This window comes from Longimonas sp., from assembly GCF_040409695.1.
Taxonomy (GTDB): Bacteria; Bacteroidota; Rhodothermia; order Rhodothermales; family Salinibacteraceae; genus Longimonas.
The window spans coordinates 1-54,098 of record NZ_JARWGJ010000014.1; the positions used below are offsets into that span (position 1 = coordinate 1).

Sequence of the window (54,098 nt, forward strand, 5' to 3'; positions counted from 1 at the left end):
TCCATGTCGCCAAGGGCTGCTTGTGTGGGAAGGTGTTGGTCCATCTCCCTTCCAAGCCGCCTGCGGCGACATGGTTTTTTCTACCCCTGATTGGCATATAATGTCTACAAGTGCAATATCTGGAAGAATTGAGCGTGCAGTCTGGTAGGCTGCGGTTCCATTTTCAGCTTCTACCACACGATATGTAGGCTCTAAATGCCATCGCAGATACGACCGAAAATCAGGGTTGTCATCAGCAATGAGCACCGTGGTTTGATCTCGTTCATGTAGGTCACTTTTATCCTCCGCAGGTCCGCCGTCCTCAAGTGAGAGAAAACGTTTAGCAAGTCGTAGAGGGCGCCCGCCTACCTCTGAACTGCCGGGCGATGTGTCGGGCAAACCTCCATCATCAATCTCTTGCCTCAGAATAGAAATGGTGAAAGTCGTGCCCATGTCTTCATGACTCTGAAGTCGGACGTTGCCACCGTGTAGTGTCACGAGTTCATTAACCAGGGTTAGACCGGTTCCCATAAACCCGCCTTCATGATCCCATTCATCGGTATCACTGTCTTGAAAGGCTGCCTGTAGATATGCTCGTTGGCCCGCAGGTATGCCCGCGACGGTATCCTCTACAGTGATTGTAACGCGTTCACAAGATCCCTCTGAGAATTCGCTGTCCCGCGTCTGAAGCGTCACTCGAATATGATCTCCTGATTCAGTGGCCTGAAAGGCATTGATAAGCAGATTGGCAATAACCTTTTCAAGTTTCGTCGAATCGAAGACAAAGGGCTGTGCCTCCGAGTCGGAATCGAATGTTAATGTTATATCGCGCTGATCAGCGAGCCCCTGAAACGTCGATACGCTGCTTGCCACGAATGCTACAATATCACGCTGTTCAGGATGAATAGCCATCGCACCCGTTTCGAGCTTGGCAAGGTCATGCAATTGATTGACCAGACGAGCCAGGCGCATCGCATTGCGCTGGGCAATGCGCAACTGCTCCCGCTCGTTCGGAGGCAGCGCAAGGTCACTGCTTTTCAGCACATAGTCAACAGGGCCCAATGTAAGCGTCAGAGGCGTCCGAAACTCATGGCTGATGCGTGCAAAAAACCTGGACTTGGAATCATCAATCCGCTTTAAGCGCTCAGCCTGGTCTTGTGCAAGCGCGAGCGCCTCTTTCGTCTTCTGCTTTTCGCGATGCAGCTCCTCGGTTCGTTCTTGCACGACGCGTCTTAGTTCTGCTTTGCGTTTGCGATGCATGACAATCCATATCCAAAACGCGCCCGCCAGAACAGCAAGTGATAGGAACACCACGATCCCATAAAACCACCAAGAACTGTACAGGTAGGGTTGCCCCCAGCGCCCGGTGGCTGCCTCTTCCTCGCTTCTCACTTCGTGGGCTCCACCCATAGGATCAGGCACCGCACGGACATCCGAAGCGAGGCGGGTTGGCATAAGTCGGACCGGAGCCACCGTGGACCATGTTACCCGACCTTCACGATCGCCCTGGTGGCTTACATATGGGTCGGTACTGGTGTGTAGATCGTATCCAGCTGGTCCGGACAACTGCGATATAAGAGGGACTGGGCACAGGAGTGCGCAGCCAACAAGGGTTATCATCCCCCAATGCTTTAGATATAGTTGCAGATCAGGCATAGAAAAGGGATATGGGTGTGAGAGGTAAACATTTACTTTTTGTTATATGGATATAATACAAACTCCGCACATGCCGAATGCAACCTTCACGCAATCTGAGGACTGAACTATAACGCACAATATTTACAAAAGCTGCATCAGGCTGCATATATAGCACCTGCTGCTACACCGAGAGCCCGCGTGTCGGGGTCGCTACGTACGTGCTTAGCGCCTCGACGTAGCGCCCCACGTGCAGCCCGTCCATTAGGCCGTGGTGGGCCGTTACAGAAACGGGCATGGCAAGGCGGTTGCCATCAGGCCGGTACTGCCCAAATACGATCTTGGGGATGGCGTCTGAGGGGGCGCCGCTACGCGGGTTATGGATGCTCGTGAAGTGCAGCCAGGGCAATACCGAGTAGTGAATCAGATCGTCGCGGCCGCTCTGAGGGGCGAGTCCGGTCGAGGCGCGCGCATCCGCAATAACCGACCGTCCAGCGCGCTGGAAGTCGGCAAAGGTGGGGGCGTTGTCGAAGTAGGCGAAGGCAAAGGTATCGTCGTCGCGGAGTACGGTGGCGCCTGCCTGCACGGTGTCGTGCACCCACACGCGGTCGTCGCGCAGCCGGTACCGAAACGGCTCTACGGCATGCACCGCTCGCTGCGAGAGGTAGAGCGTAGCCAGAAAAAACGACGCCCCGTGCCGGTCGGTCCAGGCTTTGAGGGCGGCTACATCAACCTGCACATCGACCGTAAACATGGGCATGTCGAAGGCGCGGTAGAAGTCAAAGTGCGCCCGGCGCGGCCAGGCAGAGAGGTCAAGGTAGGCCATTGAGGTAGACGAGGGGGATGGGGGTGGGTAAGGGGAGAAATCGCGAGCATACGGCCAGACTGGAGGCGCAGGCTATTCGGACGTGGCGCGCATTCAGGTGGCGCCGTCGAACCATCTCCCCGGGGTTCAGCAGCTACGCCCCCCAGCAGCCCTGCCCATTTCGAGGGAGATCTTTATTCGCTACGCTCGCCTGTCCCGGACCTGATCCGGGATCTCGCTGCGCTCGTGTCCGACTCCGCTTCGCTCCGCTCAAGATGACAGTGCATGAACGGAGCAGGGCTTACCCAAAACGGACGTGTGAGCACACTTAACGCGGTGTGCACGTTTCCATTATCCTTATGGACGCACATCCCCCTTTGTCGCTACGCGCCAGTCTGCGTGCGCGACGAGCGGGTGCCCGAGGCATCGGAGGAGCGCGACACGTCCTCATCCATCCAGGCGTCGACGTCATCGTCGAGCAGATCCTTCGAGTCGCTGAACACGTCCTCGATCTCCCGCACGTGCTCCTGCGCCTGCTCCACCTCGTTGAAGAGCGCATCGAGCTGATGCGTAATCTCGCTCGGATTTTGGAGCGTCCACGACTGCTCGTGGATGTACTTCGTGACGTCTTCGACGGTCTGCAGCTGCGCCTCGATCACCTCCAGATTTTCTCGGGCCTGCTGGAAGCGCGCAAGGCGGCGCTTTAGCACCTTGAGGCGGCGTTCCTTCACAGAGCGAACCCGGTCGGGCAGGTCGTCGAGCTTGTCTTTGAGCGTATCGATAGACGTACGGATGCTATTTTCGGTGGCGCTGTCGAGGGTTTCGTGGTAGCGGTCGCGCTGGTAGAGCAGGTCGAGGTACGAATCCAGAATGGTGTCGAGCTTGCGCATGGTGCGCTGCACCAGCTTCTGCGAGGCGCTGTTGAGGCTTGCGTAGTTCGACTCGATCTCGGAGCAGAGCTTGCGCAGCCGGGCGTACCGGCGCTGCTGCCGGCGCGTCAGGTTTTTGTATTTCTCTTCTTTCGTGGGCGGCTTCATCTTCTCGGCCCGGTGGTTGGCCCGCACCACACGCTGAAAGCGCTCGTTACGCGGAAATGCACCCAGAATGATGAGCTCGGCGGCCAGCACGAACCCGACCAGCAGCCAGGCAGACAGGCCCGTAGCTATTCCTACCCCAACGGCAATGCTCAGCCCCACCGTGAGAAAGATCAGATTCCACGGGTGCAGGAAGGCGGCTTGCGTGTAGTTGGGTTCGTCCATAGGGTACGGGGCGGCAATCAAGAACGCGGGATGCGCCCGATGGTCTTGTCGGGAAGCGAATCGGTCGGCGGGTCGTCTTCAGTGTCCTTTTTGGACGCCGGGTTGCCGGCCTGCGTTTCGGGGGATGCGGCATCGTTTCGCGATGGAGGCGGGGCGTTCGCATCCAACTGCGCACGCATCTCATCGACCAGCTTCTCGGCCTGCAGGATGCGCCAGTCTACATCGGGGTCGGACGCAGGTGCGCCCGGTTCGGCAGCTCGGTCAGCGGCTTCATCCTGGCGCGTGTCGTTTTGCCGTGTAGTGCGATGCGCAGACACCGAGGCCCCCAGATCGGCATCGGACGGCTGCGTGAGGGTGTCGCGAATCAAGTCGAGGCGTGCGCGGATGCGGGCCGTATCCCACTGCAACGCGTTCAGGGCGTCGCGGTGCGCATCGAACAGCTGCTTGATGCGACCGGTCATGCGGTCTACCGTGCCCTGCGCTCCGGCGCGCTGCTCGGCGAGGGCCTGCTTCAGCGCCTTTAGCGTGCGCCGGGCACGCAGGCGCTGCTTTTCCGCTTCCTTGATGCGCTGAAACTCATCGTCGGTCATAGCACGAACGGGTAGCACGAACGGGTAAACAGTGTCGACCGTAATTTCGGGGATCGGGGCCTGTGTTGGAGCTTGTTTCGTTTCAGAGGCCCCGTTTGTCTCTGGAAAGATTTATCTTTCGTACGGCGTTCTACACCGAAACGCGTCGGCGCGGGCGCAGCTACTCCGACTGCGTACGCTGTTTCTTTCCGATGGTCTTTTGCGGGGCTTCTTCCTCGATCTCGTCGGGCAGGTCGATCGTTTCTTCGGATGCGCTTTCGCTGTCGCGTGCGGAAGAGCTTTCTCCGCCCATTTCCATCTTGAACTGATTGACCAGCTCGGCCGCCCGCATCTCCTCGGCGTCTTCTTCAATCTGGAGCGACTCAGAATCGACCGAGTCGAGCGCCAGCTCCATGCGGGCCTCGTTTTCTGCGGTCTCCCGGTTGAGCTTACGCACCATCTCATCGTGCGTCTGGTCGAGCCCCGACACCTCAAACTGTTCCAGCGTGTCGGCGATCTCGGACTGCCACTTGGCCTGCTCGTGGGCGCGCAGCGCGTCCTGCGCTTCCTGAATCTTTTTCTCTTTCTCGCGCATGAACGCCTTCTTAACTTTCAGCGCCTTCTCATAGGCCTTCTCGGCATGCTGAAGCTGCTGGTTCGTGCGCTCCAGGCTCTCTTTTTCCTTTTCGAGACGCATCGCATACTTGCGCGCGATGTCTTCCCGATCAGACTGAATGGCGCTTTTGATGCGTGCGGTAAGCTGGTCGATCTGGTCTTCCGACTTCTCCGCTTCCTTGCGGAGCATGATCATGTTCGCCTTGACTGTGGCAATGTTTTCGTTCATCTCGGGGACCTGGTCGTTCAGCTCCCGGATGTTCTGTTCCAGAATCATGCGCGGGTTTTCCATCGCGGAAACGGCCCCGCCGAAAAGGGATCGAAGCGCGCGCTTAAAACGCGCCCATATTGAGAGTATCATAGGTAACGCAGCCGGTTAGGATGTAACGTACGCGATCACGAGGCGGGGTAAAAGCGGCTGGGGCCGTGTGCAAACCGTGCACAGGTCGCATACAGGCCGTATACAGGCTGTGTACAAAAAGCCGTAAACGGGCTGTGCACGAAGGTCCTCACAGCTTTTACCACGTAGCTTTCGTTCGATTCATGCATGCAGTATACAGACGGATGACGCTACATGCATCCTTACTTACTATCGACCTGCATAAATTGTTACGCAATGGAGCCTACCAACCGGACATCCGGGCTACGCATGCTCCCAGCCAGAGGCCGTGTAGCGGTCCCACACCGCGGAGCGTCGTTCGGGAGGCGTGTCGCCGATGGTGTATGCCTGGCGTACCGACGCTGAAAAGGCTTCTACCTGATCGGTGTGCGCCGTATGCAGATGCGCGAGCACATCGCCCGGCTCCACCGCATCGCCCACGTGCTTATTGAGGGTCAGCCCCGCGGTCGGATCTACATCGTCTTCTTTAGTGCGTCGCCCGGCGCCCAGGTCCACCGCCAGATGTCCCAGCGCCAGCGCGTCGATCTCCGTCACGTACCCCTGCATGCCGTCGGGCGCTGTTACCGTTGCCACCGGAGCGGCCCCCAGACGTGTAGACGGGTCGTCGATGACGCCCGTATCGCCATCCTGGGCAGCCACGAGCGTACGCAGGCAGTCGAGCGCCTCGCCCGAACCGACCGCGTTGCGGGCCTGCTCGCGGCCTGCCTTGGGCGTGTCGGCCACACCGCCCAGCGCCAGCATCTCGCCAGCAAGCGCGTAGGTAACTTCCATCAGCGCCGTTTCGTCGTGCTCGCCACGCAAGCAGGCGATGCTCTCTGCCACCTCCGGCCAGTTGCCGATGGCGCGGCCCAGCGGAATGTTCATATCCGTAAGCAGTGCTACCGTGGGCGTATCATGATCCTCGCCAATCGCAACCAGCGTTTCGGCAAGGGTGCGAGCGTCTTCCTCCGTCTTCATGAACGCCCCGCGTCCGCACTTCACGTCGAGCACCAGCGCGTCGATGCCCTCGGCCAGCTTCTTGCTCATGATGGAGGCTGCAATGAGTGGGATCGACTCCACCGTGCCTGTTACGTCGCGCAGCGCGTAGAGCTTGCGATCGGCAGGGGCCATCTCCTCCGTCTGCCCGATCAGCACGATGCCGATGTCTTCGAGCTGCTGCTTGTACGCCTCCATCGACAGATCGGTGCGAAAGCCGGGAATGGACTCCAGCTTGTCGAGGGTGCCGCCGGTGTGGCCCAGTCCGCGTCCCGACACCATGGGCACGGGCACGCCCTGCGAGGCCACAATGGGCGCCAGAATGAGCGACACCTTATCGCCCACGCCGCCGGTCGAGTGTTTGTCCACTTTAACGCCGGGTGTATCGCTCAGGTCGAGTACCGTACCGGAATGCAGCATCGCATCGGTCAGTGCAGCCGCCTCTACGTCGTTGAGCCCCTGCAGAAACGACGCCATCAGAAAGGCACTCATCTGATAGTCCGGCACGTCCTCGCGCGTGTACGCGGCCACAAGGCGCGCGATGTCGTCGGGGTCTATGGCGTGGCCATCACGCTTCCGGGTAATGATCGATACGGGGTTCAGCGGAGTCGACATACGGTGTAGCGGGTGGGTAATCGGGAAACGGAAGCAAAATCACAGAGCACAAACGGAGCGCAAACGGAGCACAAATAGAAAAGGGGCGCCCTGCAGTACAGGTCGCCCCTTCCGATATCGGGTAGCCCCGAATACGTTACGCCTCTTCTTCGGCGTCGTCGCTGTCGGTATCTTTGTTAAGGCCGTAGCGACGGTTAAACTTCTCGACGCGTCCGGCAGTATCGACAAACTGACGACGCCCGGTGTAGAACGGGTGGTTGGTCGAGTCGACATCCGACTCGTACGTTTCCGCGTCGAGCGTAGAACGCGTCTCGATGGTTGTGCCGTCTGATAGTTTGACGGTCAGCGGCGTATACTCGGGGTGCAGATCTTTTTTCATGGGTTTGAAACGGGCCCTTAGCAATATCTGGGGTGCAGCTACAGTGTTCAGATCAATGCACACGGTCTGATCTCCACGAAAGTTTCGGCTCTCGAATCTCACTCCACGAAGAGTGCGCTAAGTCCTCTGAAGAAGCAGGAGTATGATTATATCATCATGGCAACACATACGGCACCTGTCTAACAGTATACACCGCATCCTCGGTCTCGCCTGTCACGAGTTGCACAATGTATTCCTCCGTGAGACTAACGATCTGATGTTCAAAGGTCTGCATACCTTGTTTTGCACCGCCATGGTCATATACCTGCACTCGCCATACGCCATCAGCACCTGTTCCACGCCGCGAAGCAACCACCACATGGTCATCCGTGACGTGCAGGTGCTCAACGAACTCGATGTCGCTCTCTACCAGCGGCAATAAGTCTTCGGGGGCAAGCGATTCGACCTCATCATCAGTTGGAAGCGCAAGGTCCATCTCAAACGAAGAAAAGCGCTCAGTTTCGCGGTCATATCGAACAATCTTCGAAGATAACGGAAGCGCAAAATATACCGATGTCCCATGCGTTTCCACGGGCGTTCGCACACTGAGCGGAACAGGAAGCAAAACCGGATCAAGATCAGCCAGTGTGAACGACGCCTCTACCACAACGGTCCCCTCTGCAGGTCCATCCTCTACCGTCTGTTCGCGCTCAACACGAAAGAAAAGCGGGGTATCGGACTCGGTCTGCGATGTGTACTGACCCCGCGTAAGAAACAGGTTCGACTCGGTGCTGGCAAGCCCCGTGGCACGCCGCAGGTCTGACGATTGTATCTGGCCGAGACAAGCGCCCGATTCAGAATCGTACGCCAAAAGCCGTTGTTGGCCACGGTCAAGCCCAAAAAGCAGCGACGCGTATCGACTCGTGGTCAAAATCGACTGGTGCTCGCAGGGGCCCTGGCCTTGCTCACCAAGATCGGTGACATACGCACCATCGACAAAAAGCGTAAGACGCCCTGCCCCATCAGCAATGACCAGCGAGTCTTGTCCCACTGGCTGCACGAAATGAACCGCGTCAAGCGGCGCGTCTGCATCTTGAATAGAGACTTGATGAGGATCTCCTACCTCGATGGATTGTGCGTGCACGCTGAATACCAAGAGCCCCGACAAGAAAAGAACGATCAGTATGAAGTTTGACACGCGCATAATCGCTATATAGCTTTCATAAAAATACTACGATAGTAGTATTTTAGGCATAGGCGCCATGTGGTACAACATTCGACTGTAAAAAAACGCGACGCCAGTGGGTCTATCCTGCTGAATTGTCCTTTTGCTCTTCCGCAGCGCACATGAGTATGCGATTTGCCTCCTTATGCCCTTGCGCCTGAGCGATAGAGCGCGCGGTTTCACCCTCTTCAGAGCGGACTAAAGGATCTGCGCCTGCATCCAGCAAGCGCTCAATCACATCGACATGTCCACCAAGGGCAGCTCCCATTAGTGCCGTACGCCCTTCCCTTTGCTCGATATTGGGATCAGCTCCAAACTGCAGAAGCAAAGCCACGATGCTGTCATGTCCCTCCGAGGCTGCAAATCTGAGCGCCGTCTCTCCGCGATTTCCCTGTACGTTGGGATTACTTCCTGCATCAAGAAGCATATCGACAATTTCTGTAGCGCCATAGTACGAAGCACCAATTAGAGGCGGGAAACCGTATCGTGCCTGTTTGTTCGGGTCCATACCAGCTTCAATAAACAGACGTACGGCCTCCGTATCCCCATGCCGTGCCGCGTCGTAAAAGTCTTGCGTTTCCAACGCATATCCCCGATCAACAAGCGCTTCCTCGGGAGGTGGGGCACACCCACAAACGGAGGCAGCAGTTAGACCAATCATTTAAACACAAACTATCAACCGCATATCAACCACGCGCAAAGTCTCAAAAACCCAAATACTACTCTAATAGTAAAAAGTTAAAGTGTCGCAGACTGACATGCAAGCAAACCCATCCACCTCCACCGCGCAACGCCGCCCCCATTGACTCGTACACGGGTTGACGGCATGTTGTGCAGCCCGTATATTGCACCGTCCTGTCCTTCTCGTTGCTGCTTTTGTTTGCCGCCCCGCCCACGCTATGGCCGACCGCTATCTTGTTACTGCCCGCAAGTACCGCCCGGCGGTGTTCTCCGACCTGGTAGCCCAGGACCATGTGGCTGACACGCTCAAAAACGCCATCCGGCTCGACCGGCTGGCCCACGCGTATCTCTTTAGCGGACCGCGTGGCGTGGGCAAAACCACCGCAGCGCGCATCCTGGCCAAAGCCATCAACTGCGAAACGCCGCTGGAGGAGCGCCCCGACAGCGCCGAGCCGTGCCGTACCTGCGATTCCTGCAAGTCGTTCGAGGAGGGGCGCAGCCTCAACATCTTCGAGATCGATGCCGCCTCGAACAACAAGGTCGACGACATCCGCGAGCTGCGCGAGTCGGTGCGCATCCCGCCGCAGGGCAGCCAGAAGAAGGTGTACATCATCGACGAGGTGCACATGCTGTCGAATGCAGCGTTTAACGCGCTGCTGAAAACGCTTGAGGAGCCGCCGCCGCATGTGCTGTTCATCTTCGCCACCACCGAGCCGCACAAGGTGCTGCCCACCATCCTGTCGCGCTGCCAGCGGTTCGACTTTCGGCGCATCCCGGTGCCTCGCATCGTAACCCGGCTGCAGCACATCTGCGAGAACGAAGGTATCACCGCCGACGAAGAGTCGCTCATGCTCATCGCCCGCAAAGGCGATGGCGCCCTGCGCGATGCGCTCTCTGCCTTCGACCAGGCCGTTTCGCTCTGCGGCGACACCCTCACCTACAGCGAACTCGCCCAGGCGCTCGGCGTGGTCGACCGCGACCTCTTCTTCCAGCTGGTCGACCACGTGGCGAACAGCGACAGCGGCGGGGTGCTGCAGCTGGTGCAGCGCGTAATGAGCACGGGCTACGACCTGCAAGAATTCCTGGCCGGACTCACCGAGCACCTCCGGCATCTGCTCGTGGCGCACACGCTGGGCCCCGACGCGCTCTCCGACATCGCCGCCTCCAGCCGTCCGCGCTACGTCGAAAGCAGCAACCGCTTCAGCGAAGCCGACCTGCTGCGCCTCCTCATGATCGTCGGCGAGGCCGAAACTGACGTCAAGCAGAGCAGCCAGCCCCGCCTCAAGCTCGAACTCGCCCTCCTCAACATGGCGCACCTCTCGCGCGCCGGCGACCTGCAAGAGGCCCTCAACCAGCTCAGCACGCTACAGGCCCACGCCGAAAACGGCACCCTGCCCACGGTCTCTGCCGATGCCGCTGCACCACAGCAATCGTCACAGGGCGAATCACAGAAGGGAGCACCGAAGAGGGCACAGGGGGATGCGCACGCCGTGCCCCCTTCATCGTCTGATGCCAGTCCGGCTTCTTCGTCTGACTCCGACGCCCCGGCCTCGCAGGCGAAAGAAAACGCCTCCACGCCGTCGAGCACAGGCCCGCGCGCATCGGACACGCCCTCCTCGGCTCCTCCAGCAGATGCGGACTCCAGCGACTCATCTGGGGCACCCGGTGCAGCTGGCACGGCTGGCGCGCCCGCTGCCGAATCGCTCACCGCACGCGCCGCCGACGCGCCCGCAGAGCCCGATCTATCTTCAGCATCCGAACCGCCCGCCCCTCCGGCTGCGCTCAACGCCGACGCCGATGACGACAGCAGCGATACCGACGGCGATACCGACAGCGATGCTGGTGACGAGCCCGGGTCGACTGCCGCCCCAGAGGACGCGCCAGAAGAGGACGCCCCAGAATACGCCTCTGAGGATGCCTCGGAGGATGCCCCAGACGACACACCGCCCTCAAGCGGCTCTGCGGGTGCTGCAGACGAAGCAGGGGATGACACAGGCTACCACGACCTGTTCAATCCGCCTGCCCTCTCCGACGACGATAGCAGCGCGCCGGCATCAGGCGATGGATCGCCCGGGAATGGGTCGCCACGCAATGCCGACCCGGCTTCCTCATCCTCCCACTTCTCGGGTGGGGCCCCTACCGGCGTCGCCACAGAGCCGCGTGCCCAGACCGCCCAGCTTGCCGAGCTGTCGCGCACCTGGGAAGACTACGTGGAGCGCGTTAAACAAGCGCGTCGGAGCGTGGGGAGCCTGCTGGGCGAGGCCACTCCTGCCGCCCTCAACGACGGAACCATGCGCCTGCATGTACCCAAGCGCCTGCATCGCGACAGCCTCATGGACCACCAGCGCACGCTGCTGTCGCACCTGCCCAACGCGCTGCAAGACGAGATCGACCGCATCGAGATCGACGTACGCAGGCCCGACCCCGAAACAGCCGCACAGCCCGATCCCGAAACCATGAATCCACGCGAACAGATGAAGGCGCTGCGGGCGAAATATGACGGACTCGATGACCTTTTCAAGATGTTTGGGGCTGAGCCGGTCTGGTAGCCGCCCTGCGCTTGTGGATCGACAGCCTGCCTTGTACGTTGCATGGTTGCTGTTGCTTAAGCAGCAGCTTCCTTATTTTTTCTCTACTCTCTTTGACGCAAAGCATCAGTATTATGGCTAATGGTGGACCCAACATGGGCGACATGTTCAAGAAGATGATGGACATGCAGCAGAAGATGTCACAGGCCCAGGAAGAACTCGGCAAAAAGACAGTGACCGCCGAAGCAGGCGGTGGCATGGTCAAGGTAACGGCTAACGGAAACCAGAAAATCACAGCCATCGAAATCGAACCCGATGCTGTTGACCCCGACGACATTGAGCTTCTCGAAGACCTCGTCATTGCAGGCGTCAACAAGGCTCTTGAAGAAGCGTCTGAGATGGCCCAGCAGGAAATGAAAAACTCGATGGGCGGCATGCTGCCTCCTGGCATGGACCTCGGCCAGCTCGGACTGTAAGCGCCGTTTGTCCTACAGCTCCTAACAGCGCACGCCCTGCGTCTCCTCTCTCTTGTGCCCCGGCTGCCTCATGCAGTTTACATCCGAATCGGTAGAAACGCTGGTAGAGCAGTTTGCTACGCTGCCTACCATTGGCCGCAAAACCGCGCAGCGCCTTACCAACCACGTGCTTAAGATGCCGCGTGACGAGGTAGAGGCGCTTGCACAGGCCCTCATTGACGTGAAAGAGCAGGTCATGCAGTGCAGCACCTGCTTCGTGGTTACCGATCAAGACCCGTGCCCGATCTGTGCCTCGCACCGGCGCGACCGCTCTACCATCTGTGTGGTTGAGGAGTCGAGCGACCTGCTCGCCATTGAGCGTACCGGCGACTATAACGGACTCTACCACGTTCTGGGCGGCGTTATCTCTCCGCTCGATGGAGTAGGCCCCGATGATCTCCGCATTCGAGAGCTCGCGCAGCGCATCGACCCGTCGTTTCCGGGGGCGTCTGATGCGTCAGATGCGTCTGATGAAGACGCTCCTGCCTCCTCTAACGGCACCGCAGCCAACCCGCCGTCCGATGCCGGTCCGTCCGGTGCCGATCCGTCCGGTTCGGAGTCCGCTGACACCGCGTCATCTACCGAGACATCCGACGCCTCAGAAGACGAGACGCCGGTGAAGGAGGTCATTCTGGCGGTGAACCCTAACGTGGAAGGCGACACGACGGCGTATTACATTGCGCAGCTCCTGGAGCCGTTCGACGTAACGCTCACGCGCATCGCACGCGGACTTCCTATCGGAGGCGACCTGGAGTATGCCGATGAAGCCACCCTTGCCCGGGCGCTTGAGGGGCGGGGCGCGGTGTAACGCTGCGTGGGGGAAGCAGCACGCCTGCATCCCCCTGCCTAACACGTTTCTTTACCACTCGACTTTTCGCATCATGACCATTACTGTCGTTGGGGCCGGTGCTATTGGAGCGGCCATCGTTCGCGAACTGTGCCGACACGACGATGTCGACCAGGTGCAGGTCTGTGATACGCGCTCCCGTGCGCTGCAAGATCTGCACAGCTCGATTGAGCACAATGGCATGCTCCGCTCGTTTCAGGTGGACGCCCGCGACCTTGGCGTGCTGTCTCAGATTCTTCGCGAAAGCGACTGTGTGGTGAGCAGCGCCCCTTCCGAGCTTAACCCCGACATGGCCGAGCTCTGCCTCGACCTGGGTGTTAACTTCTGCGACCTGGGCGGTAACGAGGACCTTGTACGGCAGGAGCTGGCCCTCGACGAGCGAGCCCAGGAGAAAGCCGTCTGGATTGTACCGAACTGCGGCCTCGCGCCCGGCCTGGTGAACGTGCTCGCAATGCGTGGCATCGAGGCGTTCGATGAAGCAACAACCGCTTCGATCCGGGTGGGCGACGTGCCGCTGCATCCCGAACCGCCCTTCAACTTCCGCATCTCGTGGTCGGCCGAGCGCATCATTGATGACTACACGCGTCCAGCCCAACACATTGTGGACGGCGAACTCGTTGAGGTGGACGCTCTCACAAACGACGAGACGATCCACTTTGACGGGCCGTTCGATAACATGGAGGCGTTCTGCACGCAAGGGGGCCTCTCTACGCTCACCGATACGCTCTCTGAGCATCTTACGTCGTTCGACCACAAGACCATTCGGTGGCCCGGCCATGTGCATCAGATGCGGTTTCTAATTGGGCTCGGGTTTGGGCAAGACCGTAAAATTGGCGTACGCACCCATCTCACATACCGCGACCTGCTCGTGCGCCGGATGCGCGACCGCCTCAGTGGCGACTACGAAGATGCAGTGCTCATGCGGGTTATGGTGCAGGGAATCAAAGATGGCGATCCCAAAACACTCATCTATGAGATGATAGAGCGCTACGACGAGGAGCATAACCTGACGGCAATGATGCGCTGTACCAGCTTGCCCATCGTGGTTGTTGCCAAGATGATTGCCGGACGAACCATCTCGGGGGGCGGCGCCGATGTGCCCGAAGCGATCGTACCGAAAGACAAGTACTGCGAGGCCCTGAAAACATACGGCATGGAGATCAAAGAGTCATGGCACGATGGCCATGTGCGCATCACCGACAAACAAGAGTCAAGCAAAGCCCCCGCCCGCTAATCGCTCCGGTCGTAGCTCGGCTCTCTCAGACTTTTCCGGGAACCCACACCGCCACGAAAAGCGTCCAGAGAGTATCTTGATCTGGGCAAGTGTCTCTCAGACAGGTGCCTGGATCGTATCCCGGTATTGGGTTCCTGCATTGCATCCTACATCCCGTTTCTGCGTTGCGCTCAGGCGTTGCGTTCCGGATATGACTAAGTAAGGTCACGTGTCAATATTGGAGTGCAAGGCGAGTGAGAGCCTGTACGATGATAATCACAAACCACCTGTCATGGCGAGCGAAGGCCGACGGAGGAGGCCCATGTAGCCGCCGAATGGTGTTTCCCATTTCGGGGGAGATCTTTACTCACTGCGTTCGTCAGTCGCTTCGCTCGTATCCGACTCCGCTTCGCTCCGCTCAAGATGACAATCCATGAACGGAGCGGTGCTTACCAAAACGGACGTCTGACAACACTTACGCATCGTACCCTCCCTGAAAACCATAGGCTTTCCAGGAGGGTGCGGTCGCGCCATCCTGGGCACTAATGGCGGTATTCACTTGCGATAAAGCACCGATTCGATTACGTTGCATATAACATGCACGTAGGACTTTGCCGGCGCAACCATAGTGCGCTCACAGTAAGTGCACGTATCCACTGTGCGTCATGCGCTGGCCTGTTCTTGCTGTGTTACCTGTGCTAACCTGCTTTGTGCTTCGCACTATTTGTGTGCTTCGCGCTATCAGCAGCCGGAATCCCCTGCAAACCTACAGGAAAGCCCACTCTTTATCGCTTCAAACTAAACCGCGCTCTGTATCGGCACGAACTGCTACTGTGTTTCTGAAACTGCTCGGCAAGCAGCAGTTTACCCATCCCGTTTAGTCCGCCCTCCCTGCTACCTGGTAACGCATCTGCCCTCCCCTGCCTGTCTGCTGTGCCGGTATCCGGCATCTATGCAGGCGCGCAGATGAGCAGTAGCAGGCGTGCATCGCTAAACAGGACTTCAACATTGCTTTTGCTGGATCTGGATCTGTGCCGTTGCGCCTCTCTGCAAACCCACGTACATACGCTCTCACTTGGAAGGCGACCTACCGTCTCGCTGGCCTTGTTGCTGCGTCGGTAGCGCTGTTCTGGGGCGACCTTGTGCCCACATCTTCCACGGCCCCCGCCCCTCCCCTTGCGGTCTCTGCTCCGACGGTCAACGCAGCGTCTGGCACGTCGGCCTCTCCTGCCGTTCCCGCCTCATCCAGCGCAACGATTTCGCAGCTGTATCCACGCGACCAGGTGCCCGGTCGAGATCATCCGGATGCATACGCAGCACGTCCCCATGCAGCGTCCCGCTCCGCCTCCGCCGTTATGCGCGATACCACCGATGAGAATACCACCGGGCGTGAAGCGCCCTTGCTCGATGCAGGTATTGCTACGGAGGCGACCGCTGCAGACACCACCCATGCCGATACGACCTACACGCGGGCTGAGCGCTTCCTGGCGCCCCCCTCGCAACGCGGACTCTTCGCACGCCCCCCCGCAGCATCGGGGCGTACCGCGCCGAATATCCGGCCACGTATGCCCGCTCCCGAGGCAACGGTCGACACGCTCACCTTCGGCACGCCCAACGAATCCTACCGCCTGACATCTCCCGACGGACGCAGCTGGCGCGTAGATGCCGACCGCTACCGGGCGCAGCGCTATCGATCTGATCGCAATGATACCTGGAGCGACCTCTTCACCGCCCGTCAGCAGCAGGCCGCACGCGAAGACCCGCTGTTGGGACTCAGCGTTGTGGTGCCGGGTGGACGTCAAAGCGCGTTCTCGACGATCTTTGGGTCGCCGGAGGTCGACCTGCGTGTCGTGGGCAATGCCGACATCGATGCGGGCTTTAACTATCGCACCAGCGCCGAGCGTGCCGCGACCACTGGCCAGGCGGGCCAGATTGACCCGGACTTCCAGCAAGATCTTCAACTCGGCATTACCGGCACCATCGGCGACAAGCTCCAGATCGATGTCGACTGGGATACGAACAACCCGTTTGAGTACCAGAATCAGATTAGCATCCTTTACACCGGGTACGAAGATGAGATCTTGCAGCGCGTTGAGGCAGGAAACGTCTTTCTGGATACGCCCTCATCACTCATTCGCGGCGGCCAGAGCCTGTTTGGGCTTAAGAGCGAACTGCAGTTTGGCAACTTGAACATTACCGCGGTAGCCAGCCAGCAAGACGGGCAGAGCAACACGCTTTCGATTGAGGGCGGCGCCGAGCGCACCGAGTTCGACCTGCGCCCCACCGACTACGACGACAGCAAGCACTTCTTTCTGAGCTACTATTTTCGTAACCGCTGGAACGACGCCCTCGACGACCCCACAGCGATTACAACGTTCGACGGATTCGACCGCATCACCGATGTCGAGGTGTGGCGCCTCGAAACCTCGCCCGACCCCGACGCGCAAGACGTGCGGCGCGGCGTGGCCATGGTCGACGTAGGGGAGCCGGTTGACATCCTTACCGAGGCGGACGGCTTTACCACCCCCGTACTGCCCCGTAGCGCCAACCACCAGTACACCGAAGGCGACCTGGATGCACTCCGCGATGGCGCCACGACCACCCCGTCGGCCATTTTGACGAGTGGACTGCAGCAGCCCCTTAGCGATCAGGACTTCCAAGTGGGCTCGTACCGTCGCCTTCAGGAAGGGCGCGACTACCGGCTGAACGACCGGCTCGGCTACATCTCGCTACAGCAGCGCCTGCGCTCCAACGAAGCGATTGCGGTGTCTTTCCGATACCGGCAAGGTGCCCAGTCGATACAGGTCGGCGATTTTGCAGCCGACGGAGGAGGGGCCAGTGGCGGAGTCGACGACGACCGGCTCGTCTTAAAAATGCTTCGTCCCTCAAATCCGGTGCAGCCCGGCACACAGACCAACCCGGCTGCGTGGTACCTCGAGATGCGCCATCTCTACCCGCTGCGCGGACGCAACTTCACCGCCGACAACTTCGAGCTGGATATTGACTACGAGCCGTCGGGGCGGTCTGCCTCCAGCACGATTAACGAGGTGGCCGGGCAAACGCCTTTGCTGCAGGTACTTGGCTTAGACCGGCTCGACCGCGACGGGGCCCCACGCCCCAATAACGAGTTCGACTTCGTACCCGGCGTCACCATTATCCCCGACGAAGGCTTGCTCGTCTTCCCCTACCTTGAGCCCTTCGGGCAGCGCATCGTAGACGTAGCGGAAGCCAGCGGAAGCGGTCCGGCGGTGGGTGAGGAGTTTGCGTTTCGCGACCTCTACCGCGAGAAGAAAGAGACCGCTCGCGACAACAGTGGAAAAAATGTTTTTCGGATTCGAGGCTCGTTCCAGAGCAGCGTGCAGGAGTTCTTTGATCTGGACGCCTTCGCGGGCATCGTTGAGGGCTCGGTCGACGTGCGCTCGGGCGGCACCTCGCTGCAAGAGGGCGTCGACTACGTGGTCGACTACCAGGGTGGCACGGTGAGCATCACCAACCCCACGTATCTTACATCGGGGCGCGATATCGAAATTAACTACGAGCAGAACACGCTCGCCCAGATCCAGCAGAAAACGCTGCTGGGCGCCCGCGCCGACTACGCGCTGCGCGACCGGTTTTCGCTGGGCGCAACCGTTATGCGGCTCAGCGAGCGTGCCCCGATCGACAAGTTTCGCATCGGCGAAGAGCCGATCCGCAACACCATCTGGGGTGTAGATGGCGCGGTCGACCTGGAGCCCGGATGGCTTACGCGCGGTGTGGATGCGCTTCCCTTCATCCAGACGCGCGCCGACAGCCGCATCTCCCTCTCGGGCGAGTTTGCCCAGCTACGTCCGGGCCACGCGCAGACCAACGCGTTTGAACGAGCCCGTGACGACCTGCGCGACTCCGGCTTCGACTTCGACGACGACGAGCTCGGCGGGATCTCGTTTATCGACGACTTTGAGGGCTTCCGAAATACGTTCTCGCTCCGCTCTCAGCCCGAGGCCTGGATCATATCGTCGCCGCCGCACTTTCCGGGCGAAACGCCTGACTCCCCGACCATGACCGACGACTCGCTGCGCACCAACTGGCGCGGACTGCTCGGGTGGTATCAGCTCAACACCAGCAACCGCGATCGCGTGGCCGGGCGCTCCTCGGTGCGGGGCAATCCGGCTGCCTCCGACCTGGTAGATACGCGTGATGTCTTCCCCAACCGCGATCTGCGCGGCGAAGCCGATCGCACGCTGCGCACCTTCGACCTTTACTTCAGCCCCTGGGAGCGCGGCCCGTACAACTATACTCGTGCGCTTGGCGACTTCGTCCGCCAGCCCGAACGAGCATGGGGCGGCATGACGCGGCGCCTGCCCGAGGGATTCAACGACTTCTCGTTGCAGAACGTCGAGTTTGTCGAGTTTATCTTCAAACCATATGCCGAGAACGACTTTGAGGATGCGGGCGATGATGCCATCCTGTACCTGAACCTTGGCACGATCTCCGAAGACATTGTCCCCGACGGCCGCCTGAATGCCGAAGACGGCCTTTCGTGCAATTTCGATGGCAGCTTCAGTTTCAATGAATGGGCCCGCCTGCCCACCGGACAGCAGAACGGCGCGCTTGATGTGCAGAGCAACTGCACGCAAGACCTGGGGCTCGACGGACTCGTGTCGTCGCATACCGGCGGCTATCCGCAGGAGTTGACCGAGCAGTTTCAGTTTCGCGACTTTCTGGATGCGCTCGACGAGGTGAACCGGTCCGGACTCAGCAGCGAGCAGCTTGCGCGTCTCAACGCCGAGATCGCTCGTGCGCAGCGCGACCCCTCGGGCGACGAGTATCACTTCTATACCAATCACCTTTTTTACGAAGACCCCGAGCTCTTCCCTCCAAGCCTCTATCCAGACGGAGCAACCATCCAGCAGCGCTTTAGCCGCTACTTTTCAGGCATCGAGCTCAACAGCTTCGAGGGGCAGAGCCGGCTTGCCGAAAACGTGTCTGAAGCTCGGGGCCGCTCGCGCAGTCCGGCAACAGAAGACCTTAGCTTCACCGGCAGCGTAAACCTGGAGAACAACTACTACGAGTACGAAATTCCCCTGAGCCGGTCTACACTCGACGAGCAAGCCCGCCCCGAAAACACCAACAACTACGTGGTGGGCGAGGTTGGCGACGGGTGGTACAAGGTGCGCGTGCCGGTGCGCGACTTTACGCGGCGCGTGGGCAATATCGAGAACTTCAGCAACATCGAGTCTATGCGCCTCTGGACACGTGGCCACGAGGTGCCGATTACCATCCGCATGGCGGCGTTTGAGCTGGTCGGGAGCCAGTGGCGCACCTCTGACCGCCTCGCTACCGAAGACTCGCTTATGGCGGGCCCCGGCGAGATGCTCGTTTCGAGCATCAACAACGAGGAGAACCCTACGTATCTGCCCCCCCTGGGCGCAATTATCGGGCGCGACCGTAGCAGCCGGGGCGCCCAGCGGCAGGCCCGCGAGCAGTCGATGGTGCTTTCCGTTGATGAGATGATCTCGGAGACGCAGCGGGGCGTGTTCAAAACGTTCACGCAGGGACTCGATCTGCTCAAGTACTCGAACATCCGTATGTACGCCCACGTGCACGGGGAGAACTCTTCGCAGGTGACGCGAAGCGCCCTCGAAGACAACCTGCGTCTCTTTGTCCGCCTGGGCACCAACGAGGTTGGGGATTACTACGAGTACGAACAGCCCCTCACTGCGAGCACCGTGCCCGATGGCACCGACACCCGCCTCGATCTGTGGCCGCTTGAGAACGAGGTGAACGTCGCGGTTTCGGCCCTGAACCAGCTCAAGGTGGCGCGCGATACCGAAAACGCTCGCCTCGATTCCCTCTTTACAAATGTGGATGCCGACGGAACGCTGCGCGTACCGACCCCCGACTCGCCAGAGGGGGCGCGTATCGGGATTAAAGGCACGCCCTCGCTCAGCTCGGTGAACAGCGTCGTTATCGGGGTACGCCACGTAGGCGACGACTCTGTCCCGCTTCGGGATGTGACGCTCTGGGTCGATGAGCTGCGGGTGGCCGGGTACGACGAAGAAGGCGGCTGGGCTGCAACGGCACGGGCCGACATCCAGCTGGCTGACTTCGGCAACGTGCGCGCCAACTTCAACCGCAGCACAGACGGATTCGGCGCGCTGTCGAGCACGCTCACCGACCGCGACCAGAGCGACTCGGAGTCGTGGACCGTGCGCACCGACTTTAGTCTCGACCGCTTCTTGCCTGCCCGCCACAACTGGCGCATCCCGCTCACCATGGAGATGCGTTCAAACGCCTCTACCCCCCGGTTCGACCCCAACCGGGGCGACGTGCAGATCAGTGAGGTTGAAGCCCAGATCGATGATAACCCCGCCCTGACCGACGCGCTTCGCACGCAGGCCCGCGACAGCCTGCGCACTGCCGTACAGACGGTTAGCTTCGACCGGTCGCTCACCTTTGGGCTCTCGAAGAGCAACTCGTCGAGCTGGCTCATGCGCTACACGGTCGACGCCCTTTCCTTGAACATGAGCTACAGCGACCGCGAAGGGCGAAGTCCCCGACAGCGCCTCGACAACTCGTGGCAGTGGTCGGGCTCGTTCGACTACAACACGTCGTTCGGACGCCCGCGCACCCTGCAGCCGTTCTGGTTCCTGGAAGGCCTGCCCCTTTTAAGCCGGCTGGGCGGCCTGGAGTGGAACTACGTGCCCGACTCGTTTAGCTTCAACAGCAGCGCCCGCCGCTCTTTCGACCAGCGCCGCAACCGGGCAACCAACATCCGAAATGACGAGCAGGGCCTGCCCGACCGGATCGCCAATCCGTTCCGCGAGAACCAGCGGTTCACGCACAACCGCCAGGGTACCCTGCAGTACGCCCCTTTTTCGTTCCTGACTACCAGCTTTGGCACCACAACCGACCAGAGCCTGAACCAGATCGGCACCCGCACCGATCTGTCTGTGCTGGTGGTGGATCCAGACCAGACCGCTATTGAGCGAACCATTGGAGGCAAGACGCTTGAAGAAGCCCTTGCCGATGGCGACATCACCGAGGCCGAGGTCGACGCAAATCGTGTCTTTGAGGAAGAACGCCTTCGCCCGGTCTCCGAGGGCGAGGTCTTCCGGTCGCTCTTCTTCGGCGATGGCAGCCCGCGCACGACCGACTATTCGCAACGCTTCACGGCCACGCTGCGCCCCAGCCTGCTCGAAGGCGACGCCTTCGACTGGATTCGCCTGCAAGACATTTCGTACCGGGCCGACTATCAATGGTCGAACGCCAATGAAGGCAGCCTGCAAGGCGCCACCGCGTCAAACAATGCCCAGATCAGGAGTGGGGTTACCCTTGAAACCAGCCGTGTATGGGACCGATTCGGCTTTGTGGATCGCCTCCGAGCCGCCGAACGCGACCGCCAGAGCGGTCAGTCTGCGCGCGGAAACGGGCGCTCTGAGGAGGACGCATCTGAAAACGGAGACGACGAGGACGAAGATGATGGCCCCTCGTTCTCTGACCTTCCGATTCCGAATCCGGTAAACCTGGCGCGGCGGCTTGCCCTTGCTTTTATTGACCTGCGCCCCATATCTGTTAACTACACAGCGAGCCGCAACACCACCCTCAACAACCTGGGCTCGATTGGCGACGATGGCACCGTTAACACGTCGCACAGCTTTCTCGATGCCGCCCGTGGCGAGGGCGCGCCCCTGAGCTACCGGTTTGGATTCAGCCGCTCTATCGACCCCAATCGCCGCCTCATCAGCGATTCGCTGCAGACCATTACCACCAATGTGCTTGGCAACGAAGATCGCCTCGAAGGGCGCACGGGCATCCCGCTCAGCCGCACGTTGCAGGTCAACCTGAACTGGAATGTGCGATGGAACAGCAGCGAATCGGTCGACCTGTTTCCTGCGCTCGACGAGCAAGGCCGCCCTACCGAAGGCACCGAACGGCGGCGTACCGAATCGGGAGGCAACACCGTGTCGGCCTGGGCCTTTGGCAGCTACGAAACCCTGGTACAGCGGCAGCTCGATCGCCTCCGGGAAGCGCAGACCGCGGATCCTGGCGAGGTGCGCGTTGCCAACGAGGTGGCGCTTACCAACAGCAGCGTAGCACGCGACACCCGACTCGCGTACCTGAGTAGCATCGGCACCATGGGCCAGGGCGGATTTCTCCCGATCCCGCTTCCCAACTGGCGTGTCTCTTATACAGGATTCGGGGAGTGGCCGCTGATCCGTTCGCTTGTGAACAGCGCGACGCTCGAGCACGCTTACGTGGGGTCGTACAACGCGCAGTTCCGGTCGCTCGATGCAGCGGGCGACACCACAGCAGTGTCGTTCGCTGGTGCGGCCATCAGCTATGAGCGCCCCGATTTTGAGTTTGGACGCACGTCGATTGAACGGCGCTTTGAGCCGCTAATCGGTGTGGATGTGCGCTGGTCTTCCACCTTTAGCACCAACGTGTCGTGGAACGCCTCTACCGGAATCTTCCTGAGTACGTCGAATCTGAATATCGAGGAGAGCCGCTCAAACGAGATTGCTGTGCGGCTCAACTACAGCGCACAGAACTTCCAGCTTCCGTTCTTGCCACGCCTCGAAAACCGCATCACGCTTTCGCTGCGCGCGAGTCGGCGCGCCGAAAACGACCAACGCTTCTTGCTCTCGCGCGCCCTCAGCGATGCCGCGTCAGACCCTGACTTCACCGTCGAGGATGCGCTGGGCGGAGACAACGTGTCCGTTCAGACCGAGGCGGTGCGCACGACCATCCAGCCCGAACTTTCATACCGGCTGAGCCAGCGCGTAAACGGAACGCTCTTCGTCTCGTACGAGCGTTTCGAGGGCGACAGCCGCCGTCCGTCGTTCACCAACGTCGACGGTGGATTTAGCTTCCGGATTAACCTGTCTGAGAATTGATACGGTAGATACCTGACAGGTCTGCTATATCTGCCTTGTGCTCTCCTTGGCCGCTCCCTGCAGATGTGTTTAGAAACCTGTTTGGGTGTTGGATGTGGCACGGCGCTGCAGCTGTTCGTGCTACAGCTGTTCCATCTTGTCCTGGGGGATGCGGATAAGATACCGCTGATCCATGATCTCCTCATGCACGTCGAACGTACCGGTCCCCCGAAAGTCAACCGCTACATTTGGACCGTTCACGCGCTTCACTTCGCCGATCCCGTAGAACGTGGGATGCGGACCATAGTAGACAAGTTGCCCTTTGCGGAGTCGTTTATCGCGCAATGCGCGACGATGAAAGGCGGGAACGGTGGGCAGCAATTCGAGCCGGTACGAGCTTGTGTACTCGCCTGACTGCGTACTCATAGCATTGCGGTGTTCTTAGTGGAGTGTTGTTTGCGTACGGAAGTAGAACGGGGGAGATTCATCACCCTGCTCTCTGATCCCTGGGCAGCTCAACTTCGCTCAGATGCAACACGTAACGGGATACATACGTAGTTCAGCATCTACCCACTACCCTGGCATGCCCGCTTCTCGGGCCTGCTACACACATGACACGTCTACGACCCTTATTATTTCTATGCGTTATACTGAAAAGATGGTCGACCGTCAGGTTGGCCGCAATGCCGAGCTATTTTCCCAGGCGGTCGCCGAGCTCGACTCGCCCGCTGAGCGCTACCCCTATCTGCGCATCCTGGTAAGTCTTGTGGAGCAGGCCCATCCGGAATGGCGGCAGGCGCCCAACAAGCCCAGCCAGATCGCCGCGCTGCTCGACCGTATGAGCGAAGGCGCCCTCGACAGCGATGAGGTGAAAGAAGTGGTGCGTGTGCGCGATGAGGAGCGGGGCCATTACCGATAACCCGCTCTGCCGGTAGCACCCGTAACGCGCTCAATTGGCGCGAAACATCGCTGCAAAAGGCAGTGGTTTATGCTTCGCGCACCGCGCTATTGTACACGTAGTCGCCGGCCAGTGCATGCGGATCTGCACCGAGCATATACCGTGACCACAGTCTCATATTCTGGACCTGTTGGCGCATCGTCCCTTCAGCACGAAACCGGCGGGCCGACGTCACGACGGGCGTATCCATAAACCGAAACCCCGGCCGCTCACAGAGCCGCCGGGCCATGTCCAGATCTTCGAAGATCGGGAGTGGTGCGAATCCACCTACAGCCTGGAAGTGGCTTCGGCGGATAAACAGTCCGCGATCGCCAAACGCAAGCCCCCACCAGTCTATACGAGTCCACCAGGCATAGAAGCGAAGTAAGGGCGTGGATTGCCGAAACGCCAGGCGGAATGTGCCCGCCTGTACGTCAGATTCACGAAGGGCCCGGTGCATCGCGCGCCACGAGTACAGCGGGACCTGCGTATCCGCATGCAGGAACAGCAGAACAGGTGCGGTTGCATGGCGCGCCCCAGCATTCATCTGGTGCCCGCGTCCGCGCTCGCTCGTGCACACGGTGGCATAGGGCGCTGCAATGCGGCGGGTGTTGTCGGTCGAGTAGCCGTCGGCGACAACGCACTCGATGGGACCCGGAAGCCGGTGCAGAGCACGGAGCGTGTGGCCAATCTGCGCAGACTCGTTCAAGGTCGGGATGACAACAGCAATACGCGGAGGGGTCATGCTCAAGGCGAGTACCTAATGCCGAGTCGAGATCAGACGCATAGCGGAAACCGTCAGGCTGGCTTTTCCCTGATGTCGTGCGGCACACCCCGGCGTATGCTACATCGTTTCTCTGTTGCCATGCCTTATCTGGGTACCTGGCTGCACACCTGTGTATTCACCTGTCTGTATGCCTGTCTGTATACTCTACATACCGGGATGGCATGCCGGGATGCATACGAGATGCAGCCCTACAGTCCGCTGTTGAATGTTGTGTCGTCTTCGAGTGCATTTACAAACGCAACGAGCCAGCTGATGCACTGCTCGATATCCTCGGTATCGACTACCTCGACAGTGGAGTGCATGTAGCGGAGCGGCACTGAAACGAGCGCGCTGGGCACCCCGGCACGTACGCGGAAGATGCTATCGGTATCGGTGCCCGTACGGCGGCTCGACGGTTCGTGCTGAAGCGAAATGTCGTTTTCCTCGGCAGCGTCCATGAGGCGCTGCACGACCTGCGGGTGGTTAGACGTGCCGTGCGTTACCGTAGGCCCTTTGCCGAGTTCAATTTTCCCATGCTGCGTGGCGTTGATGCCCGGTGAGTCTGTTGCGTGAGTCACATCGAAAGCAATAGCAGCATCGGGCTGCAGGCGGTGTGTAATCATCTTCGCACCGTGTCCTCCGATCTCCTCTTGCACCGAGTTCGTCGCAATGCACGTCCAGGCCGCCGGCTCGTCTTGTGCGGCCAGGCGACGCAGCACCTCAGCCATGATGAAGCCTCCGAGGCGGTTGTCGATAGCGCGAGCCGTGATGCGCGTGTCGGTAAGATGCTCAGGCGACATGTCCATCACCATCGGGTGCCCAACGCGCACGCCGCGCTCGGCGACCTCGTCTGCACTGTCGGCGCCGATATCGATGAAGAGCTCGTGCACCTTCGGGATCGACTCGTCACTGCGGTCGCGCAGGTGGATGGCGGTGTTTCCTACAACACCGAGGACCTCGCCCGCATCCCCCAGTATGCGAACGCGCTGCCCGCGTGCAATGGCACGGTCGGATCCGCCAATGCGGTTCACATACAGAATGCCGTCGTCGGTTACGTGCCGCACCATGTATCCGATCTCGTCAACATGCGCGTCGAGCATAAGGCGGGGCGCATCGCCACTGCGTCCATGCACCGTAGCCCATGCCGTACCGTACGCATCGGAGTCGACGTCGTCTGAGAATCCGTCTACGTACTCTGTCCAAACGCGCTGCCCGGCGGTTTCGAATCCGGTTGGGCTGGGGGTTTCGAGCAGGTCGAACAGGAAATCGTGGGAGGAGGCGTTCATAAAAGAGACTCTGTATTTAATCTGTATTCAGGAGGATAGCCGCAACTCGTAGTGTTTACCACGCGAGAGCAAGGGTTATGATGCGCCGCCCGCAATGGCTGCAGCGCAACAAGTTCGTAACGGGTCGTTATGAGAGGAAGAAAACAGTCCGGTTCTTTTGGAAGCGGGTTCTGTGTTTGTATATTGGAATGCTATACTTGCTCAAACTGAGCCTTTACACTACGCCCCTCTCGCTGATCACCTGCTGTTATGGCTAAGACGACTGAACGCACCTACAACATGCTCATTGTCGAGGATGACGACGACATCCTCATGGGCCTGCGTGACTATTTTGACATGCAGGAGTTTACCGTAGAAACGGCATCGACCGGCCAGGAAGCGCTGGAACAGATGCGTGCCATGGGAGATGCATGCGATGTCGTTCTGCTCGACGTTATGCTTCCCGAGAAAGATGGGTTTCAGGTTCTGGAATCCTCGCAGGAGATGGGCTTGAAAGCGCCTGTGATCATGATCACGGCTCGCGGCGAGCAGGAGTCCAAGCTGAAGGGCTTCGGGCTCGGCGCCGACGACTACGTGACGAAGCCGTTCAACGTTGAGGAGTTAGCGGCTCGGGTCAAGGCTGTCATGCAGCGTACCATGCCGCCCTCAGAGGCCCCGATGGATGTCTACGAGATTGGGGATGTGGAGGTCAACTTCACAACGCATGAGGCGTATCGCGGCGAAGAAGAGATTAACTTTACTGCGCTGGAGTTTGATATCTTGCGCTACTTGATTCAGCATAAGGGCCGCACCGTAACACGGAAGCAGCTGCTGCGCGACGTCTGGAATATCGACGAGGATATCATCACGCGCACGATCGATCGCCACATGGCCTCGGTACGCAAGAAGATCGAGCCCGACCCTTCTTCGCCGAAGTACATTGAAACGGTGTACGGCATCGGCTACCGGTTCGACGACCCCGACGAAGACGACGAGTAGCCTCAATAGGAGGGTGCTCTTTGTGGTAGTGGGTAACGGTTCAATGTTAAGAACCTGTTTTGATTTCTTACTTTGGGCTGCGAGCGGCTCCGCTGGGCTGCAAATTGTTCCCGATATCGGCCCGTAGCCCCGGCTACGAACCTCTATCGTGGTCCAATTTTCGCCGCAGCGGCGCTCGCTCTCGCCAGCAAACCAAAACCCAAACAGGTTCTAAGTGTCCCCACAAGTCCGTTTTGTGCATGCACCACTTCGTTCATGCATGGTCATCTTGAGCGGAGCGAAGCGGAGTCTGACACGAGCGCAGCGAGATCCCGGATCAGGTCCGAGACAGGCGAGCGTAGCGAATAAAGATCTCCCCCGAAATGGGCAGGGCTTTTAGTTGGGCAGTAGCTGCTGAACGCCGATGAGATGGTTCCACCGAATGCCATTCGGCGGCTACATGGGCCTCCTCCGTCGGCCTTCGCTCTCACCATGACAAGTGGTTTGTTATTATCATTGGGCAGGCTCTTACTCCCCCTGAACTCCAAATCTGTGAGTGCTTTACAGGGGCGAGCGGTACCGATTGGCGGTGAGGTCGCGCAGGTCGCTGTGTGTGATGACGCGCCAGTACGGGGCGCTTAGCCGTCCGGTGCTGGTGCGGCGAAACGTCACGCGAATGAGCACATCCCGCGACGACGTGGCGTTGTGCACGTATGAGAATGCGCCCCAGTGCACGATCCAGAACACACGAGCCGGGTCCATCCCAAACTCACGGCCCACCTGTTCGGCGACGTATCCAATGTCGTCGAGCGTGGAAGGCCCGTTGTTGTCTGCGAGCTCGCGCAGCACGACCGTATGATCCCGGTTCTCGTCGCCTGGCGGACCGGGATAGAGCTGCAAGTGCGACTGACTTACCTGGGTATAGCCGCGCCACGAAAACAGCGTATCGGCGATGGGCTGGCTTGCAGCGGGGGCCACCGCACCGCTGAAAAGCAAGGCGAGTAGGAAGAGGACGACAGCGCGCATGATACTCGGCTACGATTGCATCTCACAGACAGGGGGCAAACAGGCAGACATGCCTGGTATGCTGTAGACCCGTCAGGCATCGTCGGCGCAACGTCTCTGCCCTCCCAACGCATGCCGGCCTGCATCAGCAAGATTCACATCTCACTTCATACCCCACCTTGTTGTTTAGGAAGCCATCGGGGTAGAGTCTCGATGACGCGGCTCAGTACTTGCTCGGTAGTCCTCCAGTCGATTGCTGTCTTCGTCGTCCTCGTCCCACTTGCGAAGGATAGACACTACAGCATCGTGCGGATCCATATGGAAATGCGTCCCCCCCATCAGCATGTAGAGCCCCGAGCGCCGCACCACCTCGCGCACCGGACCGATGAGTCCTGTAAAGTGGAGCTCGATGCCAGACTCTTCCAGTGATTCGACCACGGTATTCAGCGCCTCAACGGCGGTGGTGTCCAGGTCGTTGATGCTGGTTCCGTCGATAACAACGATGCGAATGTCGCGTCCTTCGCGCTCACTCTTTTCGAGAATGTACTCCTTGAAGAACTCCGCATTGGCAAATGAGAAGGCCGCATCAACACGCAGTACCAGGATGTTATCGAGCGGCTCTGCCTGTTCGAAGCGCTCAATGTCGCGGAAGAGGCGGGTCCCCGGCACATGCCCCAGTTCGGCAACGTTGGGTCGGCTGATGCGATAGAGTACAGCCAGGAGCGTGGCCCCGATGCCGAACACAATGCCTTCCTGAATGCCTACGAACAGGGTGGCCGCAGCTGTGACGATGGCAATGAAAAAGTCGCGGCGGCGCGTTTCAAAAAGCGCCTTCAGCTCTTTCCCATCGACCAGCGAGAGGGCAGCCATCATAATGAGCCCCGCCAGCGCAGGAAGCGGGAGGTAGTAGAACAGCGGCGTAAGCACAAGCAGCGTGAGCCCAATAATCACCGCCGCAAACAGATTGTGCAGGGGCGTGCGTGCACCCAGGCGCTCGTTCAGCGCCGAACGCGAGATACTGCCTGATACGGGGATGCTGCGAAAGAAGCTGCCGACGAGATTGGCTGTACCCACGGCCATAAGCTCGCGGTTCGCATCGATCGTGTACTTGTTGCGCGTTGCAAACAGGCGGCAGAGCGAGATGTCTTTCATGAACTGGACCAGTGCCAGCGTAACCGCGGCGGGAAGAAGCGACTGCAGGTCGCCAAACGTTACATCAGGAATCGCAAGGCTGGGAAGTCCGCTGGGGATGCTTCCCACAACAGTCACCCCTTGCCCTTCCCAATCGAAGATCCAGCTGCCCAGAATGGTTACGATCATAAGCACGAGCGCCTGCGGAACGCGGGGCGCAAAGCGGCGCAGGCTCCACAGCAGCGCGATGCTGCCCATCCCAATAGCCACCGTAGGTCCATGCATGGCATCAAGCTGGGTGGCTGCAGATGCGAGCAGCTCGTGCACGTATTGCGACTGAGGCAGGTCTATCCCCAGCAGGTTCTCCAACTGACTGGCAGCGATGATAATTGCCGCTGCGGTGGTGAATCCGTCAATTACCGGGCGCGAGAGGAGGTTGGCGACAAACCCGAGCTTGGCCAGCCCCATCGCGATCTGTGTGATGCCTACCATCGCAGCCATTGCGACTGCCAGCGCGATGTACCGGTCGGTTCCGGCTTCGGCCATTGCCCCCACCGCTGCAGCCACAATCAGCATATCAATAGCCACCGGCCCGATAACCAGATGGCGCGACGTGGCCAGCCACGGGTACAGCAGCAGAGGGATGAGGCCCGCATAGAGCCCGTAGATGGGCGGTACCCCCGCAATGACTGCGTAGGCCATGCCTTGCGGTATGAGCATCATGCCCGTAGCCAGCCCGGCTGCGCCATCAAGACGGAGCTCTTCTTTCCCATACCGGGTAATCCAACGTCCTGCAGAGAGCTTATCGCGCATACGGCACTGAGGCCTTCGTTAACACTGAAAACGTTCGGACGAGCCGGCGGGAGGCCCAATACGGGGCCCAATACGGGGCCGGATTGCAGGACACGTTTGCAGAATACATCTTTCAGGAGATATCTTTCAAAGTAGCACCTGAGCGCAGCTGAGGCGTCAACCAGAAACACGCCAGGAGAAGTACGCCGTATATCAGCATACGTACAAACATATGGTCTGCGCCTTGTATCAGATTGCAACGTAGAACGGATGCCTTTAGCATGCAAGGGTATCACGCGTCTGAGCGATGCGCCTTGGCTATATGTACGCCTCTTAATGAAACGTTACGTTTGAATAGAACTTGCACTGTTAGCTATATTGCGGCATCTATCGATGTACACTCCTACGCCTCCCCAAGACCGCCCCATCTCTACGCAAGGATAGGGCCCTGTTTCTCAGCGTTATCTTTTTTGTCATGCTCGCTTATCATACTGTTGACTATGCCCCATATAACCCTGAGCAGTGGGCTGCTGAGGGATTGCGCGATTCAAACGGGACTCTGTTGCGTTGGCACCCTACGCTGCCCAATACCAATGCTCCGGTCGTCGTTGTGGACACGAGCGTTTTGTCCTCCGAAGCGCAGGCGCGCGGGCGCGCCGCTTCGCTACCGCCTGAGGCGCTCTGCAACGTAGACCCATACCGCCAGCCCACAGCCATACGCGCAGCGGGTGGATACGTGGTGCCGGCGTCTCCTCGTGTTGGCGTGCCCGTAGTGCTGGCTATTCACCGGCTCGGCGTCTGGGACCTCCCCAAGGGCAAGCAAGATCCGGGCGAGTCGCTGAAGGCCTGTGCTGAGCGTGAGGTGCGTGAGGAGGTCGGTATTGAAACAGTGCATACACAGGCCCCGCTGGGGATAACAAGCCATGGCTATGAAACTTATAAGCGGTACGTTGTAAAAACCACCCATTGGTTTTTAATGAAGACCCCTGCTACAACGTTTACTCCACAGGTCGACGAGCAGATTGCACGGGTCGCCTGGGCCCGTTGGCCGGTACTTCTTCGGCATATTGGATACGAATCGCTCCGCACGCACATGAAAGCGATTACTGCCCGTGTAGAGCATCTGCATGCACGATAGCTCTCGCTTGCCTCCTCATACCTTGCCCGATGCTATGTCTACCGCGATGCGCTACCCCTCCTTTTCTCTTCTGCGCTCTCTGCTTTCCCCGCTGCGGACAGCTGCTTTCGTCATGGGCGTTGTCATGCTCGGTGGATGCAGCCCCGAGGCGGACGTGGAGGCCCTTGAAGAACGTATTCAGGCGTTAGAGGACCAGAACGTTGTCTTGGAAGAACGCCTGGCAGAAGCCCGCGACTCGCTAAACCGTCTGCAGCAGAGCGCTCCCTCTTCCATGACCCAGCTCGGCGACCCGGTCCGCTTCCCGTCGGGCAGCGCATGGATACCGGATCAGGGTCGCCGCACGCTCGATAGCCTGGCAACCATCTTGCAGGATCAGTATGACAGCCGCGACTTTCGTATTAAGGGCTTTACCGATAGCATGCCCATTGGGCCGTCGCTCCGCAATACCTATCCCAGCAACTGGTACCTCTCCGCGCAGCGCGCTGCTGCTGTGGCCCACTATCTCGACGACGAGCACGGCGTACGCTCACGTACCCTGGAGGTCGGCGCATTCGGCCCGCAGAACCCGGTTGCCACCAATGAAACCGTGGAGGGCCGCCGCATGAACCGGCGCGTCGAAATTCAGGTGACCGACGATTAGCGCCATGACGCGCCATGGGCATGTCACGGGCATGCCTGCATTTCCTGCAGTACCGCCCAACGGAAGCCCATCAGGCACAGAACGGATGTTCTGCGACGCGTACGTCTCCGGCGGTTTCTGAGCACCGCAGAACTGGACTCACGCATTCCGCCAGTTGGTGGGGGCAGCAGGCGCGTTGTCGAGGATGTCTTCGATGCGTGCCATGTGCTCGGGGCTGAGGCGCTCAGCCACCTCCAGTGCCTCCATGTTTTCGTGTACCTGCTCGGGCCGCGAGGCGCCCGTAATCACGGTGCTTACGTGCTCGTTCTTCAGGCACCACGCCAGGGCAAGCTGCGCCATGGTGCAGTCGAGTTCGTTCTCGGCGATCGGTGTGAGCTGCCGCACCGCCTCCACCTGGCGCTGGCCCTCCTCGCTCTCCAAACGCTTGCGGAGTCCCGCGTACTTGTCGAGGTCGAGGCGGCTGCCTTCGGGGATGCCGTCGTTGTACTTGCCGGTGAGAATACCGCTGGCAAGCGGACTCCACGTGGTGAGGCCAAGATCAAAATCACGGTAGAGCGGCTGGTAGTCGTGCTCCACCTTCTGGCGATGCGTCATGTTGTACTGCGGCTGCTCCATGACGGGCGGAATGAGATGCTCGCGCCGCGCCACTTCGTACGCCTGCCGGATCTGCTCGGCCGTCCACTCGCTGGTGCCCCAGTAGAACGCCCAGCCGCGATCGATCACGTGGTTCATAGCGCGTACCGTCTCCTCAATCGGCGTTTCGGGGTCGGGGCGATGGCAGAAGATCAGGTCCACATAGTCCATCTGCAAGCGTTGGAGCGAGGCCTGCGTGCCTTCTACGATATGCTTGCGCGAGAGGCCACGATCGTTGGGCCCGGAGCCGCCCCAGAAGATTTTCGTGGACACGACCAGATCCGAGCGCGTCCACCCCTCCGAGCGAATGATGTTACCCATCATCACCTCGGCCTGCCCGCCGGCGTAGGCTTCCGCGTTGTCGAAAAAGTTGACGCCCGCGTCGTAGGCAGCTTTCATGCAGGCACGAGCGCGATCTTCGTCGATCTGCTCGCCGAAGGTGACCCACGATCCAAATGAGAGCGCCGATACCTTGAGTCCCGAGCGTCCAAGATGGCGATATTCCATAGAGGGTGCTATGTGTTGTCAAGAAGGCAGTACGTGTGCCTCCCTCATAACGCAAGAGCCGATGCGAGTTCAGAGCGTTGAGGACGTGTTACGTTGCCATAGAGGCATTTCGTCTCCCCAGCTTTCCTGACCAGATCTATACAAATTTGTGAAATTCATAAATTCAGTGACTATTGCTCTTGCATGTTCAGCGGGGGGGGGTAGTCTGTAAATGCATATTCAATGAATGCAATCATTCACTCGTATCTGCTATGTTTACGAAATTCCCAACCCTGCTCACTATTTTTGCTGTGCTCTTGCTTGCTACCGGTTTTGCAGGTAACGACCTTGATCCTGAAGATCCGGAGCTGCGCGCCTCGAGCTGTATTTCAGTGATCTCGGCTTCTGAGACCTCTGAGGGGCTTATGGATGTGAAGCAAGGCTTTGGTCAGGGTCCAATAGGAACGTTTTGTGCTGGATCATGCAGCGAATTTCCATGCTGCTTCATTATCGACGATCCATCTGACGGTTCTGATGGTCCGAGCGACCAGCCAATGGAAGCATGAGCAGTTTGACTAATTAGCAAATACGGAGCGCAGGAATGACAGGAAACGGACGCAGTGCGCTGTCTTTCTTGTCATTCCTGTTTTTCTTTACACCGCGTCCGCATCAAAAACACCTGACTACGACATGTCTCCCTTTACCTTTCCTAATGGCTTCCGGGCCGTTCGATACGTTTTTCTTGTGCTTACGGGACTCATTCTGGTCTCTCCGCTTCTTGGGCAGGCCCAGTCCTTCGAAGAGGTCTTCACCATTCAGGACTCGTTGGAGCTGGAGCAAGGCGACGATGCATTCCTTGCTGCTCCGTATGCATCCTTACTTGAAAACGGAGAGATACTTATCGCTGATGCTCGGGAGCGACATGTATTTCGATACAGCCGCGACGGGAGTTTACAAGCAGTCATTGGTGGTCCTGGACAAGGACCCGGCGAGTTTCAGTTACCAATTGCCACTGCTCAGCTTCCTGATGGCTCTCTCTTGGTCGGAGAACTCTGGGGACCTATATCTGTGTTTGACACTTCAAACACTTTTGTGAGACGAGATACCGGACTGCTCTGGCATGCCCTGCAGCTTCATGCGCTGGACGCAGAGCGCGTACTGGCCGTTGGTCCGAAGGAGCAAGGGACGGGTGCATCTCCGCTCCTCCACATCTTTAACACAAGCACCGGAGAAATAGAGAACAGCTTTTTCCCGCATCCTACTCCCATCGGAACGTATGGAAACATCCTAAATGGTGTTGCTGATATTGCCGCAGCCGATGTGAGAGGAGCCCAAGTGGTTGCTGCTTTTGCTCCCGAGCCACGCTTGCACTTTTTTTCGTTGGACGGCGATTCGCTTAACTCTGCTGAATTATCACTCCAGCACTTTACTCCGATTGACCCGTCATATCGTGAAGCCAGTTTTTCTAATCAGGAGGTGCAGGAAGCATATGATTCCTTTTCACGCGTCAACGATCTTTTTTGGATCCTTGACGACTTGGTTCTCATGCAATATGTAGACATTTTGGATCGCGCAACGAATACACTCCAGATCCATCTCGCAGGCGTGACCCGATCGGGCGACGTGCTTTTCGATATGGCCGACACACCGCGTTTGTATGCCGTGGATGCATCTACAGGTGAGCTCTTTTTCAACGCGCCCGATACGCTCGATCCGGGTCAATGGGTGGTGGCAACGCTCAAGGATTCTTTTCTCTCCTCGTCTGACTGATTTACAGAACGAACTGGCAGTAGCGGTGTCCTTCTCTGTTCCAAACGCCCGCGAATCCCAAACGTACTGTTGCAAGTATGCCCATTCTACAAAGAGCGTAGTATTACCTGCTTACACATCCCAACCATGGGGTCGGATCTTTCCCTCATCGAATCGTTCACGCAGCATCCCGCCGCCCAGCGCGTGCTGGATTGGGGACAGGACGTAGCTGGATGGATACGAAACGCACCGCCGTGGGCGCGGGCACTGGTGTTGATTCTCGTGCTGAGCGTGCCTCTCGTGCTGCTCATCCGCGCCGAACTGCGCACGTCGTACCTGCAGTCGACGCTGCTGTCGCAGTATGCGTCGGGGCTCACATATCAGGTCGATGACGGCCCCAGTCCGTCGATTCGCTTCCCCACAACCGGCCCGTTTAATGAGCGGTTGGGATACGTGGCACTGCCTGCATTCATCGACAGCTTAACGCAAAGCGGACGCTTCGCGATTGAACGACAGGCGCGGGTCTCCGACCGATTTGCTGCGCACATGGACATCGGGCTTGCACCGCCCTATGTGCCGAAGCAGCAGGCCGGCCTCGATGTGCTCGACCGCACAGCCGTCCCGCTGGCCTCAGCACGCTACCCACAGCGCGTGTACGCCGCCCCCGACTCGATCCCTCGCCTGGTACGCGAAACGCTGCTCTTCATCGAAAACCGCGCGCTGCTTGATCCAGCGCACCCGCGTAACAACCCGGCGATTGAGTGGCGCCGCTTCGCCCATGCATCAGGGCGCCAACTGACTGATGCGCTGGGCTTTACCGAGGGCGGTCCGGGCGGCAGCACGCTGGCCACGCAGCTCGACAAGGTGCGCAACTCACCCGACGGCCAAACGGCAGGCTCCGTCGACAAGCTGCGCCAGATGGCGTCGGCCTCGGTCCAGAGCTATCTGCATGGCCCCGAGACGGTTGAAGCGCGGCAGCGGCTGGTGGCCGAGTACCTGAACCTGCTTCCGCTGGCCGCCATTGCCGGACATGGCGAGGTAAACGGCCTGGGTGACGGGCTCTGGGCCTGGTATAACACCGACCTCGACACGGTGAACCGCCACCTACATGCCGCCGACACCACCGCCACACCATCTGAAGTGCAGGCGCTGGCCTACCGGCAGGTGCTGCAGCTTATTCTGTCGACGCGCAGTCCGTCCCGGTTCTTGCGTTCAGCAGCTGGACACGAGGCGCTCGCCAGCCTGGCCGACCGTCATCTGCCTGCGTTAGCAGAGGCCGGAATTATCTCACCTGCCCTGCGTGACGCAGCCCAGGCGGTACGCCCCGAACGCCGCACCCGTGCGGTAGCCCCAATGAGCGATTCGTTCATTGCCCGCAAGGCCGCCAGTGCCACGCGTATTGAGCTGATGCGCTTGCTCTCTCTCAATGCGCTTGCTGCCCTCGACCGGCTTGACCTTACTGCACATACGCACTACGATGCCGGGGTGCAGCGGTCCGTTGCTGCCTTGCTGGCGCAGATGGATGACCCGGACTTTCTGCGCCAGAACGGGCTCACCGCTTTTCGCATGCTCGACCGGGGCGATCCGTCGCTCGTTGAGTACGCGGTGGTGCTGTACGAACGCCGGCCCGATGCCAACGTGGTGCGCTTGCAAGCTGACACGTTCGACGGGCCGTTCGATATCAACCGGGGGTCAAAGCTCGAACTGGGCTCGACCGCTAAGCTGCGCACGCTGGTTACGTATCTGGAGCTGATCGATGAGTTGTACACCGAACACGCCGGGCGGCCTGCCGACTCGCTGCGGGCGGTGCCGGTAGCCGATAACGACGCGCTCACGCGCTGGGTGCTCCAAGAACTGGTGCGCACGCCCGACCTGTCGCGCCGTGCCCTGCTGGAAGCCGCTATGAACCGCCGCTACTCGGCCAGTCCGTACGAACGGTTCTTTACCGGCGGCGGACAGCACCGCTTTAGCAACTTTAGCACAGCCAGCGACAGTCTGCGTCCGACTGTGACGACGGCTTTTCGGCAGTCGATCAACCTGCCGTTTATTCGCATGATGCGCGACATCGTGAACTACCACACGGCGCGCCTGCCGGGCCAGCCCGGGGCCATGCTTGACGACCCCAGCGACGAACGCCGCGCGGAATACCTGGCGCGTTTTGCGGATCAGGAAGGAAGCTACTTTCTAAATCGGTTCTACGCCGCGTATCCCGACACGCCCAACCGCGACGTGTTTACCGTGCTGGGCGAGCGCCATCCCGAACGTCCGGCGCAGCGCCTGGCCTGGGCGTACCGCGCCATTGACCCGTCGGCGCCTGCCGAGGAGGTCATCGACTTCTTGCGCCGCTATGCGCGCGACGGAGAGGCGCTTGCTGATGACCAGCTCGCCGCAGCGGTACGTCGGGCGGAGACGACGGACCTGTCGTGGCAAGACCGGGGCTATCTGGCGGGCATCCACCCCCTGGAGCTGTGGCTGGCTCACTATCTGCGCCAGAACCCCGAATCCACCCGTACCGAAATGCTCCATGCCAGCGCCGAGGTGCGGCAAGAGGTATACCGGTGGCTCTTTCAGCGGCGGACCGGCGCGCAGGACACGCGCATCCGCACGATTCTGGAGCAGGAGGCGTTTGTCGGCATCCACAAGCGGTGGGCGCGGCTCGGGTATCCGTTTGAGCGGCTCGTGCCCACGTACGCCACCTCGATTGGCAGCTCAGCCGACCGCCCCGATGCGCTTACCGAGCTGGTGGGCATTATCATGCGGGATGGCGTACGTTACCCAATGCAGCGCATTGACCAGCTCCACTTCGCCGCAGGTACGCCCTTTGAAACGCTTCTTACAGCTACGCCTGCATCTCCAGATACGGTGCTTGCTGCGGATGTTGCTGCCGTTGCGCGCGAGGCGATGGTCGAAGTGGTGGAGCGCGGTACGGCAGTGCGTGCTCGTGGGGCCTTTGCTGATAGCACGGGCACTCCGCTCGTGATGGGCGGCAAAACCGGCACGGGCGACAACCGCATCCGCACCCCCTTGCGGGGCGGAGGCCGCACGAACATTGCACTGAATCGCACCTCTACGTTTGTCTTCTTTGCGGGCGACCGGTTCTTCGGCACGGTTACGGCGTACGCTCCGGGGCCGGAGGCTGATGCGTTCCGGTTCACCAGTTCGCTCCCCGCGCAGGTGCTTACGCTCATGGGACCATTTCTGACGGAGCTCACTGCCTACGGAGAGGCTCCTGATGGCGTGGCTCTTGACGACAGCGGATTTGTCGCTGACCAAGGACTGGATTAGGCAGTGTTTGAAAACGCTCTACGTGCGGCGCGCTTACTTTCAGACACTACCTGCTACCAAAACTCCTCTACGTACTGCGCTCGATCAGACAGCACCCGGCCATAAAGAACAAAGAGACCCCGAAGGAAGCATTCCTTGCTTCCTTCGGGGTCTCTTGCTGTTGAGCGTGCCTCGTGTGCGGCTCAGCCGTATATCACACATGTCACGTCTGCACAGAGCAGTCAACGCCTTCTAAAAAACGAATCCAACTGAGATTGTAAAGGCTCCGTTTTGAGCGTTATCTGAGTTACCACCGAGGTCATCGAAAAAGTCATCATCGAAGTCATCGTCGAAATCGCTCGCATCCTCTTCAAAGATGTCTGTGAGACCAAGCGTATAGCGTACGTCGACAACGAATTTGTTGCCTGTGCCGACGGCAAAGTCGAACCCGCCGCCCAGCGCTAACCCGATGTCGAAATCCTTGACTTCGTCTTCCGACTCGGCGATATCTTCATCATCGATACCGCTTACAGAAACTGTCTCGTTGATTTTAAAGGCGAACGCCGGCCCGGCGTAGATGGCTGGAATGAAATTGCCCGAGGGGAAGTCGAGACGCGCCAGCACCGGGACTTCCAGATAGTCGATTTCGTACGTGAAGGTCTCAGAGAACGATTCTCCAAAGAAATCAAACGAAAAGTCGAGCTCCGCTCCTTTCTGCGTGTAAATCAGTTCAGGCTGTATCGACAGCGGGCCTGCAGGGATGCGTGCGAAGCCTCCAAGCATAAACCCGGTACGGCTATCGAAGTCAACCACGTCGGTATTTAGCGTAGCGATGTTTAAGCCTCCTTTTACGCCAAACTCAGGCGACTGCGCGTATGCGTCTGTTACCAGCAATGAGAAGCAAAGGGCGGCGATAATTGTAAGTTGACGAATCATAGAGGGCGTGTTGGTTGTGGATTGTAATTGTTATGGATTGTAATCGGGCGTGCGCCCCATCAACAGAGCCGTCGTCAAGGACTTAGAGCCTGTTTTTCTTTAAGCGCAAAAAAAGCATCTACCCGGACACCCTGTGCATGAACTTCTTTAATCGTTCATCGTGTTCGGCGTACGGTATCGTAGTGCCCGTAGTAGACAGCACCTGACCCTGCATCTCAAACTGCCGGCTATCGGGTACCCTGTACTAACCAGACCCACGCCTACACGCGTTCTTCCCTGCTACTCTCTAAGCCGCTCAACCAGAATATGTCCTCCTCTGAACCAGCTCCTTCTTCAACTCAAGATGCTGCGGGTAACAGACCGCACGCCCCAACTGAGTCTTCTGAGGGCAACGCTCCCAAGGTGCCTGAGCCGGATCGTCCGCCGGGGCTTGGCACGTTTGCCGGGGTGTACCGCCCTACGGTGCTCACCATTCTGGGACTGATGATCTACGTGCGTGAAGGCTGGGTGGTAGGACAGGCGGGCCTGCTGGGAACGCTGCTGATCATCGTGGGAATGTTCATCATCACGGGCACCTCGGCGCTTTCGCTCTCGTCGATCACCACGAACATCCATATTGGGGCGGGGGGCGTGTTCTCGGTGATCTCAAAGTCGCTCGGTCTGGAAACGGGCGGAAGCATCGGCATCCCCCTGTACCTGGGGCAAGCACTTTCCGGCGCGCTCTACATCTACGGATTCACTGAGGGGTGGCTCTATCTTTTTCCCGAGCACTCGCCCTGGCTCGTAGCTTATAGCCTCTTTGTGGTCACGTTTGGGATTGCAGCGGCCTCCTCGAACATTGCATTTAAGGTGCAGGGGGTCGTCCTCATCATTATTCTGGTGTCGATGGGATCGATCGTGCTGGGTGTAACGCAACTCGGCTCGGGGGAGCCGCTGCACACGCCACAGCTCTGGGGATCGTTCGAAGATGTATCGTTCTGGGTGCTCTTCGCGATCTTCTTTCCGGGCGCTACGGGCATCAAAGTGGGCGCAAGCATGTCGGGGGCGCTCGAATCACCTCGCAAGAGCATTCCAAGGGGCACCCTGGCGGCCGTGGGCACGGCTTTTCTGGTCTACGTGGGCATGGCCGTGTGGTATAGCGTGGTGGCCGACCCCGAAACGCTGCGCGCTGAACGGCTGATTGTCATTGAACGCGCAGCCGTGGGCGAACTGGTGCTGGCCGGCCTTCTCGCCTCAACCTTTACAGCTACGATCAGCACCATGGTAGCAGCGCCCCGTGTGCTGCAGGCGCTGGCCGAGCAGAAAATCACGCCGAAGCACACCTGGCTCGGCGCGCTTACCGAAAGCGGCGAGCCCCGTAATGCCACCATCGCCACCGGCGTGCTGGTAGCAGGTGCTCTGCTGCTGGGCAGCCTCGACAACGTGGCCATTCTCATCACAATGTTTTTCCTCGTCATCTATGTGATGATCAACGCGGTGGTAGCTATTGAGCAGAGCCTGGGCCTGCTGTCGTTTCGGCCTACGTTTCAGATTCCGCGTGCCGTGCCTATCGTGGGTGTGGCGGCCTCTACGCTGGCGCTGTTTGTCGTGAATGCCGTCTTTGCCCTTGTGGCGCTTCTGATCATCGTAGCCCTGTATGCCTACCTGGTGCGCCGCCAGCTGACCACGCCGTGGCAGACGGTGCGCAGCGGCATCTTCGTGTCGCTGGCCAACTGGGCTTCGAAGCATGTGGCTCGCACGCTCGATGAACCCAACGAACGCGCCTGGAAGCCCGACCTGCTCGTGCCAGTCACCTCTCGCACCGAGCTCGACGGCGCCTTCCGGTTCCTGCGCACGCTGGCTGAGCCAAAGGGCTCACTGCGCATCATCGGGGTGCAGTGCACGGAGCAGACCACGCCCTCCTCGAATGGACTCGCCCGGCTGGAGGAGGTGACCCGTACGTTTCGCAATGAAGAACTGCTGGCCACGTCGTCTGTGATTAAGGCCCCGACGTTTCTGGAGGGGGTGGAGATGAGCGCGTCGGTGCTGCGGGGCACGGCGTTTCGCCCCAACATCTTGTTCGGACTGGCCCATCGCTACGATGCCGACGCGATACAGGGCTTCGTTGATGTTGCCGACACCCACGGCCTGGGCACGGCCCTGCTCTATGAACATCCCGAAGCCGCCCTTAGCCAAGAGCGTCGCGTCAACGTGTGGGTCACCGACCAGAGTCCTGAGTGGTCGTTGGGGATGCGTATGCCGAACCTGGACCTGCCGTTGCTGCTGGCGCTGCAAATCCGCCACGACTGGAACTGCACGCTGCGTCTGGTTACGATCTGCTCCGAATCCAGCGAGATGCCGAATGCGCGGCGCTTCCATGAGCGCCTCATCGAAGACGCCCGCCTGCCTGCTGATACGGAGTCGTTTGTGATGCAGGGCGATTTCTTTGATAAGGTGGAAAAGGCGCCTGAAGTAGACCTCAACATTTTCGGCATCGCCCGGGAAGCCGATCCCGAAGCCATGCAGCGTCTGGTGGAGATTACCGGCACGTCGTGCCTGTTCGTGCGCGACTCGGGTCGCGAGAGCGCCTTGGCATAGCGCCGACGTTGCGAGCGCGTAGACGACTTGGGAAGCGATCGCGCCTTTGCGATCGTTTGCGTATCGCGCCGGGTAGGGCTACGCGTTACGCGTCGAAGAGACCTGTTCGTCGAACCGGCGGAGCAGCCCAGGTAGGTCATTGGGCGAGTTTAGCACAGTGTGCGCACCAGCCTCATTCAAGACCTGCGTGTGGTTGGGGGTATCAAGATAGGGGGGCACTACGCCAAGCGCCCACATGTTGGCAGCCCGTGCTGCTTTCATATCGTCGACCGAGTCGCCTACGTAGGCAGCCTCTTCGGGCTTTACATCGCGCCCAACGGCGGCCAGCATGGTAAGGATGTGCGTCAGCGGAAACGGGTCGGGCTTGGTACGGTCGCCCTGCTTTTCTTTGCCCAGCACGATCGGGAAGTACGACGACCATCCCATGTGGTTGATGGTCCACTCGGCCTCTTCCTGAGGGCGACCGGTTACTACGCCCATGAGAATGCCGGATTGTTGCATGGTGTCGAGCGTCTGGTCGTCGATCAGCGGCTCCTCGTCGCTGATGAAGCCGTCCCAGTCGTTGCCGCGATACCGGCGCTGAAACTCGTCGATGACGCGACTCAGCGGCACCTTCATGGCCGTATCCGTAATGATGGAATGCGTGAGCTTCCAATCGTCGTTGAATCCGCCGTAGTTTTTGTAGCGCTGCACATCCTTCGCACTGATCTGGCGCCCGGTGAAATGCTCAACGGTTTCCATAATGGCACGGCGGTAGGAGGTAGACACGTCGACCAGGACACCGTCCATGTCGAACAGCAGTACCTGAAGCGGCGAAGACGAAGGCATACAACAGTGCGTTGATGAGCGGAGAGCGGTAGTTTGGGTGCGGCAACCGGGCCGCATCATCCGATATGCACACAAACAGCGATTAACGGTTCCCTAACGCCAGCAGGCTACTCCTCCCTTTCTTCCATCGAATCAAGCATCGTTTCAACCATGCGGCGCAGCTGTGGGTCTTCGCCTTGCGCACGTGCATCCGGGGGATTGTCGATGCGATGGTCGGGCGTAGCCGGGCCCAACTCCATGTTCTGCCCCGTTTCGCGCACGTACCAGGCCCGGAAAGGCATCCGTACGAACGATCCATCGAGCAAGCTCACGCCTCCCGTAGAAATAACCGCACCAAAGGTTGGCGTACCAACAAGCGGTCCCATGCCGAGCGACTGAAAGGCATGCGCAAAGATCTCAGCGTTGGAGTAGCTATTCTGGTTGATGAGCGTCCCCGCAGGCTTTGTCCAAGCTGCGTAGGGCAAACGCTCTCCAAACGGGTAGTGATCGCGAAACTCGGGATGGTTGGCTTCGAGATTGTCGGTTGCGCCACGCGGCACGGTGTACGCGTGCTGCTGCACTTTAAGTGTCGTAAGCAGGTAGTCGGTGGTCCAGCCGCCCCCGTTGTAGCGCACGTCGATGATCAGTCCGTCTTTGTCATGGCCGCTGGCGAAGAGCTCACGTTCGAAGCGCTCAAAGCTCGGCCAGTTCATGCCTTGTACGTGCAGGTAGCCCAGCTGCCCGTCGGAGTACTCGCGCGCCAGTTCGTCGCGCGTATCGACCCATTCCTGATAGAGCTCGCTCCGCAGACTTCCGGTCGGGCGGATGCGAACGGTCCGTGTCTCTCCATCAGCATCTTCGATGGTGAGCAAAACGAGATCGTGCACCGTGTCGTTGAGCAGCTGGTACGGGTTTGTGGATCCCGTAAGCGCGGTGCCGTTGATCGCGGTAACGACGTCTCCGACGTGCAAGCGGCTCACCGAACGATCGGCGGGGCTATGCGGCACGACGCGCGTCACCTCCAGACCGGTTTCGGCCGGGGCCCACTCCACGCCCAGCAACCCGGTCTGCTCCGACTGCGTTTCGGACCGGTCGGGTCCAAAGAAGCCCATGTGGCTGGCGTTGGTCTCGCCAAGCATGAGATTCACCGCATCCTGAAAGTCGCGCGACGTAGAAGCACGCAGCGCCCACGGGCGATACGTGTCGCGCAGGGCTTCCCAGTCGGCGCCATGGAAGCCAGGGTCGTAGAAGCCCTGGTCGATGACGCGCCATAGCTCATCAAAGATCTGCACACGCTCGGCCGGGTAGTCGACCTCCATACGCGCCTGAAATGAAAGCCGGTCTACTCCTCCTTCGGTGCCTACGCGGGCAATCTGACCACCCGAGTGCCGAAAGAAGAGATGCTGCTGTTCGGGTCCTAATTGTACGTCCGACGGAGCCAGCCCGCCCTGCGTGAGCGTCTCTTGCTCGCTCCCATCCCACTGGATGCGATGCAGGTCTACATCAGTCTGGTGCGTAGCGCCTCGTCCGCCACGCCCGGCCACGAAGAAGAAGGTGTCTCCATCGGCCCCAATGATCGGATTGGCCTCGTTCGTGGGAAGCGTCGTTACCCGCACAAGCCGCTCATGGATGCTGTCGAAGTCAATCTCGACCGGCTCGGCCGCATCGTCTGAATTTTCGTCTTCTGCGGCCTCCTCGCCGCCCATATCACGTTCGCCCGGACGCTGCGGCGCGTTCTCGTCCCAGTCGCGCTGCGTTTTTTGCCAGTCCTCTTCACGTAGCCAGACAAACCAGATGTCGTCGTTGTTGCCGCTTCGCCCCGACACAAAGCCGAGCTTGGTGCCGTCGGGGCTCCATGTGGGACTATGGTCGCGCTTGGGATGCTGCGTTACGTTGACCGGTGCCTGGCTGTCGTCGGCAGCGTGGATGTAGACCTCGTAGTTGTAGTCAAGATCCGGCAGCGAGTAGGCCAGCCACCGGCTATCGGGGCTCCAGGCGACGCCGCTGGCTTCGTTCCACCCTTCGTGGAGCACGCGTTCGTCGCCGAGCGTCTGGTCGTCGGTGATGTCGGCCACTACCAGCGATTTGGCGCCGTAGTGCGCCGCGCCCCGGTGAAACGCCAGTTGCGTTCCGTCGGGCGAGAGCATCAGGCTGCGCTCTTCCGCATCGGTATCGGTGAGCGGCGTTACATCGTAGGCGAGCGCGTCGAACAGATCGGTGGTCTCTGCATCGCCAGAGCGGAGGCGGTGGATGTTGTACGTTCCGGCCTCGTCAGAAACGAACAGCAGCGTCTCATCGTCGAGCCACTGCAGGTCGCGGGCGTGTGCGGCTTCGGTTGTTAGCTGCACAGTATGCGCACTCTCGTCATTGTTACGCATCAGAAAGATACGTCCGCGTACGGCGAATGCAATATACGCTTCATCGGGGGATACAGCTACGTCGGATGCCTCCCGGGTGAACGTTTCGCGCTCTACCGGATCGAAGCGCTCGTCGCGAGGCACACGGATGTCGAGCCGCTCTGCCGGCGTGCCTGTTTCGGTGTCGAGCACGTAGATGTCGGTGTGCCGCTCAAACGCGAGCACCGATCCGTCGGCACTGGCCGACAGGTGGCGCACGCCGTCTCCATCGTCGTACGTAGTTACCTCGGTGATCTCTTCCAGGCGTCCATCGTCGTCCAGATCCATGCGATGCACATTGTACGTACCGCCTCGTTCGCTGATAAAGTGCAGCGTGCGCGGGCCGGTCCATACGGCCCCGTAGTCGTTACCGTCGAAGGTGGTTAGCTGCGTGTAGGATTCGGTGTCGGCGTCGTAGAGCCAGAGTTGCTTGGCTGCAGGGCCGCGGTACCGTTTCCGAGAGGTGTTGTTGCTACCCCGTTCGAACACAACGAAGCGCTCATCGGGCGACATTGCTGGTGCGTATCCCAGTGCGTCGAGGTGCCGCATGGGCACGCCTCCTTCGGCAGACACGCGGTAGATTTCGGATTCGCGCTCGACCTGCGCATAGGCACGTCGCGTGGTGAAAAGCAGGTCGCCGGTGGGAGCCCACTGGCTGAGTGCGTCGGTCCCCGAATAGAACGTGAGACGCTCCGGACGCCCGTCTTCGGCGTCCATTACGTACACATCATCGCCGCCGTACCGATTGCTTGAAAAGGCAATCTGGGCGCCGTCGGGGCTCCAGGTGGGACTTGAGGCATAGGCCTCGTGGACCGTCATGCGCAGCGCACGTCCCCCCGACGTCGGTACCGTCCACAGATCACCCTGGAACGAGAACGCGACGGTTTCTCCATTAGGGTGCACGGCCGGATGCCGGACAAACGGAGTATCGGCCTCTTCCTCAGATGGTAGAGGCGCATCCTGGGCATAGGTTGTGCTCGTGGCGAGCCCAAGGGCAATGGTAAGAAGCAGAACAGATCGTATCCAAGCAGGCATACGCACGTGCAGGAGCGGTTTGTGTATGAACAGCGTACACACATCATACACATAAAGAAGTGTCTTGCGCAAACGGCACGGCGCACGGTGCCACGAATACACGGCTGTTGTTACGAGCTGAAAGGAGCAGGCCCATCGGGTGGCCCGTTGGGCGCTACGACCGATTTTGGTACCAGCGCCACGCTTTGCGCATCCATCTTTTTTTGGTGCGTGTGTTGGCGCGCGAACGGCGGCCACGCGAACGGCGCGGCGGTCGTCCAACGCCCCAGCTCATGCCGTTGGCGTCGATACAGATGTACACCGGGCCCAGTCGAATCGTCTTTCGGAGTGGCATAGCGTGTGTCGGGAGTGGTATGCAGGAAGCAGGCTTACAGGAGTATGCGCATGATCCCTGCAATTCCGGACACGAGGAATGGCATTTTTGCGGAAAGGGTGCGTTTGCCATCCATTTTGGAACGCCCTTCCTGACTATTTTGGTCATGTTCGGTCGGATGCGAATGTGATCGTACCCAGTCACATTCGCGGATTGTTGGGATTGATAACGATTCCTGACAACCCAACGGTAGAGACGTTGGAATCCAGCGTCTCTACCGGCGACATATGAACGGCAACATGCCATTGCTGTGCACCTGGCCTGCCCTCTACGGCGCCAGGCGTTCGATTGTCCAACGACCGGCATCGGTGCGGCGGTAGCGCAGGCGGTCGTGCAGGCGGCTCGGGCGCCCTTGCCAGAACTCAACTGTGTGGGGCACCACCCGGATGCCGCCCCAATGAGACGGACGCGGCACCTCGCCCTCTTCGCCGAATCGCTCCTTGACCTGCTCCCAGTTGTTGTTAAGCACCTCGCGGTCGTCGATAACGCTGCTCTGTGGGGAGGTCCACGCCCCGAGCTGGCTGGTGCGTGGACGCTTGGCAAAGTACGCATCCGACTGCTCTTCAGCGACGCGTTCGGCACGCCCCTGAACGCGCACCTGCCGTTCCATCGGCTCCCACCAGAAAGTAAGGGCCGCATGCGGGTTAGCATGAAGCGCCTGGCCCTTCTGGCTGGTGTAGTTTGTGTAGAAGACAAACCCTTCATCGAGCTCCTTTAGGAGCACGATGCGCGAGGCCGGGCGGCCCTGCTTGTCGGCCGTAGCCAGCGTCATGGCGTTAGGCTCAGGCAGGTCAGCCTCGATGGCTGCATCAAGCCAGCTACGAAACTGCTCGATGGGGTCATCAGATACGTCTTCGCGCGCCAGCGTAGCTTTGGTGTAGTTCTCGCGCAGGTCAGCAATGGAGGTGGACATTACGACGTAGGGTTAGTTCGTAAAGAGGCAGGCGAATGCTTTCGAGGAATTTGTTGCACGCGCATCGATTCATTGCGTTGATTTGTTGCGTTGATTCATATTGCCCTGCGGAATCCGGAGATTCCACTGAATTGAAAAACTACCGCCAGATCTCCATACGCAGTCCAGTTGCGTCGACGGGGACTGGTTCGGCTTCAGGGAGGCGCTCGGCCGTACCCGCGTGCATGCGGCGCGCTGTGTAGCAGGCGGCGTGGGCGTCGAGAATGTCGTCGGCACTGGCCTGGGCACGAGCGTACGCATGCAGGGCGCTGTCGAGGTCGGTAAATCCTGCTTCTTCCAGCAGGTGGATGCGATGCGTTCGGCCTTCATCGGTGTGCTTGGATGCAGCGAGCGCGGTATTGCCATTGAGCACATAGAAGCTGCATTCGGGATGCACTTCGCGCACTCGCTGTTGTGCGGCGGGCGAGAGGGCCTGGTCGAGTGCGCGGATTTTGGGGAATAGGTTGAACGCCTGCTTCGTAAGCCCCACGCTATCGGAGTGGCTCCTTCGGTTTTGGGCGCTGGCATCGTCATATGTATTGGCCTGCAGGGCAGAGCGACACGGGGGCGAGAAAATGCTGCTGGAGCGCGGCCACCCGAGCAGCGTCCGAGCCGCCCGGTCGCATGCACGTCCGCCCGAACGAGCAGCATCGGGCAGTCCGATGATCATATCGATGCCAAGGTACGCAGGCTGTTCGGGGAGGTGAAGCAGCGCTGCGGCGTGGTCTACAATGCGATGGCGGTGCACACCGGTGTGGATTTCTTCGAGAACGATGAACCAGCCGGATGTACAGGCATCCACCCCGGCAATCCATGTAGGTGAGGCGTGAGACATGCGCGTGGCTATGCGGCGTATCGATCAGGCAGAAAACAGCGGCGGTAGAGGCCGTGGTGCCGATGGGCAACGGCCGTTCGCATCCCCCTATACCCGTAGCGTCGTGGTACGAGTCGACCCTGACGCAACAATGTCTGTATTTCGAACCGCTTTTTCAACGCATGGGTCAACTTGCCAGTGTGCCAGCGCCTATGTTTAGTGTGTTAGCAAAAGCGCTTTCAACTTCTTATGCAATGAGACTTCCTTTTTTCCTGGCCCGTCGGTTTGTGGCGGGTGAGACGCTCGACAATGCACTGCCGGCGGTGCGCCGTTCAAATGACGATGGGTTGCATGTGGCGCTCGACTTGCTTGGCGAGCATGTGCACGACCGCAATGTCGCCCTTCAGTCGCGCGATGCGTACATTGAACTGGTGCGTACGTTGGATGCCATTACGCCCGAGGACCGCCGCAACCGCATCTCGATTAAGCTGTCGATGCTGGGACAGCTCATCGATGAGGATTTCTGTCTGAAAAATCTGCGCGCGCTGATGGAGGTAGCCGTGGAGCACGATATGTTTGTGCGGCTGGATATGGAGGGCAGCGACCTGACGGATTCGACGCTGTCGATCTTCGAGGCGATGCATGCTGACTTTCCTGATCATATCGGTCCGGTGCTGCAGGCGATGCTCAAGCGCACCGATCGCGACATCGACCGGATGTGCGAACTCGGCGTGAGCGTGCGCCTGTGCAAGGGTGCGTATGGGGAGCCGGCTGCGGTGGCGTATCAGGACATGGACGTGATTCGCGCTCGCTTCACGGATTACATGCAGCGCTTGCTGAAGCACACGTCCTATTCGGGTATTGCTACCCACGACGATTCATTGATCCGTGCTACGAAGGCATTCGCCGCAGAGGAGGACATTTCGCGCGACCAGTTTGAGTTTCAGATGCTGTACGGGCTTCGCCCTGAAACCCAGCGCGAGATAGCCGCCGATGGCTACAATATGATGGTGTATGTGCCGTATGGCACGGAGTGGTTTCCGTACTTCTACCGGCGCCTGCGTGAGCGGAAGGAGAATGTGTTCTTTGTGCTGCGCAATTTGATGCGGGCGTGAGGTGGGGTTCGGGCACACGCATCTACCCATGCCCGACAGCCATCTCCTACGAAAGAAAGAGAGACGCAGCACTGCCACGTCTCTCTTTGATGTCTTTCCTCAATGTCTTTCCTCGATAACTAATCGAGTCCGAGCCCTATATGAATCAGGGCTCGGGGATTTCGAGCTCCTGGCCGGGCTGCAAGCGTCCGTCGTTGAGCCGGTTATGCTGGCGGATGCGGTCGACGGAGGACTGGTGCGAGCGCGCGATGCTCCACAGCGTTTCGCCGGATTGTACGACGTGCCGCGTGCCTTCTCTGGCGGCGTTACCATCTCCTGCATCTGCTACGACCGGCTGGCCAACGATCGTGACTGCATTTGTGACGGCGCGTACTGACCCGACCTGTGCAACGACACGGGCAGCCCGATCGTGCTCCGACTCGCTTCCCACATCCCCTTTTAGAAGCACCGTGCCCTGCTCCACGATAGCCTCAAAGTCATACCCCCGCAGCTGCCGATCGCGCGCCAGCGCCTTTTTCACCTCCGCGGCCAGCGAAAGGTCGGCCAGGCGCTCATCGAGCGTGCGCTCACCATCGGGCGAAGGCGCTGTGGCTGTGATGCTGGAGAGCGTGTCTTCTGCCGTTGTGGTGTCGGCGACAGTGGCGGCAGGAACCGGCTCATCTGATTCGGAAGAGGTACAGCCCGTAAGGACGAGGCTGAAGCAGAACGTTATTACGCACAAAGCTCCGAGGGAGCGCGAAAAAGTCACGGGCTGAGCAAGGGTTGATGTACGATGCGGTTAGCAGTTGTCTGTGTAGCAAGTACAGTACCAGGTACACAGAGCGAATGCAAACTACGCTGCCTCGGCCGACGCTGCTGACGGCGTGGCATGGTATTCGGTTTCGGTGCGTGGTTCGTCGATCACGCCATGCTCGGAGAGCCAGCGCTCGGCATCGATAGCCGCCATGCAGCCGGTACCTGCAGCCGTAACAGCCTGGCGATAGACGTGGTCTTGCGCATCACCACAGGCAAAGACCCCCGAAACGTTGGTATAGGTGGAGTCGGGTTTCGTCTGGATATATCCATCCTCATCCATGTCGATCCAGCCCTCAAACGGCCCGGTGTTGGGCGTATGGCCAATTGCGAGGAAGAGGCCTGTCACGTCATCCATGACGTAGGTCTCTTCGGTGTTATTGTTAATGACCTCGATACCGGTAACCTGATCTTCGCCGAGCACATCAACGACTTCCGTATCCCACACGAAAGTGATCTTGTCGTTGTCGAAGGCCCGTTCCTGCATGATCTGGGATGCGCGCAGTTCATCGCGGCGGTGGATGACGCGCACTTCTTTCGCAAACTTGGTCAGGAACATGGCCTCCTCCATTGCGCTGTCACCGCCGCCTACTACAGCTACGGTTTCGTCGCGGAAGAAGGCGCCGTCGCATGTTGCGCAGGCTGATACGCCATGCCCGAGCAGACGCTGTTCGTTCTCAAGACCAAGGTACCGTGCCGACGCTCCGGTTGCGATGATGACCGTCTGAGCGTGTACAACCGTTTCCCCATCAATGAGGAGACGGTAGGGCCGCTCGGTGAAGTCAACATCAGTCACCATCCCATAGCGCGATTCGGCTCCGAACCTCTCGGCCTGAGTCTGGAAATCTTGCATCATGTCGGGCCCCATGATGCCTTCGGGATAACCCGGATAGTTTTCGACATCGGTCGTCGTGGTGAGCTGTCCTCCCGGCTCGGGGCCCATAAACACGAGAGGCTGGAGGCTTGCCCGGGCGGTGTACAACGCGGCTGTCCAGCCTGCAGGGCCAGTTCCGATGATTACGACATCGCGCATCTCTGCATCAGACGCGTTGATGCCTTCGAAGGCTGAGAGGTCGGGCGTCTGTCCGTTGGAGGAGGGCATATCCATAATCAAAGTAAAGCTGGGCGTAAGATAGTACTATACGATAGAACGCAGGGGGAGCCGAACGGTTGTCGGCTTCATGCGCTTTGTAGAGGCCACATACATTGTGTTACATCTGCGGCCCTATTTACGTGCACAACATGCTTATTCAGTAGTATACCTCGGGGCTTGTACTGTCTTTTCTGACAGCTGTTCAGATCATCTGGAAAGGCAGACCGGTTACTTTTCTGGGCTTATGCTGCAGCACGCTGCTCGATGCCCATGTGAGAGGGGATTGTGTTTTCGTATGCAGTGCGGAGCGCTGTGAGTTCGGCTTCAATCCATGTTGTATCATTCCATTCGATGCGAAGCTTATCGCCTCCGACTGTTCCAATAGCTGTAGCAGCGACGCTCGCTTCGTCTTCGAGTAGAGTTTCCACTTTGTTTACGTGCTCTTGGGCGACTGATAAGACAATACGCGACTGCGCTTCCCCGAACAGTATGGCGTCGGCCCGGGCCGCTGATGGCACATTTAGAACCACATCGATTCCGCAGTGACCATGGAGTGCCGACTCTGCGAGACAGACTGCGAGGCCCCCATCAGATACATCGTGAGCGTGACGCACGTACCCGGTACGGATTAGCGCGTGCATGGCGTGCTGAACAGCCACTTCTTCGTCAAGGACCAGCCGAGGCGCGTCGCCAGCAATTGTGTCATGGATTGTTGCAAGATATTCCGACCCATCGATATCATTCGGAAAGGCTTGTCCTTGCGGGTGCAGCATGAACACCTGGTCGCCGGGTGACCCGACGGCGGCTGTTGTCGGCTGCGTATGGAGGTCATCGACGCGCCCGACCATGCCAATCGTTGGTGTTGGATAGACGGCCCCCTCGGGGTGTTCGTTGTAGAACGATACATTCCCACCTGTGACCGGCGTGCCCAGTGCTGTGCAGGCATCGCTCATGCCAGCAATTGCTTCAGCGAACGTCCAGTATACGTCCGGCTTGTAGGGATTTCCGAAATTCAGGCAGTTCGTAATTGCAATGGGGCGTCCGCCGGCACAGACGACGTTTCGAGCAGACTCGCACACAGCGATCTGCGCTCCTTTACGTGGATTCAGATAGACGTAGCGACCATTGCAATCAGTTTTCAGCGCAAGCCCTCTATTCGTTCCTTTGATACGAACTACTGCCGCATCACTGGGCCCGGGTCCAACAACTGTGTTTGTGCGTACCATGGTATCATACTGCTCAAACACCCACTCCTTGGATGCGATATTCGGTGCAGCAAGCAGATCAGTGAGCGTGTTGGTTGCTGTATCCGGCGCGCAATCGGTAATTTCTTCAGCGTCGAAGGCCTGTGTGGTCTCAAGGTATGCAGGCTGTTCGGTTTCCCGCTCGTACACTGGAGCGCCGCTTCCGGAATCGAGGTGACCCGCATCAAGGTCTGCCACAAGCTCGTCATTCCAGTAGAGGCGGACACTCGTGCCCTCGGTAACCGTGCCAATCCGTTCCGCGTGCAGGTCCCACTTATTGTAGATACTAATGAGTTCGTCGGTATTGTCGGGATCACATACGACCAGCATGCGCTCCTGGCTTTCGGAGAGCATAATCTCGTAAGGTGTCATTTTTTCCTCGCGTACCGGCACGCGGTCGAGGTGGAGTTCCATTCCACACTCCCCCGACGCACTCATCTCAAAAGAGGAGCTTGTAATGCCTGCTGCGCCCATATCCTGGATCGCCTCGACAACGCCTGCCCCAATCGCTTCAAGAGTAGCTTCGAGGAGCAGTTTTTCCGTGAAAGGGTCGCCTACCTGAACGCTTGGACGTTTGTCTTCGCTCTCTTCCGAGATCTCTTCTGATGCAAAGGTGGCTCCATGGATCCCGTCGCGCCCGGTTGAGGCCCCAACGATATAAACGGCACTGCCTTCATTTTTAGGGGATGCTGAGGCGATTGCATCTTCTTTAACGATACCGACGCTCATCGCATTAACCAGCGGGTTACCCTCGTAGGCATCGTCGAAGTACACATCGCCGGCTACGGTCGGCACCCCAAATGAATTTCCGTAATCACCGATGCCACGCACGACGCCATCGAGCAGGTAGCGGACGCGATCATTTTCGAGAGAGCCGAAGCGTAAAGAGTTCAGTGCTGCGATCGGGCGTGCTCCCATCGTGAATATGTCGCGGTGAATCCCTCCGACGCCTGTTGCTGCTCCCTGGTAGGGAGCAACGGCGGAGGGGTGGTTATGACTTTCGACTTTGAAGGCCACTCCAATGCCATCACCGATATCGATTAGTCCCGCGTTCTCCTCTCCCGCAGCCACGAGGAGTTCTGGTCCTTCGTTAGGAAGCGTCTTAAGCAAAGCGAGCGAATTTTTATATGAGCAGTGTTCGCTCCACATAACGGAGTAGATTCCCAGTTCTACGAACGTCGGCGTACGTCCGAGATGGTCAATGATCCATCCGTACTCTTCTTCTGTTAGACCATGTTCGATAGCTAATTTGGAGGTCACCTGCGGAGAACTTGCAAGAGACGTAGGTGCCTGATCGTTGGGGATAGACATAGCGACACGTCAGATTGAAAAAGAAGCGTTTGCACTAATGTAAGAAAGGGAGAGCGCTTTTGAAATAGACGCTATCTGTTGTTTTGATTATTCGCACTAAGCGGTGATTATCTGAGTTGATCTTTGTAATGACAATGATTCAGAATGATATGTTTGCGTATAGTAATAGAGTTGAGGGATAAAACAAAAAAAGCCTCGCCACAAAAATGTGACGAGGCTTTTTGAAAGAGATCCTGGCAACGACCTACTCTTCCGCCTAAGGGCAGTACCATCGGCGCTGCAGGGCTTAACTTCTCTGTTCGGGATGGGAAGAGGTGTTTCACCTGCGCTGTAGTCACCAGGAAACCTGGGCAGTGCTCAATGCACTGCAATTAATATAATGTTTTTCGCGTATTGCCGGTAGAGCAATCACACAGACGATGGTGTGTGAAAAATAGCAAGGTCAAGCCTTATAGGTAATTAGTACAGCTCGGCTAAACATGTTGCCATGCGTACACCTGCTGCCTATCCACGTCCTAATCTCGAACGACCTATTGGGGAAACCTAATCTCACGGGGGGCTTAGTGCTTAGATGCTTTCAGCGCTTATCCCTTCCGAACATAGCTACCCAGCGATGCGCCTGGCGACGCAACTGGTACACCAGCGGTTCGTCCACTTCGGTCCTCTCGTACTAGAAGCAGCTCCGTTCAAGTTTCCAACGCCTACAGTAGATAGGGACCGAACTGTCTCACGACGTTCTGAACCCAGCTCGCGTGCCGCTTTAATGGGCGAACAGCCCAACCCTTGGAACCTTCT

Annotated in this window: 38 protein-coding genes and 2 rRNA genes; 14 read left to right on the forward strand and 26 right to left on the reverse strand. The window is 59.2% G+C overall.

What is annotated here, in order from left to right:
- The 9 genes from PPP56_RS00475 to PPP56_RS00515 form a co-directional block, all read right to left on the reverse strand.
- The coding region (locus PPP56_RS00475) for an ATP-binding protein (RefSeq protein ID WP_353561666.1) at nt 1–1,434 on the reverse strand (1,434 nt) is incomplete at its 3' end.
- Nucleotides 1,435–1,798: 364 nt separating this feature from the next.
- Nucleotides 1,799–2,440, reverse strand: coding sequence for a CatA-like O-acetyltransferase (locus tag PPP56_RS00480; protein ID WP_353561668.1), 642 nt, complete (start codon nt 2,438–2,440; stop codon nt 1,799–1,801).
- 362 nt (nt 2,441–2,802) lie between these two features.
- A complete protein-coding gene (locus tag PPP56_RS00485) occupies nt 2,803–3,678 on the reverse strand; it encodes a hypothetical protein (protein ID WP_353561670.1) in 876 nt (291 codons plus the stop codon).
- Between the two features lie 17 nt (nt 3,679–3,695).
- On the reverse strand, nt 3,696–4,268 hold the full coding sequence (locus PPP56_RS00490) for a hypothetical protein (RefSeq protein ID WP_353561672.1): 573 nt from the start codon (nt 4,266–4,268) through the stop codon (nt 3,696–3,698).
- A gap of 160 nt (nt 4,269–4,428) precedes the next feature.
- A complete protein-coding gene (locus PPP56_RS00495; protein ID WP_353561674.1) occupies nt 4,429–5,223 on the reverse strand; it encodes a PspA/IM30 family protein in 795 nt (264 codons plus the stop codon).
- A 282-nt stretch (nt 5,224–5,505) separates the two neighbouring features.
- Nucleotides 5,506–6,852: a thymidine phosphorylase gene (locus PPP56_RS00500; protein WP_353561676.1), complete on the reverse strand. Its 1,347-nt coding sequence runs from the start codon at nt 6,850–6,852 to the stop codon at nt 5,506–5,508.
- Between the two features lie 136 nt (nt 6,853–6,988).
- Nucleotides 6,989–7,231, reverse strand: a complete 243-nt coding sequence (gene rpmE, locus PPP56_RS00505) for a 50S ribosomal protein L31 (RefSeq protein WP_353561678.1) — start codon at nt 7,229–7,231, stop codon at nt 6,989–6,991.
- 154 nt (nt 7,232–7,385) lie between these two features.
- Nucleotides 7,386–8,414: a hypothetical protein gene (locus PPP56_RS00510; protein ID WP_353561680.1), complete on the reverse strand. Its 1,029-nt coding sequence runs from the start codon at nt 8,412–8,414 to the stop codon at nt 7,386–7,388.
- A 103-nt stretch (nt 8,415–8,517) separates the two neighbouring features.
- The gene (locus PPP56_RS00515; protein ID WP_353561682.1) at nt 8,518–9,018 is read right to left on the reverse strand and encodes an ankyrin repeat domain-containing protein; all 501 of its coding nucleotides are present in this window, start codon (nt 9,016–9,018) and stop codon (nt 8,518–8,520) included.
- A 316-nt stretch (nt 9,019–9,334) separates the two neighbouring features.
- Here PPP56_RS00515 and dnaX point away from each other — a divergent pair, with 316 nt between their 5' ends.
- The 5 genes from dnaX (at nt 9,335) to sov (ending at nt 23,095) form a co-directional block, all read left to right on the forward strand.
- On the forward strand, nt 9,335–11,665 hold the full coding sequence (gene dnaX, locus PPP56_RS00520) for a DNA polymerase III subunit gamma/tau (RefSeq protein ID WP_353561684.1): 2,331 nt from the start codon (nt 9,335–9,337) through the stop codon (nt 11,663–11,665).
- A 113-nt stretch (nt 11,666–11,778) separates the two neighbouring features.
- Nucleotides 11,779–12,120, forward strand: coding sequence for a YbaB/EbfC family nucleoid-associated protein (locus PPP56_RS00525; protein WP_353561686.1), 342 nt, complete (start codon nt 11,779–11,781; stop codon nt 12,118–12,120).
- A gap of 70 nt (nt 12,121–12,190) precedes the next feature.
- Entirely contained in the window at nt 12,191–12,967 is a 777-nt protein-coding gene (locus PPP56_RS00530; RefSeq protein ID WP_353561688.1) for a recombination mediator RecR, read from the forward strand.
- A 73-nt stretch (nt 12,968–13,040) separates the two neighbouring features.
- Nucleotides 13,041–14,240, forward strand: coding sequence for a saccharopine dehydrogenase family protein (locus PPP56_RS00535; RefSeq protein WP_353561690.1), 1,200 nt, complete (start codon nt 13,041–13,043; stop codon nt 14,238–14,240).
- A gap of 1,121 nt (nt 14,241–15,361) precedes the next feature.
- Entirely contained in the window at nt 15,362–23,095 is a 7,734-nt protein-coding gene (sov, locus tag PPP56_RS00540) for a T9SS outer membrane translocon Sov/SprA (RefSeq protein WP_353561692.1), read from the forward strand.
- A gap of 120 nt (nt 23,096–23,215) precedes the next feature.
- On the opposite strand, the gene PPP56_RS00545 is transcribed toward sov, so the two are convergent.
- Nucleotides 23,216–23,500: a hypothetical protein gene (locus tag PPP56_RS00545; RefSeq protein WP_353561694.1), complete on the reverse strand. Its 285-nt coding sequence runs from the start codon at nt 23,498–23,500 to the stop codon at nt 23,216–23,218.
- A 214-nt stretch (nt 23,501–23,714) separates the two neighbouring features.
- Between PPP56_RS00545 and PPP56_RS00550 the strand changes: the two genes are divergently transcribed.
- On the forward strand, nt 23,715–23,993 hold the full coding sequence (locus PPP56_RS00550; protein ID WP_353561696.1) for a DUF4290 domain-containing protein: 279 nt from the start codon (nt 23,715–23,717) through the stop codon (nt 23,991–23,993).
- A 67-nt stretch (nt 23,994–24,060) separates the two neighbouring features.
- On the opposite strand, the gene PPP56_RS00555 is transcribed toward PPP56_RS00550, so the two are convergent.
- Together PPP56_RS00555 and PPP56_RS00560 are read right to left on the reverse strand one after the other, a co-directional pair.
- Nucleotides 24,061–24,756, reverse strand: a complete 696-nt coding sequence (locus PPP56_RS00555; RefSeq protein WP_353561698.1) for a TIGR04283 family arsenosugar biosynthesis glycosyltransferase — start codon at nt 24,754–24,756, stop codon at nt 24,061–24,063.
- A 230-nt stretch (nt 24,757–24,986) separates the two neighbouring features.
- Nucleotides 24,987–26,063 carry a M42 family metallopeptidase gene (locus PPP56_RS00560; RefSeq protein WP_353561700.1) on the reverse strand — a complete coding sequence of 359 codons (1,077 nt, stop codon included), beginning with the start codon at nt 26,061–26,063 and terminating at the stop codon, nt 24,987–24,989.
- A gap of 249 nt (nt 26,064–26,312) precedes the next feature.
- On the opposite strand from PPP56_RS00560, the gene PPP56_RS00565 reads away from it, so the two are divergent.
- Nucleotides 26,313–27,041 carry a response regulator transcription factor gene (locus tag PPP56_RS00565; protein WP_353561702.1) on the forward strand — a complete coding sequence of 243 codons (729 nt, stop codon included), beginning with the start codon at nt 26,313–26,315 and terminating at the stop codon, nt 27,039–27,041.
- A gap of 540 nt (nt 27,042–27,581) precedes the next feature.
- Here the strand turns inward: PPP56_RS00565 and PPP56_RS00570 are convergent.
- Together PPP56_RS00570 and PPP56_RS00575 are read right to left on the reverse strand one after the other, a co-directional pair.
- The gene (locus PPP56_RS00570; RefSeq protein WP_353561704.1) at nt 27,582–28,046 is read right to left on the reverse strand and encodes a hypothetical protein; all 465 of its coding nucleotides are present in this window, start codon (nt 28,044–28,046) and stop codon (nt 27,582–27,584) included.
- A 165-nt stretch (nt 28,047–28,211) separates the two neighbouring features.
- Nucleotides 28,212–29,969, reverse strand: coding sequence for a SulP family inorganic anion transporter (locus PPP56_RS00575; protein WP_353561706.1), 1,758 nt, complete (start codon nt 29,967–29,969; stop codon nt 28,212–28,214).
- Nucleotides 29,970–30,423: 454 nt separating this feature from the next.
- On the opposite strand from PPP56_RS00575, the gene PPP56_RS00580 reads away from it, so the two are divergent.
- The gene (locus tag PPP56_RS00580; RefSeq protein ID WP_353561708.1) at nt 30,424–31,086 is read left to right on the forward strand and encodes an NUDIX hydrolase; all 663 of its coding nucleotides are present in this window, start codon (nt 30,424–30,426) and stop codon (nt 31,084–31,086) included.
- 34 nt (nt 31,087–31,120) lie between these two features.
- Nucleotides 31,121–31,726 (forward strand): OmpA family protein, encoded by a 606-nt coding sequence (locus tag PPP56_RS00585; protein ID WP_353561710.1) that lies wholly within the window; start codon nt 31,121–31,123, stop codon nt 31,724–31,726.
- Nucleotides 31,727–31,864: 138 nt separating this feature from the next.
- Here the strand turns inward: PPP56_RS00585 and PPP56_RS00590 are convergent, their stop codons facing one another.
- On the reverse strand, nt 31,865–32,866 hold the full coding sequence (locus PPP56_RS00590; RefSeq protein ID WP_353561712.1) for a potassium channel beta subunit family protein: 1,002 nt from the start codon (nt 32,864–32,866) through the stop codon (nt 31,865–31,867).
- 251 nt (nt 32,867–33,117) lie between these two features.
- Between PPP56_RS00590 and PPP56_RS00595 the strand changes: the two genes are divergently transcribed.
- The 3 genes from PPP56_RS00595 to PPP56_RS00605 all read left to right on the forward strand — a co-directional run bounded on the left by PPP56_RS00595 (nt 33,118) and on the right by PPP56_RS00605 (nt 37,879).
- Nucleotides 33,118–33,411 carry a hypothetical protein gene (locus PPP56_RS00595; RefSeq protein ID WP_353561714.1) on the forward strand — a complete coding sequence of 98 codons (294 nt, stop codon included), beginning with the start codon at nt 33,118–33,120 and terminating at the stop codon, nt 33,409–33,411.
- A 178-nt stretch (nt 33,412–33,589) separates the two neighbouring features.
- Nucleotides 33,590–34,615, forward strand: a complete 1,026-nt coding sequence (locus PPP56_RS00600) for an NHL repeat-containing protein (protein ID WP_353561716.1) — start codon at nt 33,590–33,592, stop codon at nt 34,613–34,615.
- 126 nt (nt 34,616–34,741) lie between these two features.
- Nucleotides 34,742–37,879 carry a transglycosylase domain-containing protein gene (locus PPP56_RS00605; RefSeq protein ID WP_353561718.1) on the forward strand — a complete coding sequence of 1,046 codons (3,138 nt, stop codon included), beginning with the start codon at nt 34,742–34,744 and terminating at the stop codon, nt 37,877–37,879.
- Nucleotides 37,880–38,110: 231 nt separating this feature from the next.
- On the opposite strand, the gene PPP56_RS00610 is transcribed toward PPP56_RS00605, so the two are convergent.
- Nucleotides 38,111–38,794, reverse strand: a complete 684-nt coding sequence (locus PPP56_RS00610) for a porin family protein (protein WP_353561720.1) — start codon at nt 38,792–38,794, stop codon at nt 38,111–38,113.
- A 306-nt stretch (nt 38,795–39,100) separates the two neighbouring features.
- On the opposite strand from PPP56_RS00610, the gene PPP56_RS00615 reads away from it, so the two are divergent.
- Complete coding sequence (locus PPP56_RS00615; RefSeq protein ID WP_353561722.1) at nt 39,101–41,371, forward strand: amino acid permease; 2,271 nt, start codon at nt 39,101–39,103, stop codon at nt 41,369–41,371.
- A 78-nt stretch (nt 41,372–41,449) separates the two neighbouring features.
- Here the strand turns inward: PPP56_RS00615 and PPP56_RS00620 are convergent, their stop codons facing one another.
- The 5 genes from PPP56_RS00620 to PPP56_RS00640 all read right to left on the reverse strand — a co-directional run bounded on the left by PPP56_RS00620 (nt 41,450) and on the right by PPP56_RS00640 (nt 47,769).
- A complete protein-coding gene (locus tag PPP56_RS00620) occupies nt 41,450–42,199 on the reverse strand; it encodes a TIGR01548 family HAD-type hydrolase (RefSeq protein WP_353561724.1) in 750 nt (249 codons plus the stop codon).
- 107 nt (nt 42,200–42,306) lie between these two features.
- The gene (locus PPP56_RS00625) at nt 42,307–45,609 is read right to left on the reverse strand and encodes a S41 family peptidase (protein WP_353561726.1); all 3,303 of its coding nucleotides are present in this window, start codon (nt 45,607–45,609) and stop codon (nt 42,307–42,309) included.
- A gap of 154 nt (nt 45,610–45,763) precedes the next feature.
- Nucleotides 45,764–45,943 (reverse strand): hypothetical protein, encoded by a 180-nt coding sequence (locus PPP56_RS00630; protein WP_353561728.1) that lies wholly within the window; start codon nt 45,941–45,943, stop codon nt 45,764–45,766.
- A gap of 307 nt (nt 45,944–46,250) precedes the next feature.
- Complete coding sequence (gene pdxH, locus PPP56_RS00635; protein WP_353561730.1) at nt 46,251–46,895, reverse strand: pyridoxamine 5'-phosphate oxidase; 645 nt, start codon at nt 46,893–46,895, stop codon at nt 46,251–46,253.
- A 139-nt stretch (nt 46,896–47,034) separates the two neighbouring features.
- A complete protein-coding gene (locus tag PPP56_RS00640; RefSeq protein ID WP_353561732.1) occupies nt 47,035–47,769 on the reverse strand; it encodes a DUF429 domain-containing protein in 735 nt (244 codons plus the stop codon).
- A gap of 233 nt (nt 47,770–48,002) precedes the next feature.
- On the opposite strand from PPP56_RS00640, the gene PPP56_RS00645 reads away from it, so the two are divergent.
- Entirely contained in the window at nt 48,003–48,863 is an 861-nt protein-coding gene (locus PPP56_RS00645) for a proline dehydrogenase family protein (RefSeq protein ID WP_353561734.1), read from the forward strand.
- 145 nt (nt 48,864–49,008) lie between these two features.
- On the opposite strand, the gene PPP56_RS00650 is transcribed toward PPP56_RS00645, so the two are convergent.
- The 5 genes from PPP56_RS00650 to PPP56_RS00670 all read right to left on the reverse strand — a co-directional run.
- Nucleotides 49,009–49,611: a LysM peptidoglycan-binding domain-containing protein gene (locus tag PPP56_RS00650; protein ID WP_353561736.1), complete on the reverse strand. Its 603-nt coding sequence runs from the start codon at nt 49,609–49,611 to the stop codon at nt 49,009–49,011.
- A gap of 84 nt (nt 49,612–49,695) precedes the next feature.
- Entirely contained in the window at nt 49,696–50,757 is a 1,062-nt protein-coding gene (trxB, locus tag PPP56_RS00655) for a thioredoxin-disulfide reductase (RefSeq protein WP_353561738.1), read from the reverse strand.
- 233 nt (nt 50,758–50,990) lie between these two features.
- A complete protein-coding gene (purL, locus tag PPP56_RS00660) occupies nt 50,991–53,303 on the reverse strand; it encodes a phosphoribosylformylglycinamidine synthase subunit PurL (protein ID WP_353561740.1) in 2,313 nt (770 codons plus the stop codon).
- 231 nt (nt 53,304–53,534) lie between these two features.
- Nucleotides 53,535–53,645, reverse strand: a 5S ribosomal RNA gene (gene rrf, locus PPP56_RS00665).
- Nucleotides 53,646–53,741: 96 nt separating this feature from the next.
- Nucleotides 53,742–54,098, reverse strand: a 23S ribosomal RNA gene (locus tag PPP56_RS00670); the annotation flags it as partial.

Excerpts from the sequence above, each read along its gene's own strand:
- PPP56_RS00480 (WP_353561668.1), bottom strand. The coding sequence starts at position 2,440 with ATGGCCTACCTTGACCTCTCTGCCTGGCCGCGCCGGGCGCACTTTGAC.
- PPP56_RS00485 (WP_353561670.1), bottom strand. The coding sequence starts at position 3,678 with ATGGACGAACCCAACTACACGCAAGCCGCCTTCCTGCACCCGTGGAAT.
- PPP56_RS00490 (WP_353561672.1), bottom strand. The coding sequence starts at position 4,268 with ATGACCGACGATGAGTTTCAGCGCATCAAGGAAGCGGAAAAGCAGCGC.
- PPP56_RS00495 (WP_353561674.1), bottom strand. The coding sequence starts at position 5,223 with ATGATACTCTCAATATGGGCGCGTTTTAAGCGCGCGCTTCGATCCCTT.
- PPP56_RS00500 (WP_353561676.1), bottom strand. The coding sequence starts at position 6,852 with ATGTCGACTCCGCTGAACCCCGTATCGATCATTACCCGGAAGCGTGAT.
- rpmE (WP_353561678.1), bottom strand. The coding sequence starts at position 7,231 with ATGAAAAAAGATCTGCACCCCGAGTATACGCCGCTGACCGTCAAACTA.
- PPP56_RS00510 (WP_353561680.1), bottom strand. The coding sequence starts at position 8,414 with ATGCGCGTGTCAAACTTCATACTGATCGTTCTTTTCTTGTCGGGGCTC.
- dnaX (WP_353561684.1), top strand. The coding sequence starts at position 9,335 with ATGGCCGACCGCTATCTTGTTACTGCCCGCAAGTACCGCCCGGCGGTG.
- PPP56_RS00525 (WP_353561686.1), top strand. The coding sequence starts at position 11,779 with ATGGCTAATGGTGGACCCAACATGGGCGACATGTTCAAGAAGATGATG.
- PPP56_RS00530 (WP_353561688.1), top strand. The coding sequence starts at position 12,191 with ATGCAGTTTACATCCGAATCGGTAGAAACGCTGGTAGAGCAGTTTGCT.
- PPP56_RS00535 (WP_353561690.1), top strand. The coding sequence starts at position 13,041 with ATGACCATTACTGTCGTTGGGGCCGGTGCTATTGGAGCGGCCATCGTT.
- PPP56_RS00545 (WP_353561694.1), bottom strand. The coding sequence starts at position 23,500 with ATGAGTACGCAGTCAGGCGAGTACACAAGCTCGTACCGGCTCGAATTG.
- PPP56_RS00550 (WP_353561696.1), top strand. The coding sequence starts at position 23,715 with ATGCGTTATACTGAAAAGATGGTCGACCGTCAGGTTGGCCGCAATGCC.
- PPP56_RS00555 (WP_353561698.1), bottom strand. The coding sequence starts at position 24,756 with ATGACCCCTCCGCGTATTGCTGTTGTCATCCCGACCTTGAACGAGTCT.
- PPP56_RS00560 (WP_353561700.1), bottom strand. The coding sequence starts at position 26,063 with ATGAACGCCTCCTCCCACGATTTCCTGTTCGACCTGCTCGAAACCCCC.
- PPP56_RS00565 (WP_353561702.1), top strand. The coding sequence starts at position 26,313 with ATGGCTAAGACGACTGAACGCACCTACAACATGCTCATTGTCGAGGAT.
- PPP56_RS00570 (WP_353561704.1), bottom strand. The coding sequence starts at position 28,046 with ATGCGCGCTGTCGTCCTCTTCCTACTCGCCTTGCTTTTCAGCGGTGCG.
- PPP56_RS00575 (WP_353561706.1), bottom strand. The coding sequence starts at position 29,969 with ATGCGCGATAAGCTCTCTGCAGGACGTTGGATTACCCGGTATGGGAAA.
- PPP56_RS00580 (WP_353561708.1), top strand. The coding sequence starts at position 30,424 with ATGCTCGCTTATCATACTGTTGACTATGCCCCATATAACCCTGAGCAG.
- PPP56_RS00585 (WP_353561710.1), top strand. The coding sequence starts at position 31,121 with ATGTCTACCGCGATGCGCTACCCCTCCTTTTCTCTTCTGCGCTCTCTG.
- PPP56_RS00590 (WP_353561712.1), bottom strand. The coding sequence starts at position 32,866 with ATGGAATATCGCCATCTTGGACGCTCGGGACTCAAGGTATCGGCGCTC.
- PPP56_RS00595 (WP_353561714.1), top strand. The coding sequence starts at position 33,118 with ATGTTTACGAAATTCCCAACCCTGCTCACTATTTTTGCTGTGCTCTTG.
- PPP56_RS00605 (WP_353561718.1), top strand. The coding sequence starts at position 34,742 with ATGGGGTCGGATCTTTCCCTCATCGAATCGTTCACGCAGCATCCCGCC.
- PPP56_RS00610 (WP_353561720.1), bottom strand. The coding sequence starts at position 38,794 with ATGATTCGTCAACTTACAATTATCGCCGCCCTTTGCTTCTCATTGCTG.
- PPP56_RS00615 (WP_353561722.1), top strand. The coding sequence starts at position 39,101 with ATGTCCTCCTCTGAACCAGCTCCTTCTTCAACTCAAGATGCTGCGGGT.
- PPP56_RS00620 (WP_353561724.1), bottom strand. The coding sequence starts at position 42,199 with ATGCCTTCGTCTTCGCCGCTTCAGGTACTGCTGTTCGACATGGACGGT.
- PPP56_RS00625 (WP_353561726.1), bottom strand. The coding sequence starts at position 45,609 with ATGCCTGCTTGGATACGATCTGTTCTGCTTCTTACCATTGCCCTTGGG.
- PPP56_RS00630 (WP_353561728.1), bottom strand. The coding sequence starts at position 45,943 with ATGCCACTCCGAAAGACGATTCGACTGGGCCCGGTGTACATCTGTATC.
- pdxH (WP_353561730.1), bottom strand. The coding sequence starts at position 46,895 with ATGTCCACCTCCATTGCTGACCTGCGCGAGAACTACACCAAAGCTACG.
- PPP56_RS00640 (WP_353561732.1), bottom strand. The coding sequence starts at position 47,769 with ATGTCTCACGCCTCACCTACATGGATTGCCGGGGTGGATGCCTGTACA.
- PPP56_RS00645 (WP_353561734.1), top strand. The coding sequence starts at position 48,003 with ATGAGACTTCCTTTTTTCCTGGCCCGTCGGTTTGTGGCGGGTGAGACG.
- trxB (WP_353561738.1), bottom strand. The coding sequence starts at position 50,757 with ATGCCCTCCTCCAACGGACAGACGCCCGACCTCTCAGCCTTCGAAGGC.
- purL (WP_353561740.1), bottom strand. The coding sequence starts at position 53,303 with ATGTCTATCCCCAACGATCAGGCACCTACGTCTCTTGCAAGTTCTCCG.